This is a genomic window from Nocardiopsis sp. iso_25, assembly GCF_056173305.1.
In genome coordinates, this window is the sequence record NZ_CM149667.1 from 2,974,310 (window position 1) to 3,031,399 (window position 57,090).

Sequence of the window (57,090 nt, forward strand, 5' to 3'; positions counted from 1 at the left end):
CCCACCCGGTGCAGTCGGACCCCGTCCAGGCGTCCGTCCTCGGCCGCCAGCGTCATGTACGTGTGGTGGGGCTGGCGCCGCCGGTCGGTGGGGGAGCCCGGGTTGAGCAGGCGCAGACCGGAAGGGGCCGTGGTGTCCCAGGGGATGTGGGAGTGCCCGAACACCAGCACGTCGCAGTCGGGGAAGCGCTCCTGGCAGCGCTTCTCGCGCCCGCGCGCGTCGCCGGTCTCGTGCACGACCGCGAAGCGCACCCCGCCGAGCGTTGCGCGGGCGACCTCGGGCAGCCGCGCGCGCAGGTCGGCGCCGTCGTTGTTGCCGTGGACGCCGACCAGGAGTGCGGCCCGCGCGTCGAGGCGTTCCACGCTGGCCAGGTCGCACCAGTCCCCGGCGTGGATCACCGCGTCGGCCCGGTCGACCTCGCGCCAGACCTGTTCGGGCAGGTCACGGGCGCGGCGCGGGATGTGGGTGTCGGACACGATCAGTACGCGCATGCGCGCAAGCGTAGGCGACGCGGGTGTCGGTCGCGTGCCTCCACGCGCGGGTCGGCTGGGGAGGAGGCCTCGCAGGGGCGTGGCGGGGACCGGTCACGCTCCGGTGCGCGGGTCGGCCGGTGAGGCTTCATCGCCGGAGCGCCGCGGGGGCCGGGCGTGCTCCGGCGCGCGGGTCGGGACCACGTGTCGCGGACCCGCGCGCGGGTCACTCGTCGGCGCCGAGGGAGTTGTACCCCTTGGCCCGCTCCTGGCCCGACAGTGCGTGGATGGAGTCCATGATCCGGTCGGTGATCTCCCGGCGCGCCTTGCCCGGGGCGAGGTGGTCGTAGCCGGTGGAGAAGTCCAGCGGTTCGCCGAAGCGGATGCTGTAGGGGTGCGGGCGCGGCATGGACGCACCGACCGGCTGCACGCCCTGGGTCCCCGCCACCGCCACCGGTACGACCGGGGCCTTGGACTCCATCGCCAGATGGGCCACGCCGGTGCGCCCCCGGTACAGGCGTCCGTCCCGCGAGCGGGTGCCCTCGGGGTAGATCACGCAGGCCTCGCCCTCGTTCAGGCGCTCCAGCATCATCTCCAGGGACAGCATGGCCCCGCGCGCGTCGCGGCGCTGCACCGGCATGGCGCCCAGGGAGGAGAACACGGTCTTGGTGACGCGCCCCTTGACGCCGGTCCCCTCGAAGTAGTCGGACTTGGCCAGGAACCGCACCCGGCGCTGGGTGACCGACAGCGGGATGATCACGCTGTCGATGAAGGACAGGTGGTTGCTGGCCAGCAGGACCGCTCCGTCGGCGGGGACGTTCTCACGGCCCTCGACGGTCGGACGGCACAGGGTACGGGCGAGTACCGATACCGTCTGCCGCAACGCACCGTAGAACACGTGTTCTCCCTCACCAATGGTCGGTTGACGGAGTCCAATGTAAGGCCGACCCGTGGGTAACAACGGGTCGGCCACGAGGAGAGTGTCCCAGGTCACCATGGTCGGAGGGCGGGCGGAACAGGCCCGTGACGTGCGGATTCCCCACGGGGTCAGGCGACGCGGCGCCACTCGGCGTTGGCCCCGCACACCACCAGGCACGGCCGCTCGCCGGGGACGCGCCCCGCCAGCCAGGCGGCGAAGGGCACGGCCGCGGCCGGTTCGGTGGCGATGCGGAACTCCTCCCAGAGCCGGTCCTGGGCCCGCAGGATCTCGGCGTCGCTCACCAGGGCCCGGGTCACCGGGTGGGCGCTCAGCACCTCGAAGGGGACCCGTCCCAGGGTGGCCGCGCCCAGCGCGGAGGAGGCCACCGAGTCCACGGGAGTCTGCACGGGGTGCCCGGCGGCCATCGCGGCGTGCATGCTCGCGCAGCCCTCGGGTTCGGCGCCCACGACCTCGCGCCCCTCCGCGCCCAGGCGCACCCCGGCCGCCAGTCCGCCGCCGCCCACCGCGACGGCGATGGTGTCGCACTCGGGCGCGTCGGCGGCGATCTCCAGTCCGATCGTGCCCTGACCGGCCACGACGAGGGCGTCGTCGAAGGCGTGCAGGTAGCGCACCCCCTCGGCCTCGGCGCGGGTGCGGGCCGCCTCGGCGGCCACCGCGTAGTGCTCTCCCACCCTGACGATCTCGGCGCCGGTGGCGGCCAGCGGCGCCGCCTTGGCCTCGGGGATCGACTCGGGGACGTAGACCGTCGCGCGCACGCCCAGCAGGCGGGCGGCGGTGGCCACCCCCAGGCCGTGGTTGCCGCCGGAGGCGGTGATCACCCGGTCGGTGTCCTCCCCGCCCAGCAGGGCGTTGAGGGCACCGCGCAGCTTGAACGCCCCGGTGAGCTGGAGGTGCTCCAGCTTGAGCGTCAGCGGACGCCCGTCCACCTCGGCGTGTATGACCGGGGTGCGGCGGGCGTAGGGGGCGATGCGTTCGGCGGCGGCACGGACGTCGGTGGCCGTGGGCGCGGCGTGCGCGGTCGTGGTGCTCATACAGCCCACTGTGCCCGTACCGGCCATTAACTTAAAGTTGGGTCTGCTAAAGATCGTTAAGCGAAACTTTGTACCTGACTTTGTGTGGAAGGAGGCTCGCCGTGCTGGACGCCAACCGGGTGCGGGTGCTCGTGGAGATCGCGCACGCGGGGTCGATCGCCGCGGCCGCCGAGCGCCTGTCCTTCACCCCGCCCGCCCTGTCCCAGCAGCTCACCAAGCTGGAGCGCGAGGTCGGCTGCACCCTGGTCGAACGCGGCCGCACCGGGGCCACCCTCACCGAGGCGGGCCGGGTCCTGCTCGAACACGGCGAGCGGGTGCTGGGGGAGCTGCGCGACGCCGAGGCCGCCGTGCGCGCCGTGGCGGGCGAGTCCCCCGACCGCCTGTCCCTGGGGGCCTTCGCCAGCGCGGGCAAGGTCCTGCTGCCCGCGACCCTGGCCGCCTTCGGGCGCCAGCACCCCCAGGTGCGGCTGTCGCTGTCCGACATCGAGCCCCCGGGCGGGTACGGCCTGGTCGCCTCCGGCGACCTGGACCTGCTCCTGACCCACCGCTACCCGGGCGTGCCCCTGCCGCGCGCCGGGGGCCTGCACCGCGAACGCGTTCTGGTGGACCCGCTGCTGGTGGTCGTGCCCGAGGGCCACGCCCTGGCCGACCGCGAGGTGGCGCTGGCCGACCTGGCGGGCGAGGAGTGGATCTGCGGGGCCCCGGGCATCTACAACCGGATCAGCCTGGACACCGCCGCCGCTGCCGCCGGGGTGCGCCTGAACGTGGCCTACGAGACCCGCGACTACGAGGTGGCCCTGGCCCTGGTCGAGGCCGGGGTGGGGGTGGCCCTGGTCCCGCTGAGCATCCTGCGCTCGGACCGCCGTGGCGGCTGGGTCAGCCGCCCGCTGCGCGGCACCCGTCTGGCCCGCGAGATCTACGCCGTCCACCGGCGCCGCCCGCCCGAGCCCGTCCCGGCGATGGTCGAACTCCTGCGCGGCGTCGCCTCCCGCGTGCTCGGCGGAGCCGGGAACGCGGGCGGGCCGGACGCGGGCGGGGGAGCGGATGGACAGGGCCCCGGCGGTTCTCACAGCGGAGGGGAACCCGGCGGGCTGGGCGCGTTCCAGCGGTAGAGCAGCGCCAGCAGCCGCACGGTGAAGCACAGCACCGCCCCCACCACGGCGATCCAGCCCCAGGTCAGGCCCGCCCAGTACGCGACGGCGACCAAGCCCGCGCCCAGCAGGGCGGGGACGGCGTACAGGCGAGAGTTGGCGCTCAGCACCGTCGGCACCCGGTTCAGCAGGACGTCGCGGATCGTGCCGCCGCCCACCCCGGTGACGACGCCGAGCAGGGTGGCCTGGAGCGGACCGAAACCCAGCTCCAGGGCCTTGGTCGCCCCGATCACCGCGAACAGGCTCAGCCCGGCCGCGTCGAAGACGAGGATGGGCCGGTTCAGGTGGGTGAGCTGCCTGCTGAGGAAGAACGCGGCGGTCGCGCCCAGCAGCGCCGTGCAGATGTAACGCCAGTCCTGGAAGGTCGCGGGGGTCACGCCGAGCAGCAAGTCGCGGATGACGCCGCCGCCCAGGGCGGTCACCACGCCCAGGGCCAGGACGCCGACGATGTCCAGGCGCGCGGTGCGGATACCGGTCAGCGCACCGTCGACGGCGAAGGCGAGGATGCCGACGAGGTCCAGGACGAGGATCAGGGTCTGCGTGGACATGCGCGTGCGCCGGGGACGGCGGTTCCTTTCGGACAGGGCGGCGCCCAAAGGGCCGATCGGCCATTCCACCACGTCCGGGACGGGTGTGACGCGCGCGGGCGCTGTGACGCGCCGCACCGGGTCGTTCCGCCGCCCGGGGCGGCCCGGACCGCGGCGCGCACGGCCGCGACCAGGGCACCGTCCCCCCGGCCCGGACCGGGCCGCGCGAACCCGGAGAATGACGGCGTGTCGGGACTTCCCCGGAACACGGGCAGGCGACACCATCGGGGGTGACCGGGACCCTGGCGGAACGAGGACACATGCAACACATGGACGCGATCGTCATCGGAATGGGGCCGGGCGGTGAGACCGTCGCGGGCAGGCTGCTCGCCGCCGGCAAGCGCGTGGCGGTGGTCGAGCGCGAACTCATCGGCGGCGAGTGCGGCTACTGGGCCTGCATCCCCACCAAGGTGCTGCTGCGCCCGCCGGAGGTGCGCCAGGAGGCCGACGGCGCCGCCGGTGTCTCCCGGCCGGACCTGCGCTGGCCGGAGCTGCGCGACTACCGGGACCAGATGATCCGCCACCTGGACGACTCCGCGCAGGTCCAGGGGTACCGGGACCAGGGCGCCCTGGTCCTGCGCGGCGAGGGGCGCGTCATCGGCCGCGACCCGTGGCGGGTGGCGGTGGGCGACACCGAGGTCACCGCCGACCACGTCGTCGTGGCCACCGGCTCGGAGGCGGTGCGCCCGCCGATCGAGGGGCTGGACGACCTGGACCCCTCCGTGGTGTGGACCAACCGCGAGGCCACCACCCTCACCGACGTGCCCGGCCGGGCCGTCGTGGTCGGCGGCAGCGCCGTGGGGGTGGAGCTGGGCCAGTTCCTGGCCCGGATGGGCTCCCAGGTCACCCTGGTCCAGCGCGGCCCGCGCCTGGTGAACCGCGAGGAACCCCGCTTGTGCGAGCTGATCAGCGACCAGTTCGACCGCGACGGCGTCACCGTGCACCTGAACACCCAGGTCTCCGCGGTGTCCCGGGACGGCGACGGCATCCGCGCGACCCTGGACAACGGCGAACACGTGGAGGCGGACGTGGTCGTGCTCGCCACCGGCCGCCGCCCGCGCGGCGGCGGCCTGGGGCTGGAGGAGCTCGGGGTGGAGCTGGACCACTCCGGTCTGCGCGTGGACGAGCGCTGCCGCGCGGCGCCCGGGCTGTGGGGTGTCGGCGACGCCACCGGCCGGGCCCTGTTCACGCACGTGGCCAAGTACCAGGGGCGCGTGGTCGCCGACAACATCCTGGGCACCGACCGGGCCGCCGACTACACCGGCGTGCCGCGCGTGGTCTTCTCCTACCCCGAGATCGCCGGGGTGGGGCTGACCGAGGCCGAGGCGCGGGAACAGGGGATCGACACGGCCACCGCCGAGGCCGACCTGCCCCAGACCCTGGCCCGGCCCTGGACCTACGACACCGACCCGCGCGGCACCCTGGGCCTGGTCGCCGACCGCCGCCGGGGGGTGCTGGTGGGCGCGTGGGCGTTCTCCCCGATGGCCTCGGAGTGGATCCACACCGCGGCGCTGGCGATCCGCACCGGCCTGCCGGTCGCGGCGCTGCTCGACTCGATCCCGCAGTTCCCCACGTACAACGAGGCCTACCTCATCGCCCTGGAGAACCTGAAGATGTGAGGCGGCGGCACCGGCGTCCGGCGGGGCGGCCGGACGCCGCCCGGCCTCCGCGCCCCTGATGCCCCGGCACGCGGACGCCCCGGGGGAGAGGGCGGGGGCGGCCGGTGTCCGAGGCGCCGACCTCTCCGGAGGCGGAACGCATCGGGGCGCGGGCGCGCCCGGCGGGGAGGTCAGGCCCTCCCCGCCAGGGCGGCCTCCTCCTCGGCCTCCACACCGCGGTTCCACTCGGCCTTGCTCGACTGCCAGCCGTCCTCGTCGCGGCCCAGGCGCCAGTAGCCCGACACCGACAGTTGCTCCTTGGGCAGGCCGTGCTCGACGCGCAGCAGACGGCGCAGGTCGCGGACGAAGGCGGCCTCGCCGTGCACGAACGCGTGGACGCGTCCCGCGGGGAAGTCGAGGGCGCGCACGGCGGGGACCAGGACCGAGCCCACGGCCTCGTCCCCCCGGTGCAGCCAGTGCACGTGGACGCCCGAGCCGCCCTCCAGCTTCAGCTCGTCCTCCGGGCCGCCGACCTCGACGAACACGTGGGCGGCGGCGTCCGGGGCCAGCGCCTGCACGGCGGCGGCGATGGCGGGCAGGGCGCTCTCGTCCCCGGCCAGCAGGTGCCAGTCGGCGCCGGTGTCGGGGGAGTAGGCGCCGCCGGGGCCCATCAGGCGCAGCCGGTCGCCCGGCCTGGCGCCGGCCGCCCACACCCCGGCCAGCCCGGTGCCGCCGTGGTGGACGAAGTCGAGGGTGAGCCGCCGGGCCTCGGCGTCCCAGTCGCGCACGGTGTAGGTACGGGTGACCGGCCACTCCTCGCGGGGGCGTTCGGCGCGCACGCGCTCCAGGTCGAAGGGTTCGGTGTCGCCGGGCGCGGGCGGCGGGAAGAGCAGCTTGACGTAGCTGTCGGTGTGCCCGTCGGTGGAGAACGCGTCCAGGCCCTCCCCGCCCAGGACGACCCTGACCATGTGCGGGGTGATCTGCTCGACCGCCTCGACCCTTCCGGTGTGGACGGTCCTGGCCCGTCCCTGCCGCTGTGCCACGGCGCCCTCTTTCTTCCGGGGTGAGTTAGGTAAACCTAAGTGGGACTTACCGTAAGGCACAGTGACGCACCAGGGCAAAACCTACGCCCTGGTGGAACCCGAATCAGGAACCAGCATCACGTCGCGCCCCGTCGGGCGGCTGCGGCAGCCCGCCCCGGGGCGGGACCGGCTCGCGCGTGCGGAGTGGTCGCGGTGGGGAGCGCCTCCCGCCCGCTTACGGGACCGGCTCGCGCGTGCGGGGCGGTCGGATCGGGCCCGGAGCCCGCGCCTGCGACCCCGGGCCCGTTTTCGCTGCGGGCGGTCGACCGCGCCGAGCGGGATCGCGCCCGCCGGGGGCGATCCCGCTGCCAGGGCCACCGCCGACACCGACAGCGACGCCGGTAGCGAGATCACCGTGGGCGACCCCGCTGTCACGGCGCAGTGCGGGCGTGCGCCCTCAGGCGGCGTCGGGGCGGTCCTTGCCCGGGGCGCGGTCGGCCAGGGTGAACACCGCGTGCAGTCGCCGGTCGTCCTCGGGAGCCCCCGCCCGCAGGGCCGCCAGCCAGGCCGCCGCGCCCGCCGTGCACCCTGCCGTGGCGACCTGAGCCCCCGCCGCGCACAGCGCCAGCTTGCGGGTGAGCGCCGTGCGCACCGGTTCGGACCGCGAGAGCACCCCGCCCGCCAGCACCACCGGCAGGCTCTCCCCGGGAGAGCGCACCTGGTGCACCGAGTGCGCCAGGTGACCCGCGGCGGCCTCCACGATCACCTCGGCTGCCGGATCGCCCTGCGCATGGGCATCGCTGACCAGGGGGGCCAGCGCGGCCAGCGTGACCGGGGCGGCCGTGGTCAGGAGCCGGGCGAAGTTGCGGGCGTGCTCCTCGGGCAGGTGTTCCTCCCCTCCCGAGGGGCGCTGGCCCGGAATGACCCGCTTGGCCACCGCGCGCGCCAGCGGACTCAGTTCCCCGCCCCGGGACAGCTGCCGCGCCGTCTCCCGTGCCGCCTGGTGCCCGATCCAGAACCCCGACCCCTCGTCGCCGATCAGCCACCCCATGCCGTCCGCGGAACGGGTCCGCCTGCGCTCCTCGACCCGGGTGGCGATCGCCCCGGTCCCCGCGATCAGCACCGTTCCGTCGGGCCCCGGTGTGCCCGAGGCGAAGGCCACCTCGTCGTCGCCGGTGAACGCCGTGTTCTCCGGAGCCAGTCCCGCTCCGGCCAGGGCCCGCTCCAGGCACGCGCGCACCTCGTCGTCGCGCAGCGCGGTCACCCCCGCCAGGCCGACCACGCCGAAGGCCACGGCCCCGCGCGCCCGCGGCCCGGCCGCGTCGAGCGCACCCGACACCGCCTCGGCCAGCCGCTCGGCGGCCCGCTCCGCGCCGTGGGCGTTGGGGTTGGCGCCCCCGGCCCGGGCCTCGCCCAGCCGCTCTCCGGAAAGGGTGGCCACCAGCGCCCGGGTGGCGGTGCCCCCGGCGTCCACCCCCAGGACGAGTCCGCGCCGGTCGCCCGACTGGTCGGATCGGGCACGGGAAGAAGAGGAGATCGTACGTGTCACAGGGGAGAGGTGCCCCGTGGCACCGCGTATTACTCGTCACGGCGGCCGGTCCGCCTCGTCCGGTCCACCTCGCCCCGGCGACCGGGTCCGCGCCGCGCACGCGCAGGAGGCCGTCCGCCGCAGCGGCCGCGCACAGGGGAGCGGGCGCCCGCGATGCGGACGCGGAGGAGGCGGGCGGCGCGCCGGGAAATCCACTGGCGTCCTCCCCACGGCGGCTGAGAGGCTCGGTGCCATGACAGGAGCGCCACAGCACGACCCCTCCCGCCGCGACGACGCCCCCGCGTGGACCGTGCGCGAGGGTACGGAAAAGGACCACCCCGAGGCCGTCAGGGTCTTCTGCGAGGCCCTCAACCTCTCCGCCCGGGAGATCCTGGACAACGAACGCGACCACCCCACCACCGAGCACGACCGCACCCTGCTCGCCGTGGACGGCGACCGCGTCGTCGGCACCGCCCTGTCCAACGGTTTCGAGATGACCATGCCCGGCGGGCCCCGCCCGGTGGCCGGGGTGACCGGCGTGGGAGTGTGGCCCACCTATCGCCGCCGCGGCGTCCTCAGCGCTCTCATGCGCCGCCAGCTCGCCGACGTCCGGGACCGGGGCGAGAAACTCTCCACGTTGTGGGCCTCCGAGGGCGGCATCTACGCCCGCTTCGGCTACGGCCTGGCCTTCCGCGAGACCAACGCGACCCTCCAGCGCGCCCACGCCCGCCTGCGCCCCGACGCGCCCCGGGACCCCTCCCTCACCCTCGAACTGGCCGAGGCCGCCGAGGTCCGCCAGGAGGTGGAGCGGGTGTACCGCGAGGCGCTGCCCCAACGGGCGGGCCAGCTCGCCCGCGACGAGCACTGGTGGAGCCTGATGCTCCAGGACAAGGAGGCCGGCGGGCCCGGACGACTGCGCGCGGCCCTGGCGCGCGGCCCCGACGGACCCTGCGGCTACGCGCTGTACCGCGTCGTCAACCGCTGGGAGGACGGTCTTCCCTCGGGGCGGGTGGTGGTGCGCGAGCTGGCCTCCGTCTCCACCGCCGCCCGGGTCGCCCTCTACGAACACCTCCTGGACCGCGACCTGACCAGCGAGGCGGTCTTCGAGAAACTGCCCGAGGACGACCCCCTCACCGTCCTGCTGGCCGACCCCCGGCGCCTGGTCCGGCGGGACTTCGACGCCCTGTGGGTGCGCCTGGTGGACCTGCCCGGCGCCCTGTCCGACCGCCCCTACGCCGCCCCGGTGGACACGGTGCTGGAGGTCGCCGACCGCTACGCCCCCTGGAACGCCGGGCGCTGGCGCCTGGAGGCGGACACCGGCGGCGCCCGCGTGAGCCCGACCGAGGCCGCCCCCGACCTCGCCCTGGACGCCTCCCACCTGGGCGCGGCCTACCTCGGCAGACGCACGCTGAGCGCCTTCGCGGACGCGGGACTGCTCACCGAGCACACCCCCGGCGCTGCTGCCCGCCTGGACACCGCCCTGCACGCGCCGCGCGCGCCCTTCTGCGGCACCGACTTCTGAGGAACCGGCCTTCTGAGGGCCCGGCCTCGCGCCTCCGCCCATGGTGCGCGGGGCACACGGTCCCCTGCGTCCGCTGTCACGCGGGCATCGGTCAGCTCCATACGGCGGGGGCCCGGGGCCTCAGCGGTCCCAGGGAGCCCCAGTGGTCTCAGGGGTTCCCAATGGCCCTCGGGAGCCCCAGTGGCCACAGGCACCCCAAGGACCCCGATGCGTTCCCAGGGCCCGCTGGTAGCATGACGGCCATGGAGCTCATCGAGGTCGACAGACTCTAGCCACCGAACCGCCGGTGGCCTTCACCCGCGAGGGCGCGTACCGCGCCCCGGTGAACGACCTCGACCTCGTCGGGGGCGCTCTGTCCGCGTACGCCCAGCGGCGTCGTGGCCCGCTCCCCGACCCGGTCCGTTCCGGCGCGTTCTGACGCCGACCACCGATCGCGCCCCCGTGCGCGCGGTGACGTCCGCCCCGCATCCGGGAGCGCAGACGATCGGCACCTCTTCCGCCTGCGCGTGGCGACGGCCCGGGAAGTCGTCAAGGACTCCCGCCTCGTCCCCGTACGCGCGGTGACGCCGATCCGCCCGCTCCCGCGGCCCGCCACGGCTCGAACACGCACCCGCCCGGCACAGCCCCGTCGGCGTTCGCGTGTTCCCCCGCCAACGACCCCGCCCCGCGGCCCGACCACGCTGGTCGCCCGCCGCCGGGCACGAGGAGAGCTCCCAGCATGTCCACCAAGTCCGCCGTCACACTCACCGACCTCACCTTCGCCTGGCCGGACGGCACGGTCGCCATCGACCGCGTGAGCGGCACCCTCACGACCGGGCGCACCGGACTCGTCGGCCGCAACGGCGCGGGCAAGTCCACCCTGCTGCGCCTGATCGCCGGTCTCCTGCGCCCCACATCGGGGCGCGTCGACGCGGTCGGCGACGTCGGCTACCTCCCGCAGAACCTGACCCTGGGAACGGACGCGACGGTCGCCGAACTGCTCGGCATCGACGCCACCCTCGCCGCGCTCCGCGCGATCGAGGCGGGCGACGCCGACGAACGCCACTTCGACGCGGTCGGCGACGACTGGGACATCGAGGCGCGCGCCGACGAGGCCCTGCACGAGATCGGGTTCACCGCCGCCGACCTCGACCGCCGCGTCGCGCAGGTCTCCGGCGGTGAGGCGGTCCTCATCGCCGTCACCGGCATGCGCCTGCGTCGCACCCCGATCACCCTGCTCGACGAGCCCACCAACAACCTCGACCGGCCCACCCGGGCCAGGCTCGCCGCGTTCGTCGACACCTGGCCCGGCACCCTCGTCGTCGTCAGCCACGACCTCGAACTGCTCGAACACATGGACAGCACCGCCGAACTCCACGCCGGGAGCCTGGACGTGTTCGGCGGCCCCTACAGCGCCTGGAAGGAGCACCTCGAACAGGAGCAGGCCGCCGCCGTCCAGGCGGCCCGGTCCGCCCAGCAGGCCCTCAAGGTCGAGAAGCGCCAGCGCGTGGAGGCCGAGACCAAGCTCGCCCGCCGCGAGCGCACGGCCAGGAAGACGCAGAAGGACGGCGGCATCCCCAAGATCCTCGCGGGAAACCGGGCCAGCAAGGCGCAGGCCTCGGCCGGGGCGATGCGCTCGACCCTCGACGACAAGGTCCAGGCCGCGCAGGCCGCGGTCGACGCCGCCGACGCGCGCGTACGCGAGGACGAGCACATCCGCCTCACACTGCCCGATCCGGACGTGCCGCGCGGACGCCGCCTGGCCGAGTTCCACGCCCGGGGCCGCACCGTCGTGGTCCAGGGGCCCGAACGCGTCGCCCTGGTCGGCCCCAACGGAGCCGGTAAGTCGACCCTGCTCCAGCAGCTCGTCCACGGCGGCTCCCCGGCCCCCGGCCGCGCGCACGGCACGCTCCTCACCGCCCGGGTGGGCTACCTGCCCCAGCGCCTGGACGGCCTGGACGACGCCGCGAGCGCGCTGGAGAACGTGCGGGCGGTCGCCCCCGGCACGCCGCCGGGCGAGGTCCGCAACCAGCTCGCCCGCCTGCTGCTGCGCGGGGACGGCGTCGACCGCCCCGTCGCCACGCTCTCCGGCGGCGAGCGGTTCCGCGTCTGCCTCGCCACGCTGCTCCTGGCGGAGCCGCCCGCGCAGCTGCTCGTCCTGGACGAGCCGACGAACAACCTCGACACCTCCAGCGTCGAGCAGCTCGCCGAGGCCCTCGACGCCTACCGCGGCGCGCTCCTGGTCGTCAGCCACGACCACGGGTTCCTGCGCAGGCTCGGGATCGACACCGTCCTGGAGATCGACCGGGAGGGAGGCCTGCGCCAGCGCGCCGAACTGGGGGACTGATGCCGACCGGTGCCCGCCGGGGAGGAACCCGGCGGGCACCGGCGGCGCTCCTGCCGTCTCCGCTCCGGGCTACCCGGCGTCGCGGGTCCACCGCCCCATGGCGGGCCACTCCCTGTCGGGGTCGTGCACGGGCGTGAACCCGCACCGGAGGAAGAACTCCACCCTGCCCTCGGCGCCCTCGCCCTCCTCGGGCAGCAGGAACACCCACTCGACCCCGGCCGCGCGGGCCCGGTCCACGAACCCCTCCAACAGGCCCCTGCCGACCCCGAGCCGTCTCCACCCCGGGTCCACCACCACCGCCAGCACGTACCCGTGCGGCGGCGGTGCCGGGCTCCCCGACCCCTCGTAGACGCCGTCCAGCACGCCCTCCACCCACCCCACCACCGCGCCGTCCGCCTCCGCGACGAGCACCACCATGTCCTCGGGCAGCAGCGAGGCCGGGTAGCCCTTCTTGTCCAGGTGCGGTGAGGCGCGGCCGATCAGGGCGGCGATGCCCGGGCCGTCCCCGGGGCGGGCGGAGCGCAACAGCATGGCAGCACCGTAGTACCGGCCGCGGTCGGCCACCAGTGCACGCACCGGAGGCGTCGGGAACCCACGAGGAACGCGTCCCCGCGCCCGCACGGACGTCATCGGACCCGCCCCGCACTGCGAAAAGGAGTGGCACGCCCTCCGGTGGAGTCCGTACGTTGTGGCTCTGGCCCTCCGGGCCCTGTGCGCCGTGCGCCCCGCGCCGGAAGCCACGGGCACGCTCCCCGGGACTGGAGCCCGGGTCTGGGCCATATGTCCGGAACATGCCAGTATCGCCCTGAACATGAAGTGGAACCCGGGCCCGTCCCGCCCTCGCCGCGAGTGCGCCGGTTCCCGGTTCGAAGAGTGGAGGAACGCACACGTGAACGCCGGAGGGGACGTCACCCCGACCGAATGGACCGTACGGGGAACCGACCGCGACGAGTACGCCGAGGTGATGCGCGTCGTCGGTGAGGCGCTGCTGTCCTCGGACCCGCCCGAGGACCGCGAGCCCTTCCTGCGCCCCCTCCTGGACGCCGAGGGCTACGACCGGGTTTTGGTCGCCGTGGACGGGGACGAGATCGTGGGCGCGGTCAACGACTTCGCCTTCGAGATGGCCCTGCCCGGCGGCCCGCGCCCGGTGGCCGGGGTGACCGGCGTGGGCGTGTGGCCCACGTACCGCCGCCGCGGAGTGCTCAGCGCGCTCATGCGCCGCCAGCTCGCCGACATCCACGCGCGCGGAGAACACTACGCCGCGCTGTGGGCCTCCGAAGGCGCCATCTACGGCCGGTTCGGCTACGGCCCGGCGGTCACCGAGATGGAGACCGCCGTCCGCCAGCCCCACGCCCGCCTGCGCGCCGACGCGCCCCGCGACCCCGCTCTGCGGGTCCGCCTGGCCGACCCCGGGCAGGTGCGCCCGGACCTGGAGCGCGTCCACCGCGAGGTCGCCGCCGTCCAGGTCGGCCAGTTCCAGCGCGCCGCCCACTGGTGGGACCGGGCTCTGCGCGACCAGGTCCAGTTCCGCGAGGGCCGCGGTCCGCTGCGGGCCGCTGTGGTCAGCGGCCCCGACGGACCGCTCGGCTACGCGCTCTACCGCACCCGCAACAGGTGGGAGCGCGACGGCTCGCGCGGAGAGGTGTACGTCAAGGAGATCACCGCCACGACCCCGGCCGCCTGGACCGCCCTGTACGAGCACCTGTTCAACCGCGACCTGGTCACCGAGATCACCTTCGACTTCCTGGCCGTGGACGACCCGCTGCACCGCCTGCTCGTGGACAGCGGCCGGGCGGCGCCCACGCTCTACACCTCCCTGTGGGTGCGGCTGGTGGACGTGCCCGGGGCCCTGTCCGAGCGCTCCTACACCGCGCCGGTGGAGGCGGTCCTGGAGGTCGCTGACCGGTTCGCCCCCTGGAACGCCGGACGCTGGCACGTCAAGGCCGACACCGGCGGCGCCCGCGTGGAGGCCACCGACGCCGCCCCCGACGTCAGCCTGGACGTGTCGCACCTGGGCGCCGCCCACCTGGGCCAGACCACCCTGGACGGCTACCTGCGCGCGGGCCTGATCACCGAGCACACCCCGGGAACGGTGGAGCGCCTGGACGCGGCCCTGCGCCGCTCCCGCGCGCCCTTCTGCGGTCTGATCTTCTGATCCCCGCGGGCCGCCGGTCTCCCGGAGCGCCGGTGCGCCGGGGCCCGGCACCCGTGCACCGGTAACGGCCTTGACCTCCGCGTTCCGGCGGCGGTGGAGGCCAGAGCCGTGCGCCGGTGACGCCTCCGGACCGCGTTGGGAACCGGAGGCGCCGAACGCCAGCGGCCCGGCCCCGCCCACCGGCGGGGCCGCACCCGCGTCCTCAGCCGTTCAGCACCTCAGCCCTTGAGCGCCTTGACCAGCCGGTCCACGTCGGACTCGTCGTTGTAAAGGTGGAACGCCGCGCGCATCCGCCCGTTGCGGGCCGCCGTGACGATCCCCGCCTCGGCCACCCGCTCCACCGCTCCCTCGGGCACCGGGACCGACACGATCGCCGACCCGGCGGGCTCCATGTCCATGGCCTCGCGGAAGCGGTCGCCCAGGGCCGCGTCGTGCTCGCGGACGACCTCCACCCCCACCTCCTCCACCAGGGACAGGGTCTCCTCCAGCCCGACCCACGCCCCCCACACCGGCGCCAGGTCCAGGCGCCGCGCGCCCTCGGCCAGCCGCAGCGGGCCGCCGTAGAGCGACTTCCAGGGCTCGTGCGCCCCGTACCAGTTCGCGGCGAGCGGGGAGAGTTCGGCCAGCGCCTCCTCGGTGCCGGTGAGCAGTGCCGAACCGCGCGGGCCCAGCAGCCACTTGTACGTGGCGCACACCGTGTAGTCGACCCGGTCCACGGGCAGCGGCAGCCACCCGGCGGCCTGGGTGGTGTCCAGCAGCAGCCGCGCCCCGTGGTCGGCGCAGGCCGCGATCAGGTCCTCCACGGGGGCGATCGCGCCGTCGGCGGACTGCACGGCCGAGACCGCCACCAGGTCGGTGTCCGGGCCCACCCGCGAGGCCAGGTCGGCCAGGGGCACCTCGCGCACGCTGATCCCCGCGTCCGCCCTGGCCATGAAGGGGTGGACGACCGAGCTGAACTCGTCGGCCGCCGTCAGCACCCGCGCGCCCGGGGCCAGGCTGGCGGCGACGGTGCCCACGAACTGTGAGGCGTGGCTGCCGATGGCCACATCAGCGGGGGACAACCCGTTCAGGCGCGCGTAGGCGGAGCGGGCGCGCTCGATGCCCGCGTCGGCCGCGCCCGGCTGGAACCGGCCCGCGGCCACGTCGCGGGTGTGCTGGTCCAGGGCCCGCAGCGCCCGCCGGGGCGTCAGGCCGTGCGTGGCGGTGTTGAGGTAGGTGTTCTCGGCAGCGAACTCCTGCTGCGCGGCCCGCAGGCGGGCCCGTCCGGCTTCGTCCATGCCCCTGATGCTCACAGCGCGGCGGGGGCCGCTCAAGGTCCATTCCGGCCGGGAAAGGACTGCATTTCGCGGCGTGGGCCGAACCTTCGGGCCGCCCTCCGTGCCCGAAGGCGGACCGCCTCCCGCCGGGGGAGGGTCCCGGGGGCGGACTGCTCTTCGCGCCGCCGGAGCAGCCGAACGGAGGGGCGCGGACCGTCTTCCGCGCCGGACGGCGCTCGGAGTGGTCGGAGCGGACCGTGCGGCCCCTCTTCCAGCCCCCGGCGACCTCGGATCTCAGATACGGAACTTGGCCTCGGCCTCGGTGGAGCCCGCCATGAGCTTGTTGAGCAGGCGCACGAGTTCCTGGCGCTCGTCGGGTTCCAGCGCCTCGGCCCAGGCGCTCTCGCGCCGGTTGTGCGCCCGGAAACCGCCGAGGATCGCCCGGTACCCGGCCTCGGTGAGGCTGAGCTGGAGGGCGCGCCGGTCGTGGGCGGCGCGCTCGCGCACGATGAGCCCGTCGCGTTCGAGGGTGTTGAGCAGCGCGGACAGCGCGGCCCGGCTCATTCCCGAGATCTCGGCGGTGGTCTTGGCCTCCATGGGACCGGCCAGCCACAGCGCGAAGATCACCCGGAACCCGGGCCAGGTGAGACCGCGCGGGCGGTGCACGGACGACTCCAGGTCGTAGATGACCATGCTCGTCGCCCGGTTGAGGGTCAGGACCATCCGCATGGCGTCGGCGTTCACGGAGGGCAGTTCCTGCTCGGCCTTCCGCACCGCGTAGTCCACGAAGGACCAGAAGGTGAGTTCGGGGGCGGTGTCGTGGGTCACGTCGGTCAGCCTAGTGCCTGATCTCCCGCCGGGACCGGTCGAGTCCGGCCCCGCGCGTCCGCGCCGGTCGGCGGACGGCCGTCCCCGGTTCCGGCGCACAGCGGGCGGCCCGGCGTACGCGTCGGCACCGGTCGGAGCCGCCGCGGCACCGCGTACCCCCCGCCGCGACCGCGGGCGCGAACCGCCAGGTGGGAGGTCGGCGGGCATAACCGACCCCGTCGTATCATGTGATCTGTATCACTCAGTAGTGGGCTCCGGGCCTCTTGGTCCTGTGGCGCGGAGCACGTTATGGTCAGGATCATCAAACCTTTGATCAATTGGGCGGCGGCAGCCGTCCGGAGCGAGTGAAGGGCCCCGACCATGGCAGCCAAGCCGTTCGCCTCATCCGCCGACACCGAGGCCAAGGAGCAGACCCTGGAGGTCCTGGCCGACGGCGTCTACGCCCTCACCGCCGAGGGCGACCCGAACGTGGGCGCCATCGAGGGCGAGGACTTCCTCGTGGCCTTCGAGGCCCTGGCCACGCCCGCCGCCGCGGGGGAGTGGCTCGCCAAGCTGCGCGAGCACACCGACAAGCCGATCCGCTACCTGGTGCTCTCGCACTACCACGCGGTCCGCGTCCTGGGCGCCAGCGCCTTCGACGCCGAGATCATCCTGACCCACGAGAAGACCCACGAACTCATCCGCGAGCGCGGCAAGGAGGACTGGGCCAGCGAGTTCGCCCGCATGCCGCGCCTGGCCAAGGACGCCGACTCCGTGCCCGGGCTGACCTGGCCCACCCAGACCTTCGCCGACCGCACCACCATCGACCTGGGCGGCGACCGCGGCGAGCTGGTCCTCCAGTACTTCGGCCGCGGCCACACCGAGGGCGACATCGTCGCCTGGCTGCCCAAGCAGAAGATCCTCTTCGCCGGGGACCTCGTCGAGGCCCAGGCCGCCCTCTACACCGGCGACGCCTTCCACCGCGACTGGGCCGGGGCCACCCTGGACGGCGTCAAGTCCCTGGAGGCCGAGATGCTCGTCGGCGGACGCGGCGCGGTCAGCCGCGGCCGCGAGGAGGTCGACGCCGCCATCGAGCAGACCCGCGGCTTCCTCGACGTCATGATCCGCGAGGTCGGCGCCGTCCACGGACGCGGCGGCACCCTCAAGGAGGCCTTCGAGGCCACCCACGCCGCCCTCGTCGGCGACTACGGCCACTGGCCCATCTTCGAGCACTGCCTGCCCTTCGACGTCTCCCGCCTGTGGGACGAGTTCTCCGGCATCGAGCGCCCGGTCATCTGGACCGCCGAGCGCGACCGCGAGGTCTGGGACCAGCTCCAGGGCTGACCCGCCGCGGCCGACCCGCCGCCCCGCCCGCCGACTCCCGATCCCTTCCACGCCCGTACGGGGCGTCCACGCCGAACGGAGCCACCAGATGCGACCCCCCGCTCCACGCACTCCCGCGGACACCGCCGCCGAACCCGTCCTGGTGCTCGGCGCGGGCCCGGTCGGCCAGACCGCGGCCCTGCTGCTGGCCCGGCGGGGCGTCCCCGTACTGCTCATGGACGCACGGCCCGAACGCGACGCCGTCGGCTCCAAGGCCATCTGCCAGCAGCGCGACGTGCTCGACGTCTGGGACTGGCTCGGCGCCGGACAGGTCGCCGAGGAGGGGCTGACCTGGGACACCGCCCGCACCTTCTACCGCGACAGCGAGCTGTTCAGCGTCCGCCTCCCCGACCCGGGAGCCTCGCCCCTGCCGCCGTTCGTCAACATCTCCCAGTCCCGCACCGAACAGGTCCTCGACGAGCGCCTGGCCGCCGCCGGGGTGCGCACCCTGTGGAACCACCGGGTCACCGGCCTCTCCCAGGACGAGCGCGGCGTCACCGTCGAGTGCCGCACGCCGGACGGCCCCGTCCGCCTGCGCGGCTCCCACGCCCTGTCCTGCCTCGGCGCCCACGGCGGGGTGGTCCGCGAGGCCCTGGGCCTGTCCTTCGACGGCACCACCTTCGACGACCGCTTCCTCATCTGCGACATCCGCGCCGACCTGGCCGGATGGGAGCGCGAACGCCGCTTCTACTTCGACCCCGAGTGGAACCCCGGGCGCCAGGTGCTCATCCACCCCTGCCCCGGCTCGGTGTACCGCATCGACTGGCAGGTGCCCTCCGACTTCGACCTCGACGCCGAGGAGGCCAGCGGCCGACTGGAGGCCCGCATCCGCCAGATCATCGGGGAGCGGCCCTACGAGATCGTCTGGCACTCGGTCTACCGGTTCCACACCCGCGTGGCCGAACGCATGCGCGCGGGCCGCGTCCTGCTGCTCGGCGACAACGCCCACCTGGTCGCCCCCTTCGGCGCACGCGGCCTCAACTCCGGGGTCCAGGACGCCGAGAACGCCGCCTGGAAGCTCGCCTACGTCCTGGCCGGATGGGCGGGCGAGGAACTCCTGGAGAGCTACCACGCCGAGCGCCACGCCGCCGCCCTGGAGAACGCCGACGTCACCAGCGCCACCATGCGCTTCCTCGTCCCCCGGGACGAGGAGGAGCACCGCACCCGACTGGCCGTGCTCGAAGCGGCCCTCACCGAGGAGGCGGCCCGCGCCCGGGTCGACTCCGGGCGCCTGGCCGAACCCTTCTGGTACACCGACTCGTCCCTGACCACCCCCTGCCCCGAACGGCCCTTCGGCGGCAGGCCCCCGCGCGGCCGGGCCCCCGCCCCCTGCCCCGGGGTGGTCCTGCCCGACGCACCCGTGGACCTGCCCGGCGCCGACGCCCCCGCGCGCCTGCGCCCCCTGCTGCGCGAGGGCCTGACCCTGCTGGTGGGCGCCGCACCCGAGGGCGCCGACCCCGACGCGTTCCTGGAGGGCGTGCGCGCCGCCGCGCGCGGGGCCACCCCGGCGCCGGTCACCGCCCTGTACCTGGACCGGATCGACACCACCGGCGCGCTGACCAGGGCGCTGGCCCCCGAACCGGGACAGGTGTGGCTGGTGCGCCCCGATGCCCACGTCGCCGCCGTCGTCGCGGGCGCCGACCCCGTCGCCGTGCGCGCGGCCGTGCGCACCGCGCTGGGGTTCGCCCCGGTCCCGACGGTGCCCGCTCCGACGTCCGGCGCGTCCGACGCGAACGCGGCCAGCGGGGCGAACGAGCGATCCGACGCGAACGCGCCGGGCGGCGCGGGCGGCGAGCCCGTCTCGTCCACCGCGACCGACCGGCCCGCCACCGCGCCCGCACCGGGCGGCGCGGGCGGCCCGGCCGCCGACAGGACTTCCGACCACAGGGCCTCCGCCGCCACGGACCGCCCCGCAGGCGCCGCCCCCGACCCGCGCGGCGACGAGCCCGCCCCGACCGCCTGACCCGGACCCACTCCACACGGAAGGGACAACACCGCCATGGCCTACTACCGCCAGGTCGGAGAGGTGCCCCGCACCCGCCACACCCAGCACCGCACCCCCGAGGGCGGGCTGTACTACGAGGAACTGATGGGGGAGGAGGGCTTCTCCGCCGACTCCTCGCTGCTCTACCACCGCGCCATCCCCTCGGCCATCGTCGACGCCGCCGAGTGGGAGGTCCCCGACCAGTCCCGCACCCGCAACGCCCCGATGGTGCCGCGCCACCTCAAACTGCACGAGCTGTTCTCCGACCAGGAGTGGAAGGCCGCCGACGTCGTCGAGTCGCGCCGCCTGGTCCTGGGCAACGACGACGTGCGCATCTCCTACGTGGTCGCCGGGGCGCCCTCGGAGCTGTACCGCAACGGCATCGGCGACGAGTGCGTGTACGTGGAGTCGGGCACCGCCCGCGTGGAGACCGTCTTCGGCCTGCTGGAGGTCGGCCAGGGCGACTACGTCGTCCTGCCGCGCGCCACCACCCACCGCTGGGTGCCCACCGGCGACCAGCCCCTGCGCGCCTACGTGGTGGAGGCCAACAGCCACATCGCCCCGCCCAAGCGCTACCTGTCCCGCTACGGGCAGTTCCTGGAGCACGCCCCCTACTGCGAACGCGACCTGCGCGGCCCCTCCGAGCCGCTGCTGGCCGAGGGCGAGAACGTCGACGTGCTCATCAAGCACCGCGGCGACGGGCCCGGGGGCATCTCCGGCACCCGCTACACCTACCCCACCCATCCCTTCGACGTCGTGGGCTGGGACGGGTGCCTGTACCCCTACGTCTTCAACGTCTCCGACTTCCAGCCGATCACCGGCCGCGTGCACCAGCCGCCGCCCGTGCACCAGGTGTTCGAGGGCCACAACTTCGTCATCTGCAACTTCGTGCCGCGCAAGGTGGACTACCACCCCGGCGCCATCCCGGTGCCCTACTACCACTCCAACGTGGACTCCGACGAGGTCATGTTCTACTGCGGTGGCGACTACGAGGCCCGCAAGGGTTCGGGGATCGGTCAGGGCTCCATCTCCCTGCACCCCGGCGGCCACTCCCACGGGCCGCAGCCCGGCGCCTACGAGCGCAGCATCGGCGCCGAGGCCTTCGACGAACTCGCCGTCATGGTCGACACCTTCCGCCCGCTCGACCTGGGCGAGGGCGGCCTGGCCAGCGACGACGGAACCTACGCCTGGACCTGGGCCGGGGGACGGAGGGAGCGGCGGTGAGCGCCGAGCTGTACCGCGGCCTGTTCGACGACGCCGCCCTCTTCCCGCCCGGCAACGCCCCCATGGGCGGGGCGCTGCCCGCCCACCGCGCCCACCGGGCCGGGCAGCGCGCCGAGTACGTCGGCCCGTTCCTGGTCTCCGACGCGCGCGTGGGCGAACTGCGCGCCGTCCTGGCGCGCGAGGAGCCGGGCCACGGCCCGCTCGCGGTCGTGGTCACCGTCCCCGGCGGAGCCGAGGGCGTCGGCCCCGCCGTCGCGGCCGCGGGCACGGACCCGGCGCTGCGCCTGGCCGGGGTGGAGGCCGCCGCCGCACCCGGGACGGCCGCCGAGGTCGCCGCGCGGCTGACCGAGCACCTGCCCGAGGGGGCCGAGGGGTTCGTGGAGGTCTCCCGCCAGGGGGACGTGCCCGCCGAACTGCGGTCATTGGCGGGCACCGGCCACAGCGCCAAGTTCCGCACCGGGGGGCTCATCCCCGAGGCCCACCCCGACGAGGAGGAGCTCGCCGAGTTCCTGCACGCGGCCGTGGAACTGGACGTGCCCTTCAAGTGCACGGCCGGGCTCCACCACGCCGTCCGCCACACCACCGCCGAGGGCTTCGAGCAGCACGGTTTCCTCAACGTGCTGCTGGCCACGGCCACCCTGCTCGACGGAGCCTCCGAACGGGAGGCCGCCCTCGTGCTGGCCGACCGCGACGGCCCGCGCCTGGCGGCCCTGGCCGCCAAGCTCACCGACGAGGAGGCACAGGCGGTGCGCGACCGGTTCCGCTCCTTCGGCACGTGCAGCGTCACCGAGCCACTGGAGGACCTGGTCGTGCTCGGGGCGCTGTCCGCCTCCCGCGCACGCTGAACCGTCCGGTCCCGGGGCATGCCCGCCCCAGGGGCCCCGTCCGCTCCGAGGGCCGACCGCTTCGGGAGCCCGCCCGCTTCGGAAGGCCGCCCGATCCGAGGGCCCGTCCTCTTCGGGAGGCCGCCCGCTTCGGGAACCTGCACGCTCCGAGGCCCGGCCGCTCGGAGAACCCGTCCATGTGAAGAGCCCCCCGCTTCGAGAAACCGTCCACTCCAAGAAAGCGAACGCCATGCCCGACAGCTGGCTCGACCTCGCCCCGGACGCGCAGTTCGGCCTGGCCACCCTGCCCTACGGCGTGTTCGGCACCGCCGACGACCCCGCGCCGCGCACGGGCGTGGCCATCGGTGACCACGTCCTGGACCTGGGGGCCGCGGCCCGCGCCCTGGACGCGCCCTTCGCCGACACCGTCGACCGGCCCAGCCTGGACGCCCTGCTGGCCGCCGGACGGCCGGTGTGGGACCAGGTGCGCGCCGCGCTCACCGACTGGTTCACCGACCCCGCGCGCGCCGGGGCCGTGCGCCCGCACCTGGTGGACCGGGCGTCCGTGCGCATGCATCTGCCCTTCACCGTCGCCGACTACGTGGACTTCTACGCCTCCGAGCACCACGCCAGCAACGTCGGCCGTATGTTCCGCCCCGACCAGGAGCCCCTCACCCCCAACTGGAAGCACCTGCCCATCGGCTACCACGGGCGTTCGGGCACCATCGTGGTCTCGGGGACCGACATCGTGCGCCCCACCGGCCAGCGCAAGCCGCCGACCGAGCCCGTGCCCGTCTTCGGGCCCTCGGTCCGCCTGGACATCGAGGCCGAGGTGGGCTTCGTCGTCGGGACCGGAACCGAGATGGGCGAGCGCGTCGCGGTGGACGACTTCGCCGACCACGTGTTCGGGGTGTTCCTGCTCAACGACTGGTCCTCCCGCGACCTCCAGGCCTGGGAGTACGTGCCGCTGGGGCCGTTCCTGGGCAAGTCGTTCGCCACGTCGGTGTCGCCGTGGATCGTGCCGCTGGCCGCGCTGGAGTCCGCGCGCGTGGAGCAGCCCGCCCAGGACCCCGAGCCGCTGCCCTACCTTCGCGGCGAGGACGGGCCCTGGGGCCTGGACCTGCGCCTGGAGGTGCGGCTGAACGGGCACCTGGTCTCCACGCCGCCGTTCTCGCAGATGTACTGGACGGCGGCGCAGCAGCTCGCGCACATGACCGTCAACGGGGCGTCCCTGCGCACCGGGGACGTGTACGCCTCCGGCACGGTCAGCGGCCCCGAGCGCGAGCAGCGGGGGTGCTTCCTGGAGCTGACCTGGAGCGGGAAGGAGCCGCTGAGCCTGCCCGACGGCACCGAACGCACCTTCCTGGAGGACGGCGACGAGGTGACTATTACTGCTACGGCCCCGGGCCCGGACGGAACCACCGTGCACTTCGGTGAGGTGACCGGCAGAATCCTCCCCGCCCGCTGAGGTCCCGGAACGGCCCCGCGCACCCTTCGGGGGGCGCGCGGGGCCGTCGTGTCGTGCCACCTGCGGAGCGTCCCGTCAGGGTCGGGGCACGCTCACCCCGTTGCCGGGCCCTGCTTCTCCACGGGCAGCCACAGGTGGCCCGAACCGAGGTCGGGCTCCTCCTGGTGCTCGACGGCCACCATCGCCGGGCCGGGGGCGGTGTGGTAGGCCGGGTGGGCCGGGAACCACTCGGTGTAGACCGCGCGCCACAGCGCTTGCAGCCCGTGGGGGAAGGCCACCCGCTCGAAGGGGAACACCGCCCAGGTGCCCGCGGGAACCTCCAGGCGCTCCATCCCCTCGGGGACGGAGGCGGGCGCGGCGGTGGCCGCGGCGACGTAGTAGTCCACCTCCTCCCCGTCCGGCAGGGCGACCGTCACCGACAGCGCGCCGCGGGGCTCCTGGTCGCTGAGCGCGTCGAGCCGCTCCCAGGTGGTGTCGTCGACCGTTTCGGTGAAGGCGACCATGTCGGGGTTGGGCCCCTCGTCGACCTGAGGAATCCGCCTTCCCGGCCCGACCAGGGCGAAGGCGTCCTTGTCGAGGATGCGGTAGCGCATCGTGGTGCTCCCTTCGATGGTGAGGTGGAAGACCAGGCGGGGCTGGGAGACCAGCGCGGCCCCGGTGCGCCGGGCCTGGCCGGGGGTGACGCCGTGCACGGCGCGGAAGGCCCGGGTGAACGCCTCGGCCGAGGAGTACCCGTGGCCGATGGCGATGTCGAGCAGCGTCCTGCGGCCCTCCAGCACCTCGGCTCCGGCCAGGGTGAGGCGGCGTCGGCGCGCGTACTCCGACAGCGGCATCCCCGCCAAGGCGGCGAACATCCGGCGCAGGTGGTGCTCGGAGGTCAGCGCGGTGCGCGCCATCGCCGCCACGTCCACCGGGCGGCCGGGGTCCTCCTCGACGTGCTCCAGGGCCTTGTTCAACCGGTCCAGCATCGCTTCCCCCTTCGTTCACCGGTGACGTTAACGAGCGCGGGCGATGTGGTTCCCGACAGTTGCCGTGCGCCTGCGATCAAGCCGGGGCTCGCCGAGCCGGGGCCTACCAAGCTGCGGGGTCCACGTTGCCGAAGGCACGCGGCGGCGGTGGTCCCGCGCGGTCCTGAGGCTGCGCGGGTCCGTTGCCCCGGCTCAGACGCTGGGGAGGGAGGGTTCGTCTGGTTGGTTGAGGAGGGTGGCGATGTGTTCTTTGGGGTAGCGGCGTGCTCCGCCGGGGGTGCGGAAGGGTTTGAGGACGTTGTCCCATTGGCCTCGGTGGAGGCTGCGGGGGCGGATGTTGAACAGGGCGGCGACTTCGCTGGGGGTGAGGACGTCGGGGCGGCCGTCGAGGAGGTAGCTGTAGTCGGGCATGAGGGGCTTTCCGTGTCCGGTGTTGTGTGAGTGGTCGATCGGGTGGCCCCGCCTCCCCGGGGAAGGAGGAGGCGGGGCTTCGGACCGGTGTACTTCGCATCGGCCCGTCCGCACCGGCCCGGGGGACAGATCGGGTGGTGCGGAGTCTGAAAGGGCTCGCCTGCCGGGGAAGCGGGCTACCAGGGGAAGACGGCGCGGACGGTGATCGCGCCGCAGGAGTGCTGTTTCCAGTCCCAGTAGGAGCACAGGGCTTCGACCAGGCGCAGTCCGTTGCCGCTGGGGCGCATGGGCTCGGGACCGGGCACGCGCGGGAACGTGGGTTCCTCGCCGGGGCGGGGTCCGTTGTCGGTGACCCGGAGTTCGAGATGGCGTGAGGTGCGTTCGATCTCCACGCGAATGCTGCCGCCGGAAAGTCCGGACGTCGAGTGACGCAGCGCGTTCGTGACCATTTCCGATACGGCGATGCTGACGGGTTCGACCAGGCTGGGGCGGGAGCGGGTGGCCTGGACAGCCCAGCGGCGGGCGATCTTGACGTGGCCAAGTTCGGGGCCGAGCAGAATGCCTGAGTTGGTGGCGGTTCCGCACAGTCGGCGTGGAAGCGGGATGGGCGGAACGGTAGGCTTTTGCATGTTTCACCTCGGCTGTCTCGGGGTGGAGCACCTTGCCTCGGGGACCGCTTCCGACTTCGGTCTCCGGGGCTTTTGGCTGCCATCACGTGTTTGTGTGTCCTGGTCGCCACTTGGTGTGGTCCAGTGCGGCATCCGGGAACCACCATGCCTGACCAGGCAATAGACGCTCCAGGGGTGGTCGGATATTGAATGCGAAGTTCTACAAGGTCTTCCTGTCCGTAGCCATTCGTGTTTTCATGTGGTCATGCCACCTAAGATGACCCCTGCCGAGCGAGCTGCGGTTAAGCAATTTGGTAATGAACTCAGGCGTTTGAGGGATTTGGCTGACATGTCCCAAAATGACCTTGGTGTCCAGACTGGCACATCAAAGCAGCAGGTAGGGGCTGTGGAGAGAGGGGAGCGGAAACCCTCGAAGAGGTTTGCGGAACTCGCTGACTCGGCTCTGGAATGCCACGGAATCCTACGGAACTTGTGGCCTGGAGCGCGTCAAGCTCAGCCGTGGTGGTTGCAAGAGTTCGTGGAGCTCGAAGAGAAGGCGCAGGCGATCTACGAGTTCCATCCGCAAGCCGTCCCTGGCCTGCTCCAGACGAAAAGCTACGCATGTGCTCTGGTCGAGGCGGCTTTCCCGCCCCTGTTGCAGGCAGAGAAGGACCAGGTCATCTCTGCTCGGTTTCAAAGGCAGGAGATCCTTGAGCGGGAAGCTCCACCACTAACCCTGTTCGTCATTGACGAGGCAGCGCTCCGACGGTCCGTAGGCGGCGAAGCAGTGATGAAGGAGCAGTTGAGGAGGTTGCTCGAAGCAGCCGCTAAGCCTCGCGTGCAGATCCAGGTGCTTCCCTTGGATCGAGGAGCCCATAGCGCGATGAACGGGCCGCTGGTCATACTGAACATGGCGCATGCGGAGTCTCTTGTGTACGCCGAGACACCTGGATCAGGCCAGGTGATTACAGACCCCGGGGTCGTGGCAAACTGCGTTGAGCAGTTCGGAGACCTGCGTGGCGTCTCGCTGTCGCCGGTCGAGAGCTTGCGTTTTATCGCATCGCTAGGAGGAGAAGGCACGTGACCCACGAGTGGCACAAGTCCAGCTACAGCGGCAACACCGGGCACTGCGTCGAGGTCCGAGAGGGTGCCTTCACAGACGTGCGCGACACTCAGAACAGGGACCAGGGGCACCTGACGTTCGCTGGTCAGGAGTGGACTGCTGTTCTCGCCGTTACGAAGGGGTGAACCGTGAGGTCTGACTGGCACAAGTCCAGCTACAGCGGGAACCAGGGGGCATGTGTGGAGGTAGCGGAAGGGCTGGTCACCGGCATCCGCGACACTCAGAACCGGGATCTCGGCCATCTGACGGTGCCCGCGCTGGAGTGGGCCGCGCTGATGAGTACGGTGCGCGGCCAGTGGTCATGGCGTTGCCTTCGCGACGGTTCCTCGAGACCCTCCATGCGAGCTTGAAAGGTCTGTGATGAGCACAGCCGAGAACGCTTCCTGGCGCAGGGCCAGCTACAGCGCCAACGGAGGCAACTGTGTGGAGGTGCGCCAGGGTGCAGTCACCGGCATCCGCGACACCCAGAACCGGCAGCTGGGTCACTTGTCGGCCCCGGTGCCCGAGTGGACCGCCCTGCTCGCAGCGGTGCGCGCCGAGTAGCGGCACAGCGCGAACCGGCCCCGCCCGTAGTGGGCGGGGCCGGTCTCATCTGTTCGCTGCGCGTGGGCACCCCGTTGCACAGGACGGGGCAGGCGGGGAGCCTCTCGCGGCTCCGTCGACGCGGGAGGCTCTCACCTGTTGCGGACCCGGATCAGGGCTGGTCGCCGGTGTAGCGGTAGATGTTGTTGTTGGCGTTGACGCCCCAGACGGTTCCGTCGGCGGCTGCGCTGATCTCGGTCAGTCCTCCGGGGATGTTGACCCACGGGTTGGCGTCGTCGTTGGTGAAACGGTAGATCGCGTCACTGCTGTTAACACCCCACACGATGGTGCGCGATCCCGTCGAGATCCCCGTGAGAGCCCCGGAGATCTGCTTCCAGTGGGAGGAGCTCTGGTCGCCGGTGTAGCGGTAGATGTTGTTGTTGGCGTTGACGCCCCAGACGGTTCCGTCGGCGGCGGCGCTGATGTCGACGAGTCCTCCGGGGATGTTGACCCAGGGGTTGGCGTCGTCGTTGGTGTAGCGGTAGATGGCTCCGTCGGCGTTGACGCCCCACACGTTGGTGCGGGAGCCTACCGAGATCCTGGTCAGGGCTCCGGAGATCTGCTTCCAGTGGGAGGATCCCTGGTCGCCGGTGTAGCGGTAGATGTTGTTGTTGGCGTTGACGCCCCAGACGGTTCCGTCGGCGGCGGCGCTGATGTCGACCAGTCCTCCGGGGATGTTGACCCAGGGGTTGGCGTCGTCGTTGGTGAAACGGTAGATCGATCCGCTGGCGTTGACGCCCCACACGTTGGTGCGGGAGCCCGCCGAGATCCTGGTCAGTGCTCCGGAGATCTGCTTCCAGTACGCCATGTCAACCTTCTCCGTCCATTCGGGGGACTGCGCTGAACTGCGAGGAACACCTGTGGCACGGCCGGTCCGGGGGCGACCGGTGTACCTGTGGGGCGGCGCTGAACGCGGAGGGTTTCGGCGGCCCGGACACCGGCCGCTGACACCCCTTTCCTCTTCCGGAAAGGGGTCCGTTGAACGGGGTGGGTACGACGGTGTTCCGCCACTTATCAGTGGAACCGCGGAATTCTCGCCTTTCCCGACCTCGCGCGCCGCTTCCGTTGAGATGCCCAAAGGTGGGAGGAAGCAACCATCTTGGGCCCGCTTCGGCCAATGTTCAAAACATTATTCACGCGCGAAAAGATCCGTGATATTGAGGCGGCAAATGCACTATGGGTGGAAAAACATAAGATTTCCGAAATGCATTTCCGTGTGCCGACGGTGGTCCAGGGGTGTGGAGTGACCGGAGGCCGGTCGCCGTTCGGTCGCCGGTCAGCCGACGTTGTTGCCCGTGCGGGCTGTCCCGGCGGCGGCTCGGGGACTCAACGGGAAGCGGTTCCGATCAGGGTTCCCACATGGTCGGCCTCCGGGGCCGACTCCTCCCACACGCGTACCTCACGGAAACCGTGACCAAGCAGAATCTCCTCCCACACCGCGGGTTCGTAGGCCCACCGGTACACCCACACCTTCCGGCCGTTGAACCCACCTCCGTACATGCCCTGCACTCCGTACGATCCGGGAACCGCGGGGGCGTGGGAGAACACGAACCGCCCACCGGGTTCCAGACGCTCGTGCACCAGCGGAAACAGCACGTCGGGATCGGTGAACCAGGCCGCTCCCCACACCGAGTAGACGGCGTCCCACCGCTGGCCGGTCCCCGCCAGGAACTCGACCACGTCCGCATGGTGGAACTCCGCGCCCAGGCGGTCCCACCGGAGGCGGGCCCGCTCCACCGCCACCGGTGACACGTCCAGCCCCGAGGCCTTCACACCTTGAGAGGAGAGTGCGGCGACGGCCGCCCCCTGCCCGAACCCCAGCTCCAACGCGGAGGCAGGTTCCCCCAGCAGTTCGAATCCGGGCCCGTGTCCCGGGTACTGAGTCCACTCCAAGGCGGTGGCCAGCGCCTCCTCCGGGTCCTGTGGGGCGACGCCTTGGGCGTAGCGGTCCCAGTAACCCGGGACGTCCGTGGTCGGGTTGGCCATGGTTGCGGTCCTCGCGGCTCAGGAGACAGGACCCGCACCACGGTAGCCACGGCAAAGCTGAGACGGCAGGGGAACAACGAAAGAGGCCGACACCTCCGCAGGTGTCGGCCTCGCCCGGGTTCTACTCAGGCTTGTCAGTGGCAATTGCTGCCCGGGTGGCAGGGGCTGCATCGCATCGCGTCACGGTCCCACAGCGGCCAGTCCACCGCGAACCCATTGGACTCGATGATGCGGGCGGTGCGTTCCACCGTTCCGTCGTACTTGAAAGCGATCTCGGGGACGTGCTCCAAGAACCTCCCGTCGAAGTGGTGGTGGCAGAACTCGCGGTAGTTCACCGTGTCCAGGATGAACCCGTGCACGGCGATGTCCACGAGCGGCCCGCATCCGACTTCCAGGCCCTGTCCCCACTTCTCCATGGCGGTGACCAGGTAGGCGACGGCCTGGCCGAAGCACCGGTCGGCCATGACCGAGTCCCAGGGGTGGTCGCGGGTCAGCAGAAGGATCTGTCGTTCCCACACCTCGGGAGCGACGAAGCTACGGGGGTCACGAGTAGTAGTGGGGGTGTCGATGATGGAGGTCATCAAGTGTCTCCTTCCCGTCCCCGGAGGAGGGCTCCGACCGGGGGTGTGCCTCCTAGTGGACGCCACCGCTGATAGGCGCATCAATGCGGTTGTGGTGAGCGAACATTGACCGCGACGGCAATGTTGGCCCCATCCCGCTCCGGGTACGTCCCCGAATCCCCCGATCTCTGGGAGACGGACGTGAAGGTCACTCGCGCGACTCGCGCCCAGCTCGCCCGCGACGCTGCCCGTATCCGCGCCGACCAGCAGCGTCACGGCGCTACCGTCCCTGCGATCGCTGCTCAGATCGCTCGGGACCTACCCATCACCCGCCTGGAGGCATGGCGTCTCGCCTACGGGTGGTCGCGCCCCCACGTTGTCGAAGCCATCGCCCAGGTGTACCGGTCGGACGGGCTTGCGCCTCCCGGTCTTACCACTGCCATGTTGTGCCGGTGGGAGCACGGTCACACCCGCCCCGGCCCCGACTATGTCCAAGCCCTCACTCGTGTCTACGGGGTGACTCCAGAGCGCCTGGGTGTCCCCCTGCCACTGTGCACCCCCGGTTGGTACGGTCACCGCATACCGCAGCCGCGACAGGAGCACCACATGCCCGCCGAGTACCCCGAACTCACAGCCGTCGCTGACAGCATCGCCCTCACTGGCCCTGGCGGGAGCACTCCCGACCTTGCGGCACGGGCGTTGGAGTTCTACGAACTGCGGTACAGCGACTATCCTCCCCCTGCGCTGGCGGCAGAAGTGGCCCGCTGCCGGAGTTTGCTCATGGGCCACCACGACATCGACACTCGGCGTGTGCTCGGCTGGATGTCTGCACTTCTTGGCAACCTCGCCCACCACACTGGGGACCCGGCTGGCGCCCTCATCCACCTCAGCGCGGCTGCTCGTGTCGGAGAGCAAGTCGGTGATCGGTGGCTATCGGGGTGGGCGTTGGGAGCCCAATCCATGGTCACTCTCGGCCAGAGTCGGCCGGTGGACGCGTTGGAGCTGGCGGAGCAGGCCGCAGTGTTCTCAGACTCCTCATTGAGGCGTGCTCAGACCACTGCCTGGTGTCGTCTGCGTGCCCTTGCCGCGTTGGGGGATGGCGAAGGCGTGGGACGGGAGAGCAGGGAGGCACAGCGGTACATGGACACCGCGGAGGAAGTGCCGGGCCGGTTCGGGTTCGATCGGGCGGAGTTCGAGCTGCATCTCGGGGAAGCCAGGCTGGGCCATGATCCGGGAGTCGGAGCCCAACACGCGGAAGTGTCGGCGAGGCTGAAACGCGTGGGGTCCCCGGGGTGGGCTGCTGCCACGGTCGTGTTGGCTCGTGCTCAGGCAGCGCTTGGAGATGCAGAAGCCGCGACTGAGCTGGGGATGCGGGTGGCGGAGGCGGTTCCGACTGGAGACCTGAGGGATACCACCAAGGGGAGGTTGCGTCATCTTGTGGCGGATTTGAGCGGTTACCGGGGTGCTGATGGGCTGCGGTCTGTTCTTGAAAACTGTTCATGAGGGTGTAGCACGATGACCTGGCCCAAGGGCGGAGGCAGTCGTCACGCGGGGCCTATGCGGACAGTAAGGCGGTCCCCTCATCGCTCACACGTAGCTAGGAGGGTGACCCCCCGCGAAACCAGGTCGTAGCCGAAGTGTGTCTCGTGTCTACCTCTCTGTTCATCCATCGGCGCACTCCGGTGTTGACACATGAGGTGGATGGAAGTGTGGGCACGGGGTTTCGTCCTGGTGAGCGCGAAGCCGCAGCGTGCCCGGGTCGGAGTCCGCTAAGTCGGTTGTTTCCGGCCGTTTCTGCGTCTTTCCGAGGCGATCCCATGCCATGATTTTTGTGGTTCGATGATGACAACCGCCTACTACCGATGGGGAAGACACGTGTCTGAGCGCCAGACCGGCACAGTGAAGTGGTTCAACGACGAGAAGGGGTACGGCTTCATCACCCCGGAGTCCGGGCCTGACCTTTTCGTTCATTTCAGGGCGATCGAGGGCACCGGCTTCAAGTCGTTGCAGGAGGGCCAGAGGGTCAGCTTCGAAGCTGTCCAGGGCCAGAAGGGGATGCAGGCAGACAAGGTTCAGGTGGAAGCGTAGGCAAGGTCCGCCCGAGCTGAAGCTCGCGAAGCCCTCGCACCCGGTCTCTCCCGGGCGCGGGGGCTTCGTCGTGTACGGCGCGAACCACCCCTGCCGGTGGTGTCGGCGGCGTCCTCATGGGCCGCCCGGCCGAGTCCGGAGCGTCGCGCCGGGTCGGAGATGGCTGCCGGGCCCGGCCCTCCGGGTTCTGTCCCTTTTCCGCGCCAACCGGAAAATGCATCGCAAAAGCTTGCTATGTGAATTAGGGGACGAAACAGACAGTTCAGGCTTCTGGCATGTGCGGACTTGAGGGAAAATTACGCGAACTCGTGTTCGCTGCGCTAGCGTGTTCCCCGAAAAGGAAAATCCCGGTCGGTGCTACCAACACCGAGCCGGGATTTGGCCGACGCCTGAGCAAACAAGCGTCCGGCCGCGCCACCTACCTGAAAGCACCAGGAAGGCGACTCATCGTGGAGTCTATCGCCCTCAGTCCCCGTGCCACCACCGAACGCCGTGATTCGGCCCGGTTTTTCGGCCCGCGTCAACGCCCCCGCGGGGCAATGCGCGGAATTGGTTTCATACCGGACATCTGGGTCAATGAAGCCCGCGAGGCCGGGCTCTTCCCCACATCCCGCGCTTTCATCGCCGCCACGGTCATCGCCCGCGCCGCCGACCTCGACGGCCGCTGGTGCTTCCTCTGCCTGGACACCCTGGTCAGCCGGTCCGGCCACCTGCTCAGCCTCTCCGTGGCCAAGCGCGCCATCGCGGACCTCGTCGCCGCCGGGCTGGTCCGCAAACTCGACCCCGGTCAGACCCGCGCCTTCTTCGCCGAGGACATCAAGGAACGCACCCGCTCGCACGACCGCCTTCCGCTCGTCCTCGAACTCCTGATCCCCGCCGAGGACTTCCCCGACCAGGTGCGCGAGGAGATCAACGCCGTCCGCGCGGCCCTGGGGGAGGAGCCTCTGGACGAGACCACCCGCCCCCGGATCAGGAAGGCCGCGACGGTCCGAATCGACCTCGGCGACGGGTCGAATCGACCCACACACCTGTATCCCATTCACCTCTCCTCCGACGAGCGCCCCGATTCCGTCCGGAGGAGCCCAGACACAGCAGGAGGGCCCGAAGCCGCGCGGCCGAGCACGCACGGATGTCGGCCCCCGCACGCACATCCCCGGCACGCACACCCTCCGCACGTCCAGCCCTCGCAAGGGCACCCCTTGCTCCGGCAGGTCCCCGACGCCGCCCTGAACGACCCGCGCGCCGACCGGGCCGCCCTCACCCGCGCCCTGCTCCGCCTGCGCGACGCGGGCCTGACCGAACAGGAACTCACCGCCCTCGTCCGGGGCGCGGAGAGACTGCGCCGCCCCTTCCCGGCCCTGATGCTGCGCCTGCGCGGCCCGGCCGAGGCCCGCGCCTTCCTCGCGGGCGCTCTGGGCCGGGGAGTCACGCCCACAACGCCTTGGCGGTCGGGGATTCCCGCACCCCGAAGGCCCGCCGAGGAGCGCGGCCCCGACGACGGCGACCTCTTCGCCCGTCCGCCGGAGTTCGTCGTCGACGCCCGGGGCGCGGCGGTGCACACCTGTCCCGAGCACCCCGGCGTTCGCAACGTTCCCGGCGGCACCTGCCGGGCGTGCGGCGGCCCCTGCCGGTCGGTGCCGGGCGAACTCCCGCACCCACCGGCCCCGCCTCGACCACCCGATCCGGGCAGGGGAGGGGAGGAGCCGGACATCGCGGAACCGATGGGTGAGGGGTCCTGCGAACTCGAACCGGCCCTCACCGAACGCATCCTGGCCTCGCTCACGGGAGGCGGGCCGATCGCCGCCGATGAAGTCCCTCCACGTGAGACAGCGCCCGCCCACTCACCCGCGCGTCAGGCCATCATCGACCGGCTCCGCCGACAGCTCGCCGCCTGATGCCCCGGTGACGGGCACGGCCCGGAGGACGCGCGCCCCGTCACCGGGCCTGGAGCGAGGCGAGGAACTCGTCGGTCCTCCGGACTTCATCGCGGTCGTAGGTGCTGACGTTGGCGAGCACCTCGGAACCGCCTGTGCGGTCGAGGAGGTCGGTGAGCCCGTCCGCCACCTGCTCGGGAGTGCCCGCGATCGCGGAGTCCATCCAACCGTGCACCTCCCTGCGCTTCCTCTCTCGGCTCGTCTCGCCCAGCAGCCGACGTACCTCCTCGACGGGGCGGAGCGCGCGGAACTCCCCGACCTCCCGCGAGTCCGCGTACGCCCAGGCTTCGGGCAGCAGCAGTTCGCGAGCGCGCTCCTCGGTCTCCGCGACGGCGACGTCCACGTTCACGACCAGGTAGGGAGCGGGCGCGGTCGGGCTCGGACGGAAGTCCTCGAAGTACGCGGCGATCCTGTCCGGGTCACGAAGGACCGGCCCTCCGACCACCGCTGGAAGTCCCAGTTCGGCGGCGAGTGCCAGCCCCTCCCGGACGGCGAGCAGGAACACCGGCGGAGGCGCGACACCGGGCCTGGCGGTGATCCCGGCCCGCCCGCTCAGGTACTCGCGGACCCTTTCGACCTCGGCCGGGTACTCGCCCTCGCCCAGGGCGGTGCGCCCGAGCGCACGCCGGATCGGAGCGGTGAAGCCGAGCGAACCGCCCAGTCCCAGGTCGATCCTGCCGGGGAAGAGCGCCTCCAGGAGCAGCGCCTGCTCGGCTATCACCAGCGGGCTGTGGTTGGGGACCATGACCCCGCCGGTGCCCAGGCGGATATCGCGCGTGCGGGCGCCGATGGCCGCGAGCAGCACGGTGGGGGCCGAGCTGGCGATACCGGGCACCGCGTGGTGCTCGGCGGTCCAGAACCGGTGGAATCCGAGTTCCTCCGCGCGCACGGCCCTCTCGACGGTCGTCGCGATCGTCTGTGCGTCGGACTCGCCGCTGCGCGTCCGTGAGCGGTCAAGCAGGGAGACCCGCATCGGTTCTCGCCTCCGTCCGTGTGGTGGGACAGCGCATCGTCATCCTCCGCCCGGAGCGTACTCGCCGCGAGCCCTGTGGGCCGGAAGGATCTCCGGCCCCGGGGCATCAGCGGCCTCAGCCCTGTGCTCACGGGCGATGATGAAGATCTACATCGTCAAGGCAGCGGTTCACCATATCCCTTCGAAGCTCGCCCCCTCACAGTGCACGCTGACGGGGACGGCTCCGACACCGAGGCCGTAACGCGGTGCCAGTCCTCAGCCGCAGGAGCGCGAACCCCGGCCGCGCCGGCGGCCGGGGCCCGCTTCCGCAGCACCGTCAGGGGTTGGAGTACATCTGCACCACGACGCGGTCGAAGCGGCGCGCCTTGAGGTCCTCACGGGTGATGGTCCAGTACAGGATTCCCATCGGAACCCCGACCCACTGCGCGAGCAGGACCCAGTCCTCGGGGTCGGAGCCGGGCCCGCCCTCCTCCGGGTCCGCCGAGGCGCGTGCCGGGTCTCCGTAGCCGTCGAAGTCCGCGGCGTATCCGCCGATCTGCCACTCGCCGCCCTCGTCGGACTGCTCGGACCAGACCTCTTGCAGCGTCTCCGCGTGGGGGTGCAGGGCGAGGGTCTCGTCGTCGACGGGGCAGGAGGGCAGTCCCACGCCGGGGATCAGACGCAGGTCACCGGTGCGCCGCAGCTCCTCGTCCAAGTCCTCGGGGGAGTCGTACTCGTAGGGCTCGTAGCCCGGTGAGGACTCCCGCTCCTCCACCGGCGTCCCCGCCGGGACGTATACGGCGCCGCCCGGAATGACGAACTCGTCCAACTCGACGTTCGCGAACAGGAGCACGTGGCCGTCGGGCGGTAGCGGGATGTCGGTGGCCTCCGGCGGGATCGCGGCCAGGTCGAGCGTCGCGATGAGCTGGTGGTCGTCGCGGTTGTCGGGGTCGTCGTCATCCCACACCGTGCCCGGGGTGGGCGCGTCCGGCGGGAGCATCAGCGGAGTGCCGAGCCTGCCGACGACCGTGCCGGTGCCGTCGCGCGCCGTCCGCAGTTTCGGGCGGGCCAGCCCGAGCCACCGGTCGACGTCGGCCGCCGGAACCCCCTTGCCGAGCGCCTGCTCCCGGAACCGGTCCAGCCACCACAGCACCGACGCGGGCAGGGCCCTGACCGACGGGTGCAGCACCCCCGCGCCGAACTCCCAGCCGGGTTCCGGCGCCACCACGCCCGGCTCGCCCAGCCCCGCGAGCCACTCGGCAGCAGACGACCGTGTCCGGGCGTCGGCGTCCGACAGCGCGGCCGCCGCTGCCGCCCTGGCGTCCGGGTGGTCGCCGAGCACACGCCGGGCCGCCAGCCGGTGGCGGTTCGCGCCCAGCGCGAGCGAGGTCAGGCGCGGGACCAGGGCCTCGGGGGCGGCGGGGAAGCGTTCGAGGATGGTCAGGATCATCGTCGTCGTGTCCACGGCGGAGTCGTCCGGATGCCGTTTCCCGTCGCCGCCGTCGAGGTACTCGTCCGCCAGGTCCAGGCGCTCGGCGAACAGGGGCCACCAGCGCTCGGCGTTCTCAGGGGTCAGGAAGGCGCCGATCTTGCGCCTGTGGTGGTCCGTGCGGGTGACCAGGAGCGAGGCGGTACGCCGGTCCGCGTCGGACAGCCCGGCGGCGCGGAACGCGTCCCGCAGGGCGCGGACGTCGGGCATCAGCGCCAGCCGCCCCTCGACGCGGTGCCAGGAGCGGTCCCCGTCGGTGCCGCCCCCGACCCCCAGCGCCCGCAGCTCCTCCGCCAGGTCCGCGTCCTGGGGCGCGGCGACGGCGGGCACGGGAACGGCGGCCTCCGCCGCCCTCAGCGCCCGCACCCGGGAGGCGGCCCGGCGCAGCAGTCGCTCGCGCTCGGGGTCCTGAGTCCCGGCGCCGTCGTCGGCCAGGGCCTCCTCGATCGCCACGACGCCGCCGTCGAGGTCGGCCAGACGGACCAGGGCGTCCGGCAGGATATCCGGCGGCGCGGTCCGCAGGTGCTGGCGCAGCAGGTCCACCTGCAGGGGGCCGTCGACCCGGGCCAGGGCGGACAGCGCCTGCGCGCGAACGCCCGCGTCGGCGTCCACCGCCAGTTCGGCGGCGAGTTGCGCGTGCGCCTCCGGACTGTGCGCGCACCGGTCCGCCACGTATCTGCGAGTGTTCAGACCGGACCCGGTGACGACGTCCGCGAGCGCGTCAGCGTGCCGGGCGAGGAACGCGGCGCCCGCCTCGCTCTCCAGAAGCCGGTGCCGACGAAACGGCCAGTAGCCGGAGTCCGAGTACAGCAGCGCCGACAGGGCGGCGTGCACGGGAGTCCGGCCGGGTGCGCCGCCCGCCCGGGCGACCTCGGTGAGGGTGCGGGCGTCCCAGCGCCGCTGCGCGTCGTCGGCGTCGGTCCCGTCAGTGCCGGTCCCATCAGCGGAGCCGTGGACACGGAGCACGTCGTCGGCCAGCACGAGGAGCCACGACGGCTCCCCGGATGACGGGGCGTTGCCGGTGACCGCGTGCAGTACCTGCCCGAACCGGACGAGCAGGTCGATCGGCGCGAACCGGTAGACCACCAGCCGTGCCGCGTCGGCCTCCCGCAGCGACCAGCCGGGATGCGCGTCGGCGACGGCGGCCAGTCGGTCGGCCGACCAGACCGCGTCCGGTTTGGCGACCATGTCGGCGCCGGTCGGCCGCTCCCGCAACGCCGCCAGGGCCTCCGGGCGGGTGCCGCTCAGCACGTGCTCGACGACCGGTTCGTGGGCCTCGGACACCCGCAGCGGCGCGAGGCAGTTCCGTACCGCTGACGCCATCCGGGCAGCGGTGTCCGTACCGCCGCCCGAACCGGCCGTTCCTGCTTCAGATTCGTACATGCCGGAAGACTAGGGGCAAGTTCGGACACACGGTTTCGCCCCTGCCCCTTCGTCGGGCCCGCGCCCACAGCGCCGGAAGGTGGCCACAGCCCACGGCGGCGGGCGGACGGATCGTCGCTCAGAACACCCCCTTCAGGTAGGAGCCCGTGCGGCTGTCCGGGGCCGCCGCGACCTGTGCGGGCGTGCCCTGAGCGACGATCCGTCCGCCCCGCGATCCGCCGCCCGGGCCCAGGTCGATGACGTGGTCGGCGGTGGCCACGACCCGCATGTCGTGCTCGGCCGCCACCACGGTGGCACCCGCGCCGACGAGGTCGCGCAGGCGGCTGACTAGGACGTCGGTGTCGTGGGGGTGGAGGCCGGTGGTGGGCTCGTCGAGCAGGTAGACCGTGCCGGTGACCCGGCGGCGCTGGAGTTCGGTGGCCAGTTTGATCCGCTGGGCCTCGCCGCCGGACAGTTCCGTCGCGGGCTGGCCCAGGCGCAGGTAGCCCAGGCCCACCCCGGCGAGGGTCTCCAGGGAGCGCCGCACCGACTGCTCCTCGGTGAAGAACCCCGCCGCCTCCTCCACCGACATCGCGAGCACGTCCGCGACCGTGCGCCCCCGGTACCGCACCCGGAGGGTGTCGTCGTTGTAGCGCGATCCGCCGCAGGTCGGGCAGGGGGCGTAGGTGGTGGGCAGGAACAGCAGCTCCACCGACACGGACCCCTCGCCCTCGCAGTGCGGGCAGCGACCGCCCACGACGTTGAAGGAGAACCGGCCGGGCCCGTAACCGAGCGCGCGGGCCTCCTCGGTGGCCGCGAACAGCTTGCGCACCGTGTCGAAGAGTCCGGTGTAGGTCGCCAGGTTGGAGCGCGGTGTCCGCCCGATGGGCTGCTGGCTGACCCACACCACCCGGCCGTGTTCGGCGGCCAGGTCCCCGGTCTCCGCCAGCAGGGAGGACTTGCCCGAGCCGGACACGCCGGTGAGGGCGGTGAACACGCCGAGGGGGACGTCGGCGTCCAGCCCTTCGAGGTTGTTGCGGGCGGCCCCGCGCAGCTCCAGGTATCCGCTGGGGGTGCGGGGCCGGTGCTCCGGGACCTCGTCGCCGAACAGGTAGCGGCCGGTCACCGACTCCGGGACCTCCCGCAGGCCGGGGACCGGTCCGCTGTACAGGACGCGCCCCCCGTGCTCGCCCGCCCCCGGCCCGACGTCGACGATCCAGTCCGCGCCGCGCACCACGTCCAGGTCGTGCTCGACGAAGCACACGGTGTTGCCGCCGTCGCGCAGGCGCCGGAGGATCTTCGAGAGCGCCTCGACGTCGGCCGGGTGCAGGCCCGCGGAGGGCTCGTCCAGGACGTAGACCACCCCGAAGAGCCCCGTGCCCAGCTGGGTGGCCAGCCGGATCCTCTGGAACTCCCCGGTGGACAGGGTCGGTGCCGGTCGGGCCGCGCTCAGATAGCCCAGCCCCAGCTCCGCCAGCACCCCGACCCGTGCCGTGATCTCCCCGACCAGCGCCCCCGCCGCACCCGTGTCCTCCGCCCAGGGGCGCAGCAGGGCCACCAGCTCGCTCAGGGGCAGCGCCGCCAGTTCGGCGATGGTGTGCCCGGCGAAGGTGACCCGCAGCGCCTCCTGCCGCAGCCGCCGACCGCCGCACTCCGGGCAGGTCCGGTCGACCATGAACTCGGCGGCCCTGCGCCGCCGGGCCTCACTGGCGGAGGAGGCGTACGCCTTGAGCACCAGCCTGCGCGCACTGCTGTACTTGCCCTGGTAGGGCCGGTGGACACGGCCCGCCTCACGGACCGGGTGGACGGTCACCACGGGCTGCTCCTCGGTGAACAGGATCCAGTCGCGCTCGCCCTGGGGCAGTTCCCGCCAGGGCCGGTGGACGTCGTACCCGAGGGTGTCGAGGATGTCGCGCAGGTTCTTGCCCTGCCAGGCACCGGGCCAGGAGGCGACCGCCCCCTCGGCGATGCTCAACCCGGGGTCGGGCACCAGCGACCCCTCGGTGACCTCGTACTCGACCCCCTCTCCGTGGCACGTCGGGCAGGCCCCGGCCGCGGTGTTGGGGGAGAAGGAGTCGGAGTCCAGGCGCTGCGCCCCGGGCGGGTAGACACCGGACCGGGAGAAGAGCATGCGCAGCGTGTTGGACAGCGTGGTCAGGGTGCCCACGGTGGAGCGGACCGAGGGCGCCGAGCGCGGCTGGGCGAGCGCCACGGCGGGCGGCATCCCGGTGACGTCGTCCACCTCCGGGGCCGGGAGCTGCTGGAGCAGGCGCCTGGCGTACGGCGCCACCGACTCCAGGTACCGGTGCTGGGACTCGGCGTAGAGGGTCCCGAAGGCCAGGGAGGACTTCCCCGACCCGGAGACGCCGGTGAAGGCGACCAGTGCGTCGCGGGGCAGCTCCGTGTCCACGTTCTTGAGGTTGTGGATGCGGGCGCCGCGCACCCGGATGCGGTCGTCGTGGGTGTCCATGGGACAAGGATTACCCGGTCACGGGACCGGATCGGACCCGCGGACCGCCCGGCCACGGCGAACCGCGGTGCGCACCGACCCTCCCGCCGGGGGATGCGGGCGGGGCGGGCCGGAACCGGCGGGTTCCCCGTCCGTCCGCGCAGGGAGGGGCGTCCCGCCGCGCGGGCGGCGCGTCCCGCCGGGCCCTCGGCCGGGAGGCGGCGTCCGGGCGGGACGGTCGCACCGCGGACCTGATCCCCCGTCGGGGAACACCCCGAGGGCGGTCGAGGGTGAGACCCGGGACGGAACCAGGGGGCTTCCCGATGTGCGCCGACGCGGCCCGGTGGGACGGTGGCGCCCGACCGTGACACGTGTACGGGCGGACCCTCCAACGGCGCCCGCACCGACCGCCCCCGACGACGAAAGCCCTCTGATGCGGCCCACCTCCCTGCTCCGCCTGCTCCTGGCCGTGTCCGTCCTCCTCGCCGTGGCGGTCCCCGCCCAGGCCCGGGAGGGCTTCTCCCCGGAGCGGGTGGACGCCTTCGTCACCGCCTACCTCGACCGCCACGGCCTTCCGGGGGCCGCCGTCGCCGTGGTCAGGGACGGAGAGACCGTGTACGAGGCGGGCTACGGGGAGGATTCCGAGGGCCGCCCGATCACCCAGCACACCCGGCTGCGCGTCGGCTCCGTGTCCAAGTCGTTCACGGCCTTCGCGGTGCTGCGGCTCGTGGACCGGGGACGAGTCGACCTCGACGCGCCCGTGGCGCGCTACCTGCCCGACGCCGCACCCGACGGCGTCACCGTCCGCCAGCTCCTCTCCCACACCTCGGGGCTGCCCAACCCCACCATCGTCGGCCCCGCGCGGACGCTGGAGGAGGGCGTGGCCGGCATCGAAGGCCTGCCCCCGGCCGCCGACCCCGGCGCCTCCTACCGCTACAGCAACCTCAACTACTGGGTGGCGGCGCTCTTGGTGGAGCGGGTCGCCGGACAGGACTTCACCGAACATCTGGCCCAAGAGGTCTTCGCCCCGCTGGGCATGGACGACACCGTCGCCACCACCACCACGCGCGACCCCGTCGACGGGCTCGCCCCCGGGCACGTCACCGCGTACGGCGCGGCCTTCCCCGCGCCCACACCGGAGGCGATGAACAGCGGATCGGGCGCGGTGGTGAGTACCTCGCACGACATGGCGGCCTGGCTCGCCATGCAGCAGCGGGAGGGGGTCGGCCCGGACGGGCGGCGCCTGCTCTCCTCCGCGCTCGTGGAGGAGTCCCACACCGCCCAGCCCGCCGCCGACCGGGCGGGGCTCGGCTGGAGGCACAGCGGGCCGCAGGTGACGCCCGCGCGGATCTCGCACAGCGGCGTCGTCTCCGGCTTCAACTCCCAGCAGGACCTGGTGCCCGGCAGCGGCTACGGCGTGGTGGTGCTGCTCAACAGCTTCTCCCCCTCCCGTGAGAACGCCTACGAGATCAGCTCCGGCATCATCGACCTGACCGAGGGCCGAACCCCCGATCCCGGCACGCCGACTGCGACCGTGACCGATCTGGTCCTGGGCGCGGCAACCGCCGCCGTCGTGGTCCTGAGCGTCCTCGGCCTGCGCCGCTCGCCGAGGTGGGCCGCCCGCCGGGCCGCCTGGCCCGCCTGGGGGTTCGCCCTGCGCTTGATTCCCCAGTGTGTCGCCCCGGCGTCGGCGGTCCTCCTCTTCCTCGTCGCTCCCGCGCTCCAGGACAACAGCTACGTCCCGGTGGACGTCTTCTGGCTGTTCCCCGCGCTCGCCGTCCTGTTGACCGCCCTCGCCGTCGTGGGCGCGGGGCTCACCGCCGCGCGCGCGGCGGCGCGGCTCCGGTCCGCACGGGGGACCGAGCTGCCCCGCTCCGCGTAAGGGCCCGGGGCCGGGTCAGCGGCGTGCGGCCCACACGGCGCGTTCGGTGCGCACGGCCAGGTCGTCGCGGCGCAGGATGCTGTGCGGGCCGTCGGTGTCCAGGAGCCGGTCGAGCGCGGCCAGGTCCTCGGGGGAGAGCTCTCCGGCGACGCCGGTGCGGATGCGCCGCAGGCCGCTGAGCGCGTAGCGGCCGATCGCTTCGCTCTGGGAGCCCTCGATGTTCACGGCGATCGTGCGCTCACCCTCGACCGTGAAACCGGCGGCGGTCAGCATCGGGCCCCAGTCGGCGCCCCGGTGGGGCATGTGCTGGGTGTGGAGGCGGTCGGCCGCGGCGTGGACGCGTTCCTCCAGGCCGGGCCGGTCCTCGGGGGCGTCCTCGGGCAGGAAGCGGGGGAACCCGGCCAGCTCGACGACGGCGAACAGGCCGCCGGGCGCGAGCGCGTCGTGGACGCTGCGCAGCGCGCGGTCGGGACGGGCCATGTGGTGCATCGAGGCCGAGGCCCACACCAGGTCCGGTGAGCCGAGGTCGGGCCAGTCGGGGGCGTCGAGGTCGGCCCGCACGGTGCGCACCCGCTCCTCGACGCCGAGGGCGCGCGCCTTGTCGCGCAGCCGCTGGAGGTGTCCGTCGGAGGTGTCGACGGCCGTGACGTGCGCGTCGGGGAAGCGGTCGAGGAGGGCGAAGGTGCCCGCGCCCGTGCCGCAGCCCAGGTCCACGATCCGGCGCGGGTCCGCCGTCAGCGGCAGCCACGCGGTGATGGAGTCCGTGTGCTCGGCGAGGACCTCGGCGTCCAGGTCGAGGATCTCCGCCTGGACGTCGGCGTCCTGTCCCTGGTGGCCGTGTCCCTGGTGGTGGTCGTGCCGGGCGCCGTGGTCGTGACCGGGGCCGTGGTTGTGCGGGTGCGTCTGGTTCATGTCCCCCACAGTAGGACGTGCATGCGCCCCGAGCATGAAGGTTCCCGGTTTGCGCAAGACATTGACCGGATGTGCTGCCCGACGCGCAAGACGTCGTCGCGCGGTCCACGCGGTCGCTCCCTCAGGTGTCCTGGTCGTCGTGGCCGCCGTCCTCCCGCTGGTGGCCGCGGCGGGCGTCGCGGTCGAAGATGCCCAGGATCTCGCACGGGCCGCCCTCGGCGCCGATGGCGTGCGGCGTCATCGTGGGGAACTCGGCGGCCTGGTTGGTCTCGACGCGAAAGCGCCGGTGGCCGAGCATGAGCGTCGCGGTGCCGGACAGGACGACGAGCCATTCGCGCCCGGGGTGGGCGCGCATGCGGGCCGGGTTGTCCGGCGGCGGGTCGGTCACGCGCTGGCGCACCACGCTCATGCCGGGGTCGCCCTTGACGGGCCAGCGCATCCGGCTGTGGGCGCCGTCGATCATGGGGCTGATGACGACGTCGTCGTCGGCCGTCTCCACGAGCTGGTCCAGCGTGGTGTCCAGTGCGCGGGCGAGGGTGACGAGCTGGTCCAGGGCGAGGCGGCGCCGACCGTTCTCGATGCGGCTGAGCGAGGACTGGCTCAGGTGGGCGCGGCGGGCCAGTTCCTCCAGGGACCAGCCCTGTGCCACCCGCAGGGCGCGGATGCGCCTGCGCACGAGGCCGTCCAGTTCTCCGTCTTCTTGCGTCATGGGCATCATGGTATGCCTGCCCTGCAAGGCCGAAGGCGGCGGCCCGTGCGGGGCCGCGTTCACCGCCGGGCGGCCAGCACCGCCGCGAGGCCCTCCCGCAGGTCGTCGACGAAGTACCCGGGAACCTCCAGCGACGGGAAGTGTCCGCCGCGTTCGGGCGACCTCCATCGGACGATGCGGCGGTACCGCTCCTGCGACCAGGGGCGCGGGTACTTCTCGATGTCGCGGGGGTAGACGGTGATCGCCGACGGGACGTCGACCCGGAGTTCGGGGTCGAGCGAGTTGTGGCTCTCGTAGTAGATGCGGGCCGCCGACGCCCCCGTCCGCGTCAGCCAGTACAGGGTGACGTTGTCGAGGACGCGGTCCCTGGAGATCGTCTCGAACGGGCTGTCCTCGGTGTCGGACCACTCGGCGAACTTGTCGAGGATCCAGGCCAGGAGCCCGACCGGTGAGTCCACGAGCGAGTAGCCGATGGTCTGCGGCCGGGTCGCCTGCTGCTTGGCGTAGGCCGCGCGGTGGCGCCAGAAGTGGCGGGTCTCCTCGGTCCACGCGCGCTCGACCGCCGTCAGCCCGTCCGTCGACAACCCGGGCGGCGCCTCCGCGAACGTCGTGTGGATGCCCAGGACGTGCGCCGGGAACCTGCCGCCGAGGACCGTGGTGATGTTGCCTCCCCAGTCGCCGCCGTGGGCGAGGAACCTGTCGTAGCCGAGCCCGCCCATCAGCTCCACCCACGCGGCCGCGATCCTTTCGGTTCCCCACCCGGTGGTGTCCGGCTTGTCGCTGTAACCGAAACCCGGCAGCGAGGGGGCCACGACGTGGAACGCCGGTGCGTCCGCGTCCTTCGGGTCCGCCAGCTCGTCCACCACGTCGACGAACTCGGCGACGCTGCCCGGCCAGCCGTGCGTCATGACCAGGGGAGTGGCGTCCGCGCGCGCGGACCGGCGGTGCAGGAAGTGGATGCCCAGGCCGTCGACGGTCGTGCGGAACTGGCCGACGCGGTCGAGACGCCTTTCGAACGACCGCCAGTCGTATCCGGTGCGCCAGTAGTCGACGACGTCGACCAGGTCGGAGAGGGGGACCCCCTGCTCCCACCGGCGGGGGCCGGGCGCCGCGCGATGGACCGTCTCGGCCTCGGGCAGCCGCGCCGCGGCCAGCCGCGCGCGCAGATCGTCGAGGTCGGCGTCGGTCGCGCGGGCTTCGAACACTCGCACGTCGCTGCTCGGACGGGACATGGGGCCTCCTGGCCGTCACGGAACCGGCTACGACCATCGCGAACCGGCTAAGGCGGTTCTAGCAGTCCTCCGCGCCCGTGCGCAACCGGCTAAGGTGGTTCCATGTCCGCTGAGTTCCCTGACTTCCGCCTCGGCGCCGTGCTGGCGACCAGCTTCACGGCGACCCTGACGGAGCGCTGCGGCGACGCCGTGGAGCGCATCCCCACACCCCGCCGACTCCTCGACTGGCTGGCGGTGAACGGCCTCGCCGCGGACTCCTGCACCACCGCCCAGCTCGACCTCGCCCGGGAACTGAGGGAGGCGGTCCACGCCGCCGCGACGGCGGCCGCGGTCCGGGACGCCCTCCCCTCGGCCGCCGTCCGGGTCATCAACGAACGCAGCGTTCAGGGCCGGGCCGCGGCCGTCCTGACGCCCGAGGGCGAGCGGCTGTGGCGGCTCGGCCCGTCCTCACGCGTGGAGGACGCCCTCGGCGTGATCGCCGCCGACGCGATCGGCGTCATCGCGGGCCAGCGGGACGGGAGACTGGCCCTGTGCGCGTCGCCGACCTGCCGGGCCGCCTTCTTCGACACCAGCCAGAGCCGCACCCGCAAGTGGTGCGACATGAACACGTGCGGCAACCGTCAGAAGAAGGCGCGCTTCAACGCCAAGCAGCGCAAGGACCCCCGAGCAGCGGAGTGACCGTCGACAGCGCGGTGCCCCGTACCGCCGGTCCGCGCCTGGCGGGCGGGCCTCATCCCCGGTGACCGGCCGTCGGAAGGGCGCTCTCCACGAGGTCGCGCAGTTGCGAGCGGGCGGTGACACCCAACTTGGGGAAGCTGCGGTAGAGGTGCGAGCCGACCGTGCGCGGGGAGAGGAAGAGCCTCTCGCTGATCTCCCGGTTGGTCAGCCCGCGGGCGGCGAGCCTGATGATCTGCTGCTGTTGCGGGGAGAGCCGGGAGAGCGCGTCGGGGACCGCGTCCGTGACGTCGAGGCCCGCGGCGCGCGACTCGGACCGTGCGCGCTCGATCCACGGGCGCGCCCCCAGACGCCGGAAGACCTCCAGAGCCTCGGTGAGCGGCCCCCGCGCCTCCGCGACGCGCCGACGGCGCCGCAACCATTCGGCGAGGTCCAGCAGGGTCTGGGCGCGTTCGAAGGGCCAGTGCTCCAGCCGCGGATCGGCCAGGGCCGCCCGGAAGTGCGCCTCGGCCTCCTCGGCCTCCTCGGGGTCCGCCAGGAGGGCGCGGGCCCGGCTGATCAGCGCGCGCAGGCGGGGCGAGGCGCCGTCCCCGAGCGCGCGTGCGCAACGCTCGACGATCGCGGCGGCCTCCGCGCGCCGACCACTCCGTGCGGCGGCGACGGCCAGGTCCGCCAGGGCCGGGTGGGAGGCGTGGTAGTGCACCGGGTCGCCGTCGGCGGTGAAGACCGCGCGCAGGTGGTCGTAGGCGGTCTCGTACGCGCCGTCCGCGATCGCCGCGGCACCGAGCGCGCGACGGGCGTAGACGGCCACGGCGCGGCTCTCCAACGGATCGACCAGGGCGAACACCTCCCCGATCCGGGCACGGGCCGCCGTCGTGTCCCCCCGGTAGGCCAGCACGGTGGCGTCCACCGCGGCCGCACACGCCATGGCGTGGTCGAGACCGGCCCTCGCCCCGACGGCGGCGGTGCGGGCACAGGCCTCGCGTGCCCGCTCCCACCGTCCCTGTTCCACATAGCTCCAGGCGGCCGCGCCTTCCAGCCCCTCCGGCAGCGGCCCCCGCGACCGCCAGCCGTCGAACGCCTCGTCGAAGGCGCGGACGGCCTGCGGGGTCTCGTCCAGGAGCCACGCCATCACCGCCAGGGCGGTGAGCCGGTCGGGCCGACGCCGCGCCTGCGACGCCGACCGCGCGAGCACGGACAGGTGCCCGGCCCTGTCGTCGAAGGGGTCCGACACGGCCCTCACCCAGGCGCGCGTCCACGCCTGCGACTCCTCCTCGGGAAGCAGCCCCAGGACGGCCCGGACGCGGTGCCGCTGGGCGTCCTCTCCGGAGTAGAAGCGGACCACGGCGGCATCGGCGAGGAGGTCCAGCGCGGTGGCGGGCTGTGCGGCCGCCGCCTGTTCGGCGGCACCGGCCAGCCGGGAGAAGACCACCGAGTGGCGCACGGTCAGCACTGACAGCCGTCCGACCTGCGCGGTCAGGGAGGCCAGCAGCGACGCGTCGTCGGTGTGCGCGCGTGCCTCGGCGGCCAGTTCCTCCACCCAGGAGATGTCGCCGGTGAACACGGCCGCGGTGGCCGCTTCGACCAGCAGCCTGGCCCTGTCCCCGCGCCGCGGTGCGAGTTCGGCGGCGCGCTCCAGGATGCTGGCCGCCGCCGCGTAGCCGCCGCGGCGGAGGGCCCGTCCCGCGCTGCGCTCCAACTCCGCCGACACGGCCGCGTCGGGGCCCGTGCACGCGGCGGCGAGGTGCCAGGCACGCCGGTCCGGTTCGTCGCGCAGTATTCCGGCGAGCGCGAGATGGGCCTCGCGCTGCGAGGCGGGGGAGGCGGCGTGGTAGGCGGCCGACCGGACCAGGGGGTGGCGGAACCGGACGTCCCGGCCGGTCCGCCGCACCAGCCCGGCCCGCTCGGCGGGCAGCCACGCGTCGTCCTCGGCGTGCGGCAGTCCGGTCGGGGCGGCGATCGCGGAGTCGGCGCCGTCCATGGCGGCCAGGAGCAGCAGGGCCCGCCTGCTGGAGTCGGGCAGGCCGTCCAGACGGGCCGCGAAGACCCGCTCCAGGTGGTCGGTGAGCGGGAGCGGGCCCGGGGAGGGCGTCCTGGCGGGCGCGTCGGGTGCGGCGGACGCCCTCGCCAGTTCGGTCAGGGCCAACGGGTTCCCGCCGGCCTGGTCGAGGATCCGTGCCCGGGTCCGGCCGACGGGGCTGCCCGGCTGCATGTCCAGCAGCCGGTCGGCGGCCTCGTCGCCGAGCGCCCCCAGGGTGAGCGTCGGCAGGTGGCGGTCCAGCCCCGCAAGGCGGGCGCCGGAGCGGACCCCGAACAGCATCGTGACCGGTTCGCCCTCCAGCCGTCTGGCGGCGAAGGACAGCGCGTCCAGGGAGGCGCGGTCCGACCACTGCGCGTCGTCCAGCACCACGAGCAGGGGGCGCCGCTCACCCAGGGCCGAGAACAGGCCCAGGACGGCGACCCCGACGAGCATGAGGTCGGGTTCGGCCGTGGCCGCCCCCGCACCGAAGGCGTCGCGCACCGCAGCGCGCTGCCTCTGCGGCAGCGCGTCCACCTGGGCCGACACGGGCCTCAGCAGCTGGTGCAGCGCGGAGAAGGCCAGGCTCGACTCCGACTCGCTGCCCTCGGCGCGCAGCACGAGAGCGCCGTCCGCCCGGGCCCGGCGTGCCGCGGAGTCCAACAGCGCGCTCTTGCCCGTGCCCGGGTCGCCGACCAGCACCAGACCCCGCTCGGCCGACGCGGAGTCCACCGCACGGAAGAGGCGCGCCAGTTCCGCGTCCCGGCCGACGATCGGGTCCGCGGGGTCCCGCCCCGGCCCCGCGATCGCACCGGAACCGCCTGCGTGCTCGCCCACGGGGTCTCCAGGAGTCGTGGCTCCCCGGTCGGAGCCGCCTTGCCTCGGCCCCCAGGCTACAAGCGGCGCAGCCGCTGCCGGGGCGTGTGCGCAGGTGCAGTCACGTGACTGATACCGCGTGCACCGGGGCCGCCCGTAGGGTCCCAAGAAAGCATCCGAATTACTGGGGAACCCTCATGGAACAAATGCAACTCGGCAATGTCACGATCACCCGGGTCCGGGAGTACTACGGTTCCGTGGAAATGACGCCCGACACCTTCTTCCCGGAGGTGTCCAAGGAGGTCTGGGACGACGGAGCCCCCTTGCTGAGCCCGTATTTCGTGGATTTCGAGGCCAATACGGTGAACTCGGCGATCCAGACCTGGGTGCTGCGCAGCGGGGGAAAGACCATTCTCGTCGACACCGGTGTGGGCAATCACAAGGAGCGCCCGTACGCGCCCGTGTGGAGCCGTCTCGAAACCGGATTCCTGGCCGATCTCGCCCGCGCCGGAGTCGCACCCGAGGACGTGGACATCGTGGTCAACACACACCTGCACATCGACCATGTGGGCTGGAACACCTACCTGGACGGCCGGAACTGGGTGCCCACCTTCCCCAACGCCACGTACCTGATGCCCAAGGACGACTTCGACTTCTGGAACCCCGCCAACGGCCACCAGCCGCGGCTCGGCCGCGGCAACCAGAACGTTTTCGAGGACAGCGTGGCCCCCGTGCACGAGGCCGGTCAGACGCTGCTGTGGGAGACCAGCCACCGGATCGACGCCGACCTGCGCCTGGACGCCGCCCCCGGGCACACCCCCGGCTCCTCCGTGCTGACCCTGGCCTCCGGAACGGACCGGGCCGTGTTCGTCGGCGACCTGCTGCACAACCCGGTGCAGATCCTCGAACCGGACGCCAACAGCTGCTTCTGCGAGGACCCCGCGGGCGCCCGCGCCACCCGCCGCGAGGTCCTGGGCAGGGCGGCCGACGACAACGCCCTCGTGATCCCCGCGCACCTGGGCGGCCACGGCGCCGCCGAAGTGGTGCGCGACGGAGACAAGTTCGCCGTCAAGGGCTGGGCCCCCTTCGCCCCGTACACCGACCAGGGCTGAGACCAGCGGAAAGGCATACCTGTGAACCACCACCCCGACCCCGTTGTGACCACCGCGCAGGGAGCGGTCCGCGGCCGACGCCGCGACGGCACCGCCGCCTTCCTGAACATCCCCTACGCCGCGCCTCCCCTCGGCGCCGACCGGTTCGCGCCGCCGCGACCGCACGAGCCCTGGGACGGCGTACGGGACGCCGCCGTGCCGGGCCCCAACGCGCCGCAGGCCGAACGCGGACTCGGCGGCGTGGACATGTCCCCCTACTTCGGCGACGGTTGGAGCCGCGGAGACGACTACCTCACCGTCAGCGTCTGGACGCCCGAGACCGCGGACGGCGGCCTGCCCGTCATGGTGTTCGTCCACGGCGGGGGGTTCGTCGCCGGCTCGACACGCTCGGACATGTACGACGGCGGCGGCTTCGCCCGTGACGGCGTCGTCCTCGTCACCCTGAACTACCGGCTCGGCATCGCCGGGTTCCTCGACCTCCCCGGAGCACCCGCCAACCGCGGCCTGCTCGATGTGGTCGCCGCGCTGCGCTGGGTCCGCGAGAACGCCGCCGCCTTCGGCGGCGACCCGGACGACGTCACCCTCTTCGGTCAGTCGGCCGGGGCGACCATCGTCGGCGCCGTCCTGGCCACCCCCGAGGCCACGGGCCTCTTCCGCCGAGCCATCGTCCAGAGCGGCAGCGGCCTGGGGGCGTTCACGACCGAGCAGGCCGCCCGCGTCACCCGTGCGGCGGCCGACCTGCTGGGCGTGCGGCCCGATGCCGACGCCTTCGCGGAGATCCCCGACGACCGCCTGGTCGAGGCCGCCACCAAGCTCGCCGGCATCGACCTGCGGACCGGGACCCACCGCGACCCACTGATCGGACTCAGCCCCTTCAGCCTGGTCCTCGACACGCAGCCCGCCGAATCCGTCGCCGCCGGACTCGGCGCGGACGTCGACCTGCTCATCGGCACCAACACCGAGGAGGGGAACCTCTACCTGGCCCCCGTCGGCCGCTACTCCACCTCGACCGTGTCCGACGTCGACGCGGCCGCCGCGCGCTCGCACCCGGACCCGGCGCGGCTCGTCCAGACGTACCGCGGGGCACGCCCCGGGGCGTCCTTCGGCGAGCTGCGGTCCGCCATCATGGGCGACGCGCTGTTCGGCGCCGGCAGTTGGGCCCTGGCCAGCGCCCACGCCCGCCACCCCGAGTCCGCCACCTTCGGCTACGAGTTCGCGTGGCGCTCCGACGCCCTGGGCGGAGAACTCGGCGCCGCCCACGCGGTCGAGCTGCCCTTCGTCTTCGACCTCGCGCACCTGCCGCGGTTGCGCGGACCGGGCGGTCTGCTGGGGCGCGGCGAGCCCCCCACCGACTTGGCCGCCCGCGTCCACCAGACCTGGATCCGGTTCGCCAGGACCGGCGACCCCGGCTGGACCCCCTACGACAACGAGCGCCGGGCCACGATGCGCATCGGCACCGAGTGGGTCCAGGTGGACGACCCCCGGAGCCCGGAGCGGCGGGCCTGGGCGACGCCGTGAGGAACAGCCCCCGCTAGATCGTTGATGGGGAATCTCTGAACCTGCTGCGCCCATGACGAAGGGCGTCGAGGATCGGTGTGTGACGACCAACCTTGACGCCCTTCTGACAGCACTCTACGTCCATCTGGACGACCATGTGCTCCCTTCAACGGATCAACCCCACCGGGGCGGCCCCCTGCCTGCTCACCGACGCTGAACTTGTCTGTGTCGTCATCGCCCAAGTCCTGCTGCGCCATGACTCCGAACGGCACTGGATACGGGTCGCATCGGCCCGTATCGGCCATCTCTTCCTGCGCCTGCCCACCCAGTCCGAGTACAACCGCTGCCTACACGCCTTGGCTCCGACCTTGCTCCTGGCCGCCCACTGGCTCAACCGGGCGACCCTCACCCGGCACGAGAACTTGAGGTTAATGGACGGTACCCCGGTGCGGTGCGGGGCCTCGCGGGTCACCGTCAACCGCTCCGGTTTGGGTGAGATCGCTGGCTATGGGATGGACAAGTCTCACCACGCGTTCTACTGGGGCGCAAAGCTCATGCTGACCACCACCGCCGAGGGACCGGTGTGCTTGTTCTCCCTGGCCCACCCCAAGGAGCTGGACGAGCGCAAGCAGGCGCTGCACCTGCTGCACGCGCAACCGCCTGCGGCGGGGCCGTGCCAGGACGGGTGTTTCCGGGGTGGTTGCGGCAAAGGATCGAAGCGATCATCTGGGTGTTGAAGAACCAGTTCGGGTTGGAACCACACGCTGCACGCATGGTTGAGGGGCTCTGGGCTCGTGTGTGTCAGCGCATCTGCGCGTTGAACGCGGTGATCTGACACAACTGGGGAATCGGTGCCCCGGTCAAGCGATCGATGATGGCCTACGACCACTGGCCAGGACACACATTTCCCATCAACGATCTAGTAGTACTTCGTTAACTTGTGTCGGGTGGGTGCTGCTGTGCGAGTGGTCGGTGACAGGTGTGGCACACGCCGGTCCAGCACAGCAGCACCCGTTGGAGCTCCTCCAACACCTGGTACAGACTCAGACCGACGTCCGACTTTTTGGGTCCAGCCTCCGCAGGGTCAGGAACGCTTGGGCCGCGCTGACCAGCGTGACGTGGTGGTGCCAGCCCCGCCAGGTCCGTCCCTCGTAGTGATCCAACCCCAGACCGTGCTTGAGCTCGCGGTAGTCGTGCTCGATCCGCCACCGGATCTTGGCCAACCGCACCAGATGCCGTAGCGCGGTCTTCGTATCCAGGCTGGTCAACCAGTAATCGGTCGGCGCCTGCTCATACGGGGGCCACTGGGCGATCAGCGTCTGAGCGGGCAGCACCCCGTCCCAACCACCCCGGCCTCCTGCCCGGGCCAGAGCCGCCTCGCGGGCGGACTTACCCGCCAAACGCACGTCCATGACCAGGAACCGGCCCCGCATCGCCCCACGTGAGCCCTGCCGCCAGGTGCACCGGCGCAAGGCCCCACGCCCCCGCTCCAGCGCCAACTCCTTCAGCGTCCGGGCCGGGGTCCGATAGCGCGGCAGACGCGGACCCGGACCAGGCCGCTCGGGTGCCTGGGGCACCACCCCACCGGGGTGGGCGTTGAGATCACCGCGTACCGCGACCACGTAGTCCAAACCGCGCTCGGCCAGACCCTGCCGGAAGCCGTGGATCTGCCCGTACCCCGCATCGGCCACCACCACCTGGTCCTCAAGCCCCCAGGAGCGGGCCTGATCCACCATGTCCAGGGCCAGCCGCCACTTCTCCCGGTGGCCCACCTGCTCGGGCACACCCGTTTTGGCGCGGCGCTCATCGGCGGGGTTGGCCCACTCCTTGGGCAGGTAGAGCCGCCAGTTCAGCGGCACCGACGCGGTGTCGGTGACCGCGTGCAAGCTGACCGCGCTCTGGCACACCGCCTGCTTGCCCAGGGCGCCGCACCACTGGTGGGCCGCTCCCACCGACTCGGTGCCCGCTTTGGGGATACCGGAGTCATCGATCACCCACGCATCCGGATCGATGGCCCGGCTGGCCTTGGTGGCCACGCGGCGTTGGACGGGGACGTGGTCCCAGGGGGACTGGCCCACGAACTGCTGCAGCGCTTGCATGTTGCCGTCGGGCAGGCGCTCGGCCATGGGTTGGATGGACTTGCGTCGCCCGTCCAGCATTAATCCGCGCAGGTAGCAGCTGCCCCAGGCCCGGGAGTCCTTACGGGGGATGGAGGCGAGGACCTCGGCGCAGAACGCGTCGAGGTCCTCACGGAGTTCTTCTACAGCGGTCAGGTCCACGGGTCCATGATGGCGGAACCAGACCGCGAAATCATAGACTTAACGAAGTACTACTAGCGGGGTGTGGTTCCCGGCACGCCGGGATCGGCTGTGCCAGCAACCTCAGCCGAGCCACTCCAACGGAATCAGCGCGGTGCGATTACCTTCGGCGTCGGGACGCCAGTTGCCGATCACGGCTTCCTGGAACCAGTCTTCGGGCAGGTTCGCGTGGTCGCAGACGATGATCTGGAACGCTCCGTTGTTGAGCCGGACGACGTCGTTGAGGAGTTGGAAGTAGGCGGTGACGGTTGTCCAGTCGGCGTCTTCGATGGTGGAGGCATCGCGGGGCTTTTCCGGGAAGAAGGCCTGGGTCGGCTGGTCAAGCATGAGGAACCCGGGAACGGGCCGGTTGTTGCGTCGCAAGTAGGTGTGCAAGGCGAGGTGGGCGACCAGGTGGTAACCGATGTGGTTCTTGGCGCTGCCGATACGCGTGAGGGGCAGCCGTCCGGAGGGTCGTCTGAGGACAACGTTGAGGAGCTTGAGGCTGATGGCCACTTCGGTGGCGCCTGCTGCGCCTCCAAGGTTGAGCTGCTTGGCCCAGGCAGTCATGCCGATGGCGATGGTGGCGAGACGGCGCTCGGTCTCGGCTGCTACATTGTCTTCATCGACGAGCTGTTCGAGCGTGGTCGTGTGCTCTTCGGCGAGGGCGAGGTTGTGGCGCAAGCGGGTGATGTCGTCGTTTGTGCCTGTGCGGGTGAGTGCTTCGGAGATGCGGCCTTGGACGTGAGCGACTCGCAGGTTGTATTCCTGCAGGCGGCTCATACGTTCGTCGCTGGCGAGGAGTTCTCTGAGTTGGGTGCCATTCAGCCTGAGCTGTTCGGCCACGGCGGCGCGTTCGGTCTGCAGAGCAAGTCGGTGTTCTTCCCGGACGGGCTGGAGGGTCTGCGCCTGGGCAAGTTCTTGTGCGAGATGGTCGGTCAGCTCGGAGATGTCCTGTGCGGTGGGGTCGGGGTGTGGCAGGGGCTGGGTACACATGGGGCACACGCTGGTGTTGTGATGGCGTTCAGGGCCGAGAAGCTCGAGCGTTTTGAGGCGGTCGAGTTGAAGGTGGAGTTCGCCTGTGAACGCGCGGCCCTGCTGCTGCCAGCGGTCGACTGCGGCCAGTGCCTCGTCGAAGTCCTGGAGCTGTTCGCGAAGGACGCGGCGTTCGTCGTTGAGTTCTTGGCGCCGGTCGCGTATGTCGAGTGGGGCCGCGGTCTGGGGCGCGGTGGCCAGGGCCTGGTGGAGAAGGTCGAATACCTGTGCGTTCTCGGGGGCTGCGGGGACGTCAGTGAGGAGGCCTTCTGCCTCCGCGAGGCGTACGAGGGCTAGGCCGTTTGCGTCCATGGCCTGCTGGTGACGCAGGGCGTCTTCGAGTTTCCGCTGTGCTGCGCGCTGGGTTCGCTGGGCTTCGCCAAGACGGTGGCGGCGTAGTGCTTGTTCGGGGCCGGCTGCCCCGAGAAAGTACGGCAGGGTGTCTTTGAGCGCCTGTGCCATGCCGGACTCGGTCTGGCGGTGGAACAGAGCCGTCTGGTCGGCGATCTCGTTCTGGTTCTGGAAGCAGAGCAGGGCCGCTTGGGCGATGGAGACGTCGAAGGCGCTGCGGGCGGCGCCGGTGGGTGGCTGGAAGCGGAAGTCCTCGATCCCCAGGCGCGCGCTGATTTCGCTGCGCAGAGCCGCGGCGTTGGAGTTGGTGACAAGTTCGTCGGAACGTGGGATTTCGAGCGTGGTGTCGCCGGTGCGGATGAAGGCGTTCTGGGTGGAGGCTCCGGTCGGGCGGGGCCGGGCCAAGACCATGCGCGAGGTGTCCGAAAAGGTGACCAGGAGGGCGTACCAGCCGACGGTCTGGTCGATCAGGTCGTCTGGCAGGTTGGGGGCGCGGCGCCCGAGGCAGTAGTCGACGATGGCGAGAACTTCGGACTTACCGGTTTCGGACTCGCCGGTGAGGATGTTGAGAGCCCCGGGGCGGAACCGCAGGAGCCTTGGGGTTTTCCTGCCGTCTCGGTGGTACAGGGCCAGGGCGAGCAGCTGCATGACGGTCTTGGGGCTCCTTTGTAGGGGCGGGTCAGGGTCGGACGCCGAGGGTCGTGAAGGCTCGGGTGGGGTCAGTTACGGCGAGCCAACGGCCGACGAGTGCAGCTGCGCGGGCGCAGTCGGCGACTTCCTCGCCAGGGGCGGCGGACGGGGGTTTGGGGGCGCGGGGGCAGGTCAGTCCGGCTGGAGTGACGTCTATGGCGTGGTGGCGCATGGCGGTGCGCAAGCTAGCGCGGGTGTAAGTGGTGAGTGCTGCGGCGCGTTCGGCGAATGCAGCTTGGAGGCGCGGGTGGTCGTTGGCCCAGGCGGTGAGTGTGACGGTGGACTTGTTTGGCAGGGATTCTCGTGTGTCTGTGGGCAGGACGAGGGGCAGGATCAGGAACGCGCTGGGCCAGGGCAGGGGTTGATGCGCTCTTTTTGTTGCGGTGTTGACGGCGCTGGCCAGGAGGTAGGCACCGAAGGCGGGGTTGAACAGCGCCTGTGCCTCCGACACGTTGCGGTGGGAGTCGGTCGTCACTGTTCCTGCGCTTCGTCGGGGCTCTTGCAGCGGTCTTGGTAGTCGGGGTGCCAGCCGAGTTGCCGCTGGGGCGTGGCGGTGTCGGCCTGGTCGGACAGGCCGTGGGTGCTTCCTTTGCCGACCCAGGGTGCGGTGACTGTGCCAGGGCGCAGCGGGGTGTCAGCGACGCGGTCCATGGTGGCGTCCAGGATTTCCTGACCGATGTCCTGGCGTGCTTCTTCGCTCGCGTCGGCGGGGATGCGCCGGGTGCGGCGGCGGAAGGCTGTCTCCCACTCGTAGTGCAGTTCGCCTTCGTATTCTTCAAGCCGTTCCGGGGTGATCTTGAAGGTGCGTAGCCATTCGGAGCGCTGTGCCCGGGCGAGATGGTAGTCGCGCAGGTACATCGCGACTTCGTCGTCGGGAAGGCCGATCCACCGCATCTGAGTGACGACCAGGCGGTCGCTGTAACCGGCGATCTCGGTCTCGGTAAGATTGCGCAGGGTTTCGGTGATCGGCAGATGTTTGCCGGTGTAGCGGCCGGTGACCTCGTCGCGGCGGCACATGAGTTCCTGGGCGCTGGCGGAGGCGCGTTTACGCTGAGGGTTCTTACGTTCCAGGAGTTTGACCGCCACGCCGTACCACCACCCTTTGATCTCCTCGAGGGCGTCCTGAGCGTGGTCGCTCGGCGTGATCCCCAGTTCCTTGGCCAGGCTAGGGTCGAGGTCTGACATCAGCGGGGCGCCGCCGTTGACGGTGATGGCGCTGACGAGCTCCTGGCGCCGGGCTGGGGTAAGGCTCATGAACAGTCGGCGGTCCTCGACGGTGGTGTCGGGTCCTTTCTCGTCGTTGGCGGTCTGCTCCATGCGCTGCAACGCCTCGGCTTCGTCTCTGTCCGGGCCAGCGCTGAGGTAGTGGAAGAAGGTGCCCGGTAGTGCGGTCTGGGTCGAGACGAGGCGCAGGATGGGCATGGCGGCGCCTGAGGGCTCTGAGAGCTCTTTGAGGGCGTCGATCCAGGATCCAACCGAACGCCAGAAGTCTTTCCCGGTCTCACTCAGCGGGCCAGCGGCTTCGCGGTGCTTGGCCTGCAGGAGTTCCCGCGGCGCCTTGCCCTGGTCGAGGAACTCGATGTCGTCGAGGAGTTCCATGCGGACCTCGGCAGTCGGGTCCTGCCAGCTGCGACGGGCGAGCTCGAGCAGAGCAAGCTCGCACTGGTAGAGATATCCGGTCATCTGCCCTGCCGCCGAATGCGACCTTGCTCGTGCCACGTTCCCCACTACTGATCGTGCTTATCCCAGCGGCGCGAGTCCCAGCCCTGACTGACCACACCAGAACCTAGGTGTATTGATCCTGTGCGTAACGTCTGGCTGTGTCGCGGCTGGTCATTCCTTGCGACGAAAAGCGGCAGCGAGAGGTGGCGGGTTCCTCGAGCTTGCGTGGAACGCTTTTAGTGTCGCGACTGGTCATGTCCCCCGACACAACAGCGGCAGCGAAGGCTATTAGTCCCTGGGTCCTGGGTGTGTCCCGCTGGTCCCGGCCACGGTGCTCGAAGTTGGCCTATGTGGGGATCTGCTGGGGGCCTTACTGCCTGAGTTCCCGGGGGTGGGTTTCGGGCCTCTCCTCGAA

47 protein-coding genes and 2 pseudogenes (1 of these 49 running past the window's edge) are annotated in these 57,090 nt (G+C 72.2%); 23 read left to right on the forward strand and 26 right to left on the reverse strand.

What is annotated here, in order from left to right; all coding sequences use genetic code 11:
- From AC0VX6_RS12860 to AC0VX6_RS12870, 3 genes are all read right to left on the reverse strand, one after another.
- Positions 1-491, reverse strand: the 5' portion of a protein-coding gene (locus AC0VX6_RS12860; RefSeq protein WP_274977755.1) for a metallophosphoesterase family protein. It extends 4 nt beyond the left edge of the window; only the first 491 of its 495 coding nucleotides appear in the window; its start codon is at positions 489-491; its stop codon lies beyond the left edge, outside the window.
- A gap of 205 nt (positions 492-696) precedes the next feature.
- Positions 697-1,368 (reverse strand): lysophospholipid acyltransferase family protein, encoded by a 672-nt coding sequence (locus AC0VX6_RS12865; RefSeq protein WP_274977756.1) that lies wholly within the window; start codon positions 1,366-1,368, stop codon positions 697-699.
- Positions 1,369-1,517: 149 nt separating this feature from the next.
- A complete protein-coding gene (locus AC0VX6_RS12870) occupies positions 1,518-2,441 on the reverse strand; it encodes a serine/threonine dehydratase (protein ID WP_475468837.1) in 924 nt (307 codons plus the stop codon).
- A 101-nt stretch (positions 2,442-2,542) separates the two neighbouring features.
- Here AC0VX6_RS12870 and AC0VX6_RS12875 point away from each other — a divergent pair, with 101 nt between their 5' ends.
- On the forward strand, positions 2,543-3,553 hold the full coding sequence (locus AC0VX6_RS12875) for a LysR family transcriptional regulator (protein WP_475468839.1): 1,011 nt from the start codon (positions 2,543-2,545) through the stop codon (positions 3,551-3,553).
- On the opposite strand, the gene AC0VX6_RS12880 is transcribed toward AC0VX6_RS12875, so the two are convergent.
- Positions 3,508-4,140, reverse strand: coding sequence for a trimeric intracellular cation channel family protein (locus AC0VX6_RS12880; protein WP_248770255.1), 633 nt, complete (start codon positions 4,138-4,140; stop codon positions 3,508-3,510). The genes AC0VX6_RS12875 and AC0VX6_RS12880 overlap by 46 nt on opposite strands.
- A gap of 299 nt (positions 4,141-4,439) precedes the next feature.
- On the opposite strand from AC0VX6_RS12880, the gene AC0VX6_RS12885 reads away from it, so the two are divergent.
- Positions 4,440-5,798: a dihydrolipoyl dehydrogenase family protein gene (locus AC0VX6_RS12885; protein ID WP_475468840.1), complete on the forward strand. Its 1,359-nt coding sequence runs from the start codon at positions 4,440-4,442 to the stop codon at positions 5,796-5,798.
- A gap of 170 nt (positions 5,799-5,968) precedes the next feature.
- Here the strand turns inward: AC0VX6_RS12885 and AC0VX6_RS12890 are convergent, their stop codons facing one another.
- Positions 5,969-6,820, reverse strand: a complete 852-nt coding sequence (locus tag AC0VX6_RS12890) for a siderophore-interacting protein (protein ID WP_274977760.1) — start codon at positions 6,818-6,820, stop codon at positions 5,969-5,971.
- Between the two features lie 436 nt (positions 6,821-7,256).
- Positions 7,257-8,273 carry an N-acetylglucosamine kinase gene (locus AC0VX6_RS12895; RefSeq protein WP_475469327.1) on the reverse strand — a complete coding sequence of 339 codons (1,017 nt, stop codon included), beginning with the start codon at positions 8,271-8,273 and terminating at the stop codon, positions 7,257-7,259.
- A gap of 307 nt (positions 8,274-8,580) precedes the next feature.
- On the opposite strand from AC0VX6_RS12895, the gene AC0VX6_RS12900 reads away from it, so the two are divergent.
- Positions 8,581-9,849, forward strand: coding sequence for a GNAT family N-acetyltransferase (locus AC0VX6_RS12900; protein ID WP_475468842.1), 1,269 nt, complete (start codon positions 8,581-8,583; stop codon positions 9,847-9,849).
- Positions 9,850-10,567: 718 nt separating this feature from the next.
- On the forward strand, positions 10,568-12,175 hold the full coding sequence (locus tag AC0VX6_RS12905; protein WP_475468844.1) for an ABC-F family ATP-binding cassette domain-containing protein: 1,608 nt from the start codon (positions 10,568-10,570) through the stop codon (positions 12,173-12,175).
- A 69-nt stretch (positions 12,176-12,244) separates the two neighbouring features.
- Here the strand turns inward: AC0VX6_RS12905 and AC0VX6_RS12910 are convergent, their stop codons facing one another.
- Entirely contained in the window at positions 12,245-12,706 is a 462-nt protein-coding gene (locus AC0VX6_RS12910; RefSeq protein ID WP_475468846.1) for a GNAT family N-acetyltransferase, read from the reverse strand.
- Positions 12,707-13,064: 358 nt separating this feature from the next.
- On the opposite strand from AC0VX6_RS12910, the gene AC0VX6_RS12915 reads away from it, so the two are divergent.
- Positions 13,065-14,330 (forward strand): GNAT family N-acetyltransferase, encoded by a 1,266-nt coding sequence (locus AC0VX6_RS12915; RefSeq protein ID WP_475468848.1) that lies wholly within the window; start codon positions 13,065-13,067, stop codon positions 14,328-14,330.
- A gap of 218 nt (positions 14,331-14,548) precedes the next feature.
- Here the strand turns inward: AC0VX6_RS12915 and AC0VX6_RS12920 are convergent, their stop codons facing one another.
- Together AC0VX6_RS12920 and AC0VX6_RS12925 are read right to left on the reverse strand one after the other, a co-directional pair.
- Positions 14,549-15,607, reverse strand: a complete 1,059-nt coding sequence (locus AC0VX6_RS12920) for an aminotransferase class V-fold PLP-dependent enzyme (protein WP_475468850.1) — start codon at positions 15,605-15,607, stop codon at positions 14,549-14,551.
- Positions 15,608-15,880: 273 nt separating this feature from the next.
- Positions 15,881-16,414, reverse strand: a complete 534-nt coding sequence (locus AC0VX6_RS12925) for a MarR family winged helix-turn-helix transcriptional regulator (protein WP_475468852.1) — start codon at positions 16,412-16,414, stop codon at positions 15,881-15,883.
- A gap of 360 nt (positions 16,415-16,774) precedes the next feature.
- On the opposite strand from AC0VX6_RS12925, the gene AC0VX6_RS12930 reads away from it, so the two are divergent.
- The 5 genes from AC0VX6_RS12930 (at position 16,775) to fahA (ending at position 23,276) form a co-directional block, all read left to right on the forward strand.
- A complete protein-coding gene (locus AC0VX6_RS12930; protein WP_475468853.1) occupies positions 16,775-17,737 on the forward strand; it encodes an MBL fold metallo-hydrolase in 963 nt (320 codons plus the stop codon).
- A gap of 88 nt (positions 17,738-17,825) precedes the next feature.
- A complete protein-coding gene (locus AC0VX6_RS12935; protein ID WP_475468855.1) occupies positions 17,826-19,739 on the forward strand; it encodes an FAD-dependent monooxygenase in 1,914 nt (637 codons plus the stop codon).
- Positions 19,740-19,775: 36 nt separating this feature from the next.
- Positions 19,776-20,984: a cupin domain-containing protein gene (locus AC0VX6_RS12940; RefSeq protein ID WP_475468857.1), complete on the forward strand. Its 1,209-nt coding sequence runs from the start codon at positions 19,776-19,778 to the stop codon at positions 20,982-20,984.
- Positions 20,981-21,829, forward strand: coding sequence for a hypothetical protein (locus AC0VX6_RS12945; RefSeq protein ID WP_475468859.1), 849 nt, complete (start codon positions 20,981-20,983; stop codon positions 21,827-21,829). The genes AC0VX6_RS12940 and AC0VX6_RS12945 overlap by 4 nt, the downstream gene beginning before the upstream one ends.
- Before the next feature lie 229 nt (positions 21,830-22,058).
- Positions 22,059-23,276: a fumarylacetoacetase gene (gene fahA / locus AC0VX6_RS12950; protein ID WP_475468861.1), complete on the forward strand. Its 1,218-nt coding sequence runs from the start codon at positions 22,059-22,061 to the stop codon at positions 23,274-23,276.
- Positions 23,277-23,368: 92 nt separating this feature from the next.
- On the opposite strand, the gene AC0VX6_RS12955 is transcribed toward fahA, so the two are convergent.
- The 3 genes from AC0VX6_RS12955 to AC0VX6_RS12965 form a co-directional block, all read right to left on the reverse strand.
- The gene (locus AC0VX6_RS12955) at positions 23,369-24,244 is read right to left on the reverse strand and encodes an AraC family transcriptional regulator (protein WP_475468863.1); all 876 of its coding nucleotides are present in this window, start codon (positions 24,242-24,244) and stop codon (positions 23,369-23,371) included.
- A gap of 192 nt (positions 24,245-24,436) precedes the next feature.
- The gene (locus tag AC0VX6_RS12960) at positions 24,437-24,655 is read right to left on the reverse strand and encodes a helix-turn-helix domain-containing protein (protein ID WP_475468865.1); all 219 of its coding nucleotides are present in this window, start codon (positions 24,653-24,655) and stop codon (positions 24,437-24,439) included.
- 176 nt (positions 24,656-24,831) lie between these two features.
- Positions 24,832-25,284 carry an ATP-binding protein gene (locus tag AC0VX6_RS12965; protein WP_475468866.1) on the reverse strand — a complete coding sequence of 151 codons (453 nt, stop codon included), beginning with the start codon at positions 25,282-25,284 and terminating at the stop codon, positions 24,832-24,834.
- Between the two features lie 256 nt (positions 25,285-25,540).
- Between AC0VX6_RS12965 and AC0VX6_RS12970 the strand changes: the two are divergent.
- From AC0VX6_RS12970 to AC0VX6_RS12990, 5 genes and pseudogenes are all read left to right on the forward strand, one after another.
- A pseudogene (locus AC0VX6_RS12970) lies at positions 25,541-25,744 on the forward strand (helix-turn-helix transcriptional regulator); the annotation flags it as partial.
- A gap of 57 nt (positions 25,745-25,801) precedes the next feature.
- Positions 25,802-26,347 (forward strand): DUF5753 domain-containing protein, encoded by a 546-nt coding sequence (locus tag AC0VX6_RS12975; RefSeq protein WP_475469329.1) that lies wholly within the window; start codon positions 25,802-25,804, stop codon positions 26,345-26,347.
- Entirely contained in the window at positions 26,344-26,511 is a 168-nt protein-coding gene (locus AC0VX6_RS12980) for a DUF397 domain-containing protein (protein ID WP_475468868.1), read from the forward strand. The genes AC0VX6_RS12975 and AC0VX6_RS12980 overlap by 4 nt, the downstream gene beginning before the upstream one ends.
- A 3-nt stretch (positions 26,512-26,514) precedes the next feature.
- Positions 26,515-26,736, forward strand: coding sequence for a DUF397 domain-containing protein (locus AC0VX6_RS12985; RefSeq protein ID WP_475468869.1), 222 nt, complete (start codon positions 26,515-26,517; stop codon positions 26,734-26,736).
- Between the two features lie 10 nt (positions 26,737-26,746).
- A complete protein-coding gene (locus AC0VX6_RS12990) occupies positions 26,747-26,929 on the forward strand; it encodes a DUF397 domain-containing protein (protein WP_475468871.1) in 183 nt (60 codons plus the stop codon).
- A gap of 151 nt (positions 26,930-27,080) precedes the next feature.
- Here AC0VX6_RS12990 and AC0VX6_RS12995 read toward each other — a convergent pair whose 3' ends face one another.
- From AC0VX6_RS12995 to AC0VX6_RS13005, 3 genes are all read right to left on the reverse strand, one after another.
- On the reverse strand, positions 27,081-27,776 hold the full coding sequence (locus AC0VX6_RS12995) for a tectonin domain-containing protein (RefSeq protein ID WP_475468872.1): 696 nt from the start codon (positions 27,774-27,776) through the stop codon (positions 27,081-27,083).
- A gap of 518 nt (positions 27,777-28,294) precedes the next feature.
- On the reverse strand, positions 28,295-28,954 hold the full coding sequence (locus AC0VX6_RS13000; protein ID WP_475468873.1) for a class I SAM-dependent methyltransferase: 660 nt from the start codon (positions 28,952-28,954) through the stop codon (positions 28,295-28,297).
- 134 nt (positions 28,955-29,088) lie between these two features.
- Positions 29,089-29,535, reverse strand: a complete 447-nt coding sequence (locus AC0VX6_RS13005) for a glycine-rich domain-containing protein (RefSeq protein ID WP_444963893.1) — start codon at positions 29,533-29,535, stop codon at positions 29,089-29,091.
- Positions 29,536-30,120: 585 nt separating this feature from the next.
- Here AC0VX6_RS13005 and AC0VX6_RS13010 point away from each other — a divergent pair.
- The 3 genes from AC0VX6_RS13010 to AC0VX6_RS13020 all read left to right on the forward strand — a co-directional run bounded on the left by AC0VX6_RS13010 (position 30,121) and on the right by AC0VX6_RS13020 (position 33,497).
- Entirely contained in the window at positions 30,121-31,017 is an 897-nt protein-coding gene (locus AC0VX6_RS13010) for a hypothetical protein (protein ID WP_444963894.1), read from the forward strand.
- Positions 31,018-31,356: 339 nt separating this feature from the next.
- Positions 31,357-31,602 (forward strand): cold-shock protein, encoded by a 246-nt coding sequence (locus AC0VX6_RS13015; protein ID WP_475468875.1) that lies wholly within the window; start codon positions 31,357-31,359, stop codon positions 31,600-31,602.
- Between the two features lie 539 nt (positions 31,603-32,141).
- Positions 32,142-33,497, forward strand: a complete 1,356-nt coding sequence (locus AC0VX6_RS13020; protein ID WP_475468877.1) for a hypothetical protein — start codon at positions 32,142-32,144, stop codon at positions 33,495-33,497.
- Positions 33,498-33,537: 40 nt separating this feature from the next.
- On the opposite strand, the gene AC0VX6_RS13025 is transcribed toward AC0VX6_RS13020, so the two are convergent.
- The 3 genes from AC0VX6_RS13025 to AC0VX6_RS13035 form a co-directional block, all read right to left on the reverse strand.
- Positions 33,538-34,509, reverse strand: a complete 972-nt coding sequence (locus AC0VX6_RS13025) for an MsnO8 family LLM class oxidoreductase (RefSeq protein WP_475468878.1) — start codon at positions 34,507-34,509, stop codon at positions 33,538-33,540.
- A 316-nt stretch (positions 34,510-34,825) separates the two neighbouring features.
- Positions 34,826-37,360, reverse strand: coding sequence for a DUF1963 domain-containing protein (locus AC0VX6_RS13030; RefSeq protein WP_475468880.1), 2,535 nt, complete (start codon positions 37,358-37,360; stop codon positions 34,826-34,828).
- A gap of 118 nt (positions 37,361-37,478) precedes the next feature.
- Positions 37,479-39,809 (reverse strand): ATP-binding cassette domain-containing protein, encoded by a 2,331-nt coding sequence (locus AC0VX6_RS13035; RefSeq protein WP_475468882.1) that lies wholly within the window; start codon positions 39,807-39,809, stop codon positions 37,479-37,481.
- Between the two features lie 412 nt (positions 39,810-40,221).
- Here AC0VX6_RS13035 and AC0VX6_RS13040 point away from each other — a divergent pair, with 412 nt between their 5' ends.
- Positions 40,222-41,670 carry a serine hydrolase domain-containing protein gene (locus AC0VX6_RS13040; RefSeq protein ID WP_475468884.1) on the forward strand — a complete coding sequence of 483 codons (1,449 nt, stop codon included), beginning with the start codon at positions 40,222-40,224 and terminating at the stop codon, positions 41,668-41,670.
- 15 nt (positions 41,671-41,685) lie between these two features.
- Here AC0VX6_RS13040 and AC0VX6_RS13045 read toward each other — a convergent pair whose 3' ends face one another.
- The 3 genes from AC0VX6_RS13045 to AC0VX6_RS13055 all read right to left on the reverse strand — a co-directional run bounded on the left by AC0VX6_RS13045 (position 41,686) and on the right by AC0VX6_RS13055 (position 44,523).
- Positions 41,686-42,582, reverse strand: a complete 897-nt coding sequence (locus AC0VX6_RS13045; protein ID WP_475468886.1) for a class I SAM-dependent methyltransferase — start codon at positions 42,580-42,582, stop codon at positions 41,686-41,688.
- 121 nt (positions 42,583-42,703) lie between these two features.
- Complete coding sequence (locus AC0VX6_RS13050) at positions 42,704-43,291, reverse strand: helix-turn-helix domain-containing protein (RefSeq protein ID WP_475468888.1); 588 nt, start codon at positions 43,289-43,291, stop codon at positions 42,704-42,706.
- 59 nt (positions 43,292-43,350) lie between these two features.
- Positions 43,351-44,523 carry an epoxide hydrolase family protein gene (locus AC0VX6_RS13055; protein ID WP_475468890.1) on the reverse strand — a complete coding sequence of 391 codons (1,173 nt, stop codon included), beginning with the start codon at positions 44,521-44,523 and terminating at the stop codon, positions 43,351-43,353.
- Between the two features lie 102 nt (positions 44,524-44,625).
- Between AC0VX6_RS13055 and AC0VX6_RS13060 the strand changes: the two genes are divergently transcribed.
- Positions 44,626-45,201, forward strand: a complete 576-nt coding sequence (locus AC0VX6_RS13060) for a CGNR zinc finger domain-containing protein (protein WP_475468892.1) — start codon at positions 44,626-44,628, stop codon at positions 45,199-45,201.
- A 52-nt stretch (positions 45,202-45,253) separates the two neighbouring features.
- Here the strand turns inward: AC0VX6_RS13060 and AC0VX6_RS13065 are convergent, their stop codons facing one another.
- Positions 45,254-48,052, reverse strand: coding sequence for an ATP-binding protein (locus AC0VX6_RS13065; protein ID WP_475468894.1), 2,799 nt, complete (start codon positions 48,050-48,052; stop codon positions 45,254-45,256).
- Positions 48,053-48,237: 185 nt separating this feature from the next.
- On the opposite strand from AC0VX6_RS13065, the gene AC0VX6_RS13070 reads away from it, so the two are divergent.
- From AC0VX6_RS13070 to AC0VX6_RS13080, 3 genes and pseudogenes are all read left to right on the forward strand, one after another.
- Complete coding sequence (locus tag AC0VX6_RS13070) at positions 48,238-49,143, forward strand: MBL fold metallo-hydrolase (protein ID WP_475469330.1); 906 nt, start codon at positions 48,238-48,240, stop codon at positions 49,141-49,143.
- A 21-nt stretch (positions 49,144-49,164) separates the two neighbouring features.
- On the forward strand, positions 49,165-50,661 hold the full coding sequence (locus AC0VX6_RS13075; RefSeq protein ID WP_475468896.1) for a carboxylesterase/lipase family protein: 1,497 nt from the start codon (positions 49,165-49,167) through the stop codon (positions 50,659-50,661).
- A 79-nt stretch (positions 50,662-50,740) separates the two neighbouring features.
- Positions 50,741-51,475: pseudogene (locus tag AC0VX6_RS13080) on the forward strand (transposase family protein).
- A 208-nt stretch (positions 51,476-51,683) separates the two neighbouring features.
- Here the strand turns inward: AC0VX6_RS13080 and AC0VX6_RS13085 are convergent.
- The 4 genes from AC0VX6_RS13085 to AC0VX6_RS13100 form a co-directional block, all read right to left on the reverse strand.
- Positions 51,684-52,919 carry an IS701 family transposase gene (locus AC0VX6_RS13085; RefSeq protein WP_475464928.1) on the reverse strand — a complete coding sequence of 412 codons (1,236 nt, stop codon included), beginning with the start codon at positions 52,917-52,919 and terminating at the stop codon, positions 51,684-51,686.
- Between the two features lie 102 nt (positions 52,920-53,021).
- The gene (locus AC0VX6_RS13090; protein WP_475468898.1) at positions 53,022-54,971 is read right to left on the reverse strand and encodes a DUF3732 domain-containing protein; all 1,950 of its coding nucleotides are present in this window, start codon (positions 54,969-54,971) and stop codon (positions 53,022-53,024) included.
- Between the two features lie 31 nt (positions 54,972-55,002).
- Complete coding sequence (locus AC0VX6_RS13095) at positions 55,003-55,488, reverse strand: three component ABC system middle component (RefSeq protein ID WP_475468900.1); 486 nt, start codon at positions 55,486-55,488, stop codon at positions 55,003-55,005.
- A complete protein-coding gene (locus tag AC0VX6_RS13100; RefSeq protein WP_475468902.1) occupies positions 55,485-56,696 on the reverse strand; it encodes an ABC-three component system protein in 1,212 nt (403 codons plus the stop codon). The genes AC0VX6_RS13095 and AC0VX6_RS13100 overlap by 4 nt, the downstream gene beginning before the upstream one ends.
- Positions 56,697-57,090: the final 394 nt, after the last annotated feature.

Coding starts and splice junctions, on each gene's coding strand:
- AC0VX6_RS12870 (WP_475468837.1), bottom strand. CDS start 2,441: ATGAGCACCACGACCGCGCACGCCGCGCCCACGGCCACCGACGTCCGT.
- AC0VX6_RS12880 (WP_248770255.1), bottom strand. CDS start 4,140: ATGTCCACGCAGACCCTGATCCTCGTCCTGGACCTCGTCGGCATCCTC.
- AC0VX6_RS12885 (WP_475468840.1), top strand. CDS start 4,440: ATGCAACACATGGACGCGATCGTCATCGGAATGGGGCCGGGCGGTGAG.
- AC0VX6_RS12900 (WP_475468842.1), top strand. CDS start 8,581: ATGACAGGAGCGCCACAGCACGACCCCTCCCGCCGCGACGACGCCCCC.
- AC0VX6_RS12905 (WP_475468844.1), top strand. CDS start 10,568: ATGTCCACCAAGTCCGCCGTCACACTCACCGACCTCACCTTCGCCTGG.
- AC0VX6_RS12910 (WP_475468846.1), bottom strand. CDS start 12,706: ATGCTGTTGCGCTCCGCCCGCCCCGGGGACGGCCCGGGCATCGCCGCC.
- AC0VX6_RS12920 (WP_475468850.1), bottom strand. CDS start 15,607: ATGGACGAAGCCGGACGGGCCCGCCTGCGGGCCGCGCAGCAGGAGTTC.
- AC0VX6_RS12930 (WP_475468853.1), top strand. CDS start 16,775: ATGGCAGCCAAGCCGTTCGCCTCATCCGCCGACACCGAGGCCAAGGAG.
- AC0VX6_RS12935 (WP_475468855.1), top strand. CDS start 17,826: ATGCGACCCCCCGCTCCACGCACTCCCGCGGACACCGCCGCCGAACCC.
- AC0VX6_RS12940 (WP_475468857.1), top strand. CDS start 19,776: ATGGCCTACTACCGCCAGGTCGGAGAGGTGCCCCGCACCCGCCACACC.
- fahA (WP_475468861.1), top strand. CDS start 22,059: ATGCCCGACAGCTGGCTCGACCTCGCCCCGGACGCGCAGTTCGGCCTG.
- AC0VX6_RS12955 (WP_475468863.1), bottom strand. CDS start 24,244: ATGCTGGACCGGTTGAACAAGGCCCTGGAGCACGTCGAGGAGGACCCC.
- AC0VX6_RS12960 (WP_475468865.1), bottom strand. CDS start 24,655: ATGCCCGACTACAGCTACCTCCTCGACGGCCGCCCCGACGTCCTCACC.
- AC0VX6_RS12965 (WP_475468866.1), bottom strand. CDS start 25,284: ATGCAAAAGCCTACCGTTCCGCCCATCCCGCTTCCACGCCGACTGTGC.
- AC0VX6_RS12990 (WP_475468871.1), top strand. CDS start 26,747: ATGAGCACAGCCGAGAACGCTTCCTGGCGCAGGGCCAGCTACAGCGCC.
- AC0VX6_RS12995 (WP_475468872.1), bottom strand. CDS start 27,776: ATGGCGTACTGGAAGCAGATCTCCGGAGCACTGACCAGGATCTCGGCG.
- AC0VX6_RS13000 (WP_475468873.1), bottom strand. CDS start 28,954: ATGGCCAACCCGACCACGGACGTCCCGGGTTACTGGGACCGCTACGCC.
- AC0VX6_RS13005 (WP_444963893.1), bottom strand. CDS start 29,535: ATGACCTCCATCATCGACACCCCCACTACTACTCGTGACCCCCGTAGC.
- AC0VX6_RS13010 (WP_444963894.1), top strand. CDS start 30,121: ATGCCCGCCGAGTACCCCGAACTCACAGCCGTCGCTGACAGCATCGCC.
- AC0VX6_RS13015 (WP_475468875.1), top strand. CDS start 31,357: ATGACAACCGCCTACTACCGATGGGGAAGACACGTGTCTGAGCGCCAG.
- AC0VX6_RS13020 (WP_475468877.1), top strand. CDS start 32,142: ATGCGCGGAATTGGTTTCATACCGGACATCTGGGTCAATGAAGCCCGC.
- AC0VX6_RS13025 (WP_475468878.1), bottom strand. CDS start 34,509: ATGCGGGTCTCCCTGCTTGACCGCTCACGGACGCGCAGCGGCGAGTCC.
- AC0VX6_RS13030 (WP_475468880.1), bottom strand. CDS start 37,360: ATGTACGAATCTGAAGCAGGAACGGCCGGTTCGGGCGGCGGTACGGAC.
- AC0VX6_RS13035 (WP_475468882.1), bottom strand. CDS start 39,809: ATGGACACCCACGACGACCGCATCCGGGTGCGCGGCGCCCGCATCCAC.
- AC0VX6_RS13040 (WP_475468884.1), top strand. CDS start 40,222: ATGCGGCCCACCTCCCTGCTCCGCCTGCTCCTGGCCGTGTCCGTCCTC.
- AC0VX6_RS13045 (WP_475468886.1), bottom strand. CDS start 42,582: ATGAACCAGACGCACCCGCACAACCACGGCCCCGGTCACGACCACGGC.
- AC0VX6_RS13050 (WP_475468888.1), bottom strand. CDS start 43,291: ATGACGCAAGAAGACGGAGAACTGGACGGCCTCGTGCGCAGGCGCATC.
- AC0VX6_RS13055 (WP_475468890.1), bottom strand. CDS start 44,523: ATGTCCCGTCCGAGCAGCGACGTGCGAGTGTTCGAAGCCCGCGCGACC.
- AC0VX6_RS13060 (WP_475468892.1), top strand. CDS start 44,626: ATGTCCGCTGAGTTCCCTGACTTCCGCCTCGGCGCCGTGCTGGCGACC.
- AC0VX6_RS13070 (WP_475469330.1), top strand. CDS start 48,238: ATGCAACTCGGCAATGTCACGATCACCCGGGTCCGGGAGTACTACGGT.
- AC0VX6_RS13090 (WP_475468898.1), bottom strand. CDS start 54,971: ATGCAGCTGCTCGCCCTGGCCCTGTACCACCGAGACGGCAGGAAAACC.
- AC0VX6_RS13100 (WP_475468902.1), bottom strand. CDS start 56,696: ATGACCGGATATCTCTACCAGTGCGAGCTTGCTCTGCTCGAGCTCGCC.